51 protein-coding genes and 3 pseudogenes (2 of these 54 running past the window's edge) are annotated in these 54,677 nt (G+C 73.9%); 26 read left to right on the top strand and 28 right to left on the bottom strand.

All coding sequences use genetic code 11. The features are described 5' to 3' along the window. Both ACFY8W_RS02240 and ACFY8W_RS02245 read right to left on the bottom strand, forming a co-directional pair. Positions 1-167: the 5' portion of a response regulator gene (locus ACFY8W_RS02240; RefSeq protein ID WP_391099097.1), read on the bottom strand. Its footprint begins 553 nt before the window's first position; only the first 167 of its 720 coding nucleotides appear in the window; its start codon is at positions 165-167; the stop codon falls past the left edge of the window. After that, entirely contained in the window at positions 164-1,456 is a 1,293-nt protein-coding gene (locus ACFY8W_RS02245; RefSeq protein WP_391099099.1) for a histidine kinase, read from the bottom strand. The genes ACFY8W_RS02240 and ACFY8W_RS02245 overlap by 4 nt, the downstream gene beginning before the upstream one ends. A gap of 228 nt (positions 1,457-1,684) precedes the next feature. Here ACFY8W_RS02245 and ACFY8W_RS02250 point away from each other — a divergent pair, with 228 nt between their 5' ends. Further along, positions 1,685-2,104: a DUF2690 domain-containing protein gene (locus ACFY8W_RS02250; RefSeq protein ID WP_391099101.1), complete on the top strand. Its 420-nt coding sequence runs from the start codon at positions 1,685-1,687 to the stop codon at positions 2,102-2,104. A gap of 114 nt (positions 2,105-2,218) precedes the next feature. Here the strand turns inward: ACFY8W_RS02250 and ACFY8W_RS02255 are convergent, their stop codons facing one another. From ACFY8W_RS02255 to ACFY8W_RS02265, 3 genes are read right to left on the bottom strand one after another with little or no spacing between them, the layout of a single operon-like run. Then, positions 2,219-2,545 (bottom strand): hypothetical protein, encoded by a 327-nt coding sequence (locus ACFY8W_RS02255; RefSeq protein ID WP_391099103.1) that lies wholly within the window; start codon positions 2,543-2,545, stop codon positions 2,219-2,221. A gap of 13 nt (positions 2,546-2,558) precedes the next feature. Further along, positions 2,559-4,094, bottom strand: coding sequence for a protein kinase (locus tag ACFY8W_RS02260; protein ID WP_391099105.1), 1,536 nt, complete (start codon positions 4,092-4,094; stop codon positions 2,559-2,561). Between the two features lie 59 nt (positions 4,095-4,153). Next, positions 4,154-5,191, bottom strand: a complete 1,038-nt coding sequence (locus ACFY8W_RS02265; protein WP_391099107.1) for an aldo/keto reductase — start codon at positions 5,189-5,191, stop codon at positions 4,154-4,156. Between the two features lie 233 nt (positions 5,192-5,424). On the opposite strand from ACFY8W_RS02265, the gene ACFY8W_RS02270 reads away from it, so the two are divergent. The 3 genes from ACFY8W_RS02270 to ACFY8W_RS02280 all read left to right on the top strand — a co-directional run bounded on the left by ACFY8W_RS02270 (position 5,425) and on the right by ACFY8W_RS02280 (position 9,506). After that, positions 5,425-8,259 (top strand): hypothetical protein, encoded by a 2,835-nt coding sequence (locus ACFY8W_RS02270; protein WP_391099109.1) that lies wholly within the window; start codon positions 5,425-5,427, stop codon positions 8,257-8,259. Positions 8,260-8,458: 199 nt separating this feature from the next. Beyond that, on the top strand, positions 8,459-8,710 hold the full coding sequence (locus ACFY8W_RS02275; protein WP_391099111.1) for an EF-hand domain-containing protein: 252 nt from the start codon (positions 8,459-8,461) through the stop codon (positions 8,708-8,710). 166 nt (positions 8,711-8,876) lie between these two features. Next, positions 8,877-9,506, top strand: a complete 630-nt coding sequence (locus ACFY8W_RS02280; protein WP_391101674.1) for an FCD domain-containing protein — start codon at positions 8,877-8,879, stop codon at positions 9,504-9,506. 22 nt (positions 9,507-9,528) lie between these two features. On the opposite strand, the gene ACFY8W_RS02285 is transcribed toward ACFY8W_RS02280, so the two are convergent. From ACFY8W_RS02285 to ACFY8W_RS02310, 6 genes are all read right to left on the bottom strand, one after another. Further along, positions 9,529-9,810 (bottom strand): hypothetical protein, encoded by a 282-nt coding sequence (locus ACFY8W_RS02285; RefSeq protein ID WP_391099114.1) that lies wholly within the window; start codon positions 9,808-9,810, stop codon positions 9,529-9,531. 258 nt (positions 9,811-10,068) lie between these two features. Next, positions 10,069-10,851, bottom strand: coding sequence for a metallophosphoesterase (locus ACFY8W_RS02290; protein WP_391099117.1), 783 nt, complete (start codon positions 10,849-10,851; stop codon positions 10,069-10,071). Then, positions 10,848-11,114: a BON domain-containing protein gene (locus tag ACFY8W_RS02295; protein WP_391099119.1), complete on the bottom strand. Its 267-nt coding sequence runs from the start codon at positions 11,112-11,114 to the stop codon at positions 10,848-10,850. Before ACFY8W_RS02295 ends, ACFY8W_RS02290 begins: the two co-directional genes overlap by 4 nt. Beyond that, a complete protein-coding gene (locus ACFY8W_RS02300; protein WP_391101676.1) occupies positions 11,107-11,877 on the bottom strand; it encodes a nucleotidyltransferase family protein in 771 nt (256 codons plus the stop codon). The genes ACFY8W_RS02295 and ACFY8W_RS02300 overlap by 8 nt, the downstream gene beginning before the upstream one ends. A 5-nt stretch (positions 11,878-11,882) precedes the next feature. Next, positions 11,883-13,016: an iron-containing redox enzyme family protein gene (locus tag ACFY8W_RS02305; protein WP_391099122.1), complete on the bottom strand. Its 1,134-nt coding sequence runs from the start codon at positions 13,014-13,016 to the stop codon at positions 11,883-11,885. A 48-nt stretch (positions 13,017-13,064) separates the two neighbouring features. Beyond that, positions 13,065-13,349 carry a CDGSH iron-sulfur domain-containing protein gene (locus tag ACFY8W_RS02310; RefSeq protein ID WP_391099124.1) on the bottom strand — a complete coding sequence of 95 codons (285 nt, stop codon included), beginning with the start codon at positions 13,347-13,349 and terminating at the stop codon, positions 13,065-13,067. 195 nt (positions 13,350-13,544) lie between these two features. On the opposite strand from ACFY8W_RS02310, the pseudogene ACFY8W_RS02315 reads away from it, so the two are divergent. From ACFY8W_RS02315 to ACFY8W_RS02325, 3 genes and pseudogenes are all read left to right on the top strand, one after another. Next, positions 13,545-14,003: pseudogene (locus ACFY8W_RS02315) on the top strand (SRPBCC family protein); the annotation flags it as partial. A 300-nt stretch (positions 14,004-14,303) separates the two neighbouring features. After that, entirely contained in the window at positions 14,304-15,608 is a 1,305-nt protein-coding gene (locus ACFY8W_RS02320) for a cytochrome P450 (RefSeq protein ID WP_391099126.1), read from the top strand. After that, entirely contained in the window at positions 15,601-16,308 is a 708-nt protein-coding gene (locus ACFY8W_RS02325; RefSeq protein WP_391099129.1) for a UdgX family uracil-DNA binding protein, read from the top strand. The genes ACFY8W_RS02320 and ACFY8W_RS02325 overlap by 8 nt, the downstream gene beginning before the upstream one ends. A 258-nt stretch (positions 16,309-16,566) precedes the next feature. Here the strand turns inward: ACFY8W_RS02325 and ACFY8W_RS02330 are convergent, their stop codons facing one another. Further along, positions 16,567-17,271, bottom strand: coding sequence for an HAD-IA family hydrolase (locus ACFY8W_RS02330; protein ID WP_391099131.1), 705 nt, complete (start codon positions 17,269-17,271; stop codon positions 16,567-16,569). 57 nt (positions 17,272-17,328) lie between these two features. Next, positions 17,329-18,051, bottom strand: coding sequence for a HemK2/MTQ2 family protein methyltransferase (locus ACFY8W_RS02335; RefSeq protein ID WP_391099134.1), 723 nt, complete (start codon positions 18,049-18,051; stop codon positions 17,329-17,331). A gap of 126 nt (positions 18,052-18,177) precedes the next feature. On the opposite strand from ACFY8W_RS02335, the gene ACFY8W_RS02340 reads away from it, so the two are divergent. Together ACFY8W_RS02340 and ACFY8W_RS02345 are read left to right on the top strand one after the other, a co-directional pair. Beyond that, a complete protein-coding gene (locus ACFY8W_RS02340; RefSeq protein WP_391099136.1) occupies positions 18,178-18,654 on the top strand; it encodes an SRPBCC family protein in 477 nt (158 codons plus the stop codon). A gap of 71 nt (positions 18,655-18,725) precedes the next feature. Beyond that, positions 18,726-18,881, top strand: a complete 156-nt coding sequence (locus ACFY8W_RS02345) for a hydrophobic protein (RefSeq protein ID WP_391099139.1) — start codon at positions 18,726-18,728, stop codon at positions 18,879-18,881. 190 nt (positions 18,882-19,071) lie between these two features. Here the strand turns inward: ACFY8W_RS02345 and ACFY8W_RS02350 are convergent, their stop codons facing one another. Then, positions 19,072-20,172 (bottom strand): glutamate--cysteine ligase, encoded by a 1,101-nt coding sequence (locus ACFY8W_RS02350; RefSeq protein ID WP_391099141.1) that lies wholly within the window; start codon positions 20,170-20,172, stop codon positions 19,072-19,074. A 142-nt stretch (positions 20,173-20,314) separates the two neighbouring features. Between ACFY8W_RS02350 and ACFY8W_RS02355 the strand changes: the two genes are divergently transcribed. Together ACFY8W_RS02355 and ACFY8W_RS02360 are read left to right on the top strand one after the other, a co-directional pair. Continuing rightward, complete coding sequence (locus tag ACFY8W_RS02355; RefSeq protein WP_391099144.1) at positions 20,315-21,430, top strand: SDR family oxidoreductase; 1,116 nt, start codon at positions 20,315-20,317, stop codon at positions 21,428-21,430. Next, positions 21,427-21,978, top strand: a complete 552-nt coding sequence (locus tag ACFY8W_RS02360) for a hypothetical protein (RefSeq protein ID WP_391099146.1) — start codon at positions 21,427-21,429, stop codon at positions 21,976-21,978. Before ACFY8W_RS02355 ends, ACFY8W_RS02360 begins: the two co-directional genes overlap by 4 nt. Before the next feature lie 134 nt (positions 21,979-22,112). Here ACFY8W_RS02360 and ACFY8W_RS02365 read toward each other — a convergent pair. Both ACFY8W_RS02365 and ACFY8W_RS02370 read right to left on the bottom strand, forming a co-directional pair. Further along, positions 22,113-22,586, bottom strand: a pseudogene (locus ACFY8W_RS02365) (thiamine pyrophosphate-dependent enzyme); the annotation flags it as partial. 121 nt (positions 22,587-22,707) lie between these two features. Beyond that, the gene (locus ACFY8W_RS02370; RefSeq protein ID WP_391099149.1) at positions 22,708-23,619 is read right to left on the bottom strand and encodes a SigB/SigF/SigG family RNA polymerase sigma factor; all 912 of its coding nucleotides are present in this window, start codon (positions 23,617-23,619) and stop codon (positions 22,708-22,710) included. Positions 23,620-23,803: 184 nt separating this feature from the next. On the opposite strand from ACFY8W_RS02370, the gene ACFY8W_RS02375 reads away from it, so the two are divergent. The 3 genes and pseudogenes from ACFY8W_RS02375 to ACFY8W_RS02385 all read left to right on the top strand — a co-directional run bounded on the left by ACFY8W_RS02375 (position 23,804) and on the right by ACFY8W_RS02385 (position 25,222). After that, complete coding sequence (locus ACFY8W_RS02375; RefSeq protein ID WP_391099151.1) at positions 23,804-24,130, top strand: plasmid stabilization protein; 327 nt, start codon at positions 23,804-23,806, stop codon at positions 24,128-24,130. A gap of 32 nt (positions 24,131-24,162) precedes the next feature. After that, complete coding sequence (locus tag ACFY8W_RS02380) at positions 24,163-24,723, top strand: DJ-1/PfpI/YhbO family deglycase/protease (protein WP_391099153.1); 561 nt, start codon at positions 24,163-24,165, stop codon at positions 24,721-24,723. A gap of 78 nt (positions 24,724-24,801) precedes the next feature. Beyond that, positions 24,802-25,222: pseudogene (locus tag ACFY8W_RS02385) on the top strand (CBS domain-containing protein). A 63-nt stretch (positions 25,223-25,285) separates the two neighbouring features. On the opposite strand, the gene ACFY8W_RS02390 reads toward ACFY8W_RS02385, so the two are convergent. Continuing rightward, complete coding sequence (locus tag ACFY8W_RS02390; protein ID WP_391099156.1) at positions 25,286-25,486, bottom strand: Rv0909 family putative TA system antitoxin; 201 nt, start codon at positions 25,484-25,486, stop codon at positions 25,286-25,288. Between the two features lie 204 nt (positions 25,487-25,690). Between ACFY8W_RS02390 and ACFY8W_RS02395 the strand changes: the two genes are divergently transcribed. Then, a complete protein-coding gene (locus ACFY8W_RS02395; RefSeq protein WP_391099158.1) occupies positions 25,691-26,878 on the top strand; it encodes an alpha/beta hydrolase family protein in 1,188 nt (395 codons plus the stop codon). A 39-nt stretch (positions 26,879-26,917) separates the two neighbouring features. Here the strand turns inward: ACFY8W_RS02395 and ACFY8W_RS02400 are convergent, their stop codons facing one another. The 4 genes from ACFY8W_RS02400 to ACFY8W_RS02415 form a co-directional block, all read right to left on the bottom strand. After that, the gene (locus tag ACFY8W_RS02400; RefSeq protein WP_391099161.1) at positions 26,918-28,216 is read right to left on the bottom strand and encodes a sugar ABC transporter permease; all 1,299 of its coding nucleotides are present in this window, start codon (positions 28,214-28,216) and stop codon (positions 26,918-26,920) included. After that, a complete protein-coding gene (locus tag ACFY8W_RS02405) occupies positions 28,213-29,013 on the bottom strand; it encodes an ATP-binding cassette domain-containing protein (RefSeq protein WP_391099164.1) in 801 nt (266 codons plus the stop codon). Before ACFY8W_RS02405 ends, ACFY8W_RS02400 begins: the two co-directional genes overlap by 4 nt. A 42-nt stretch (positions 29,014-29,055) precedes the next feature. Then, positions 29,056-30,147, bottom strand: coding sequence for a substrate-binding domain-containing protein (locus ACFY8W_RS02410; protein WP_391099166.1), 1,092 nt, complete (start codon positions 30,145-30,147; stop codon positions 29,056-29,058). A 189-nt stretch (positions 30,148-30,336) separates the two neighbouring features. Then, positions 30,337-31,746, bottom strand: a complete 1,410-nt coding sequence (locus ACFY8W_RS02415) for an aminopeptidase P N-terminal domain-containing protein (protein ID WP_391099169.1) — start codon at positions 31,744-31,746, stop codon at positions 30,337-30,339. 143 nt (positions 31,747-31,889) lie between these two features. Here ACFY8W_RS02415 and ACFY8W_RS02420 point away from each other — a divergent pair, with 143 nt between their 5' ends. The 5 genes from ACFY8W_RS02420 (at position 31,890) to ACFY8W_RS02440 (ending at position 39,715) form a co-directional block, all read left to right on the top strand. After that, on the top strand, positions 31,890-32,873 hold the full coding sequence (locus tag ACFY8W_RS02420) for a LuxR family transcriptional regulator (protein WP_391099171.1): 984 nt from the start codon (positions 31,890-31,892) through the stop codon (positions 32,871-32,873). Positions 32,874-33,399: 526 nt separating this feature from the next. Continuing rightward, the gene (locus ACFY8W_RS02425) at positions 33,400-33,651 is read left to right on the top strand and encodes a hypothetical protein (RefSeq protein WP_391099173.1); all 252 of its coding nucleotides are present in this window, start codon (positions 33,400-33,402) and stop codon (positions 33,649-33,651) included. Between the two features lie 134 nt (positions 33,652-33,785). After that, positions 33,786-34,556: an HlyD family efflux transporter periplasmic adaptor subunit gene (locus ACFY8W_RS02430; protein ID WP_391099175.1), complete on the top strand. Its 771-nt coding sequence runs from the start codon at positions 33,786-33,788 to the stop codon at positions 34,554-34,556. Then, positions 34,553-36,775: an NHLP family bacteriocin export ABC transporter peptidase/permease/ATPase subunit gene (locus ACFY8W_RS02435; RefSeq protein WP_391099177.1), complete on the top strand. Its 2,223-nt coding sequence runs from the start codon at positions 34,553-34,555 to the stop codon at positions 36,773-36,775. Before ACFY8W_RS02430 ends, ACFY8W_RS02435 begins: the two co-directional genes overlap by 4 nt. Further along, entirely contained in the window at positions 36,776-39,715 is a 2,940-nt protein-coding gene (locus tag ACFY8W_RS02440; protein ID WP_391099180.1) for an NHLP bacteriocin export ABC transporter permease/ATPase subunit, read from the top strand. 23 nt (positions 39,716-39,738) lie between these two features. Here the strand turns inward: ACFY8W_RS02440 and ACFY8W_RS02445 are convergent, their stop codons facing one another. From ACFY8W_RS02445 to ACFY8W_RS02460, 4 genes are all read right to left on the bottom strand, one after another. Then, on the bottom strand, positions 39,739-40,386 hold the full coding sequence (locus tag ACFY8W_RS02445) for an alpha-ketoglutarate-dependent dioxygenase AlkB (RefSeq protein ID WP_391099183.1): 648 nt from the start codon (positions 40,384-40,386) through the stop codon (positions 39,739-39,741). 255 nt (positions 40,387-40,641) lie between these two features. Further along, entirely contained in the window at positions 40,642-41,514 is an 873-nt protein-coding gene (locus ACFY8W_RS02450) for an NmrA family NAD(P)-binding protein (RefSeq protein ID WP_391099186.1), read from the bottom strand. Between the two features lie 28 nt (positions 41,515-41,542). Next, positions 41,543-42,460 (bottom strand): thermonuclease family protein, encoded by a 918-nt coding sequence (locus ACFY8W_RS02455; protein WP_391099189.1) that lies wholly within the window; start codon positions 42,458-42,460, stop codon positions 41,543-41,545. Between the two features lie 94 nt (positions 42,461-42,554). Further along, positions 42,555-43,913 (bottom strand): aldehyde dehydrogenase family protein, encoded by a 1,359-nt coding sequence (locus tag ACFY8W_RS02460; RefSeq protein ID WP_391099191.1) that lies wholly within the window; start codon positions 43,911-43,913, stop codon positions 42,555-42,557. Between the two features lie 128 nt (positions 43,914-44,041). Between ACFY8W_RS02460 and ACFY8W_RS02465 the strand changes: the two genes are divergently transcribed. From ACFY8W_RS02465 to ACFY8W_RS02485, 5 genes are read left to right on the top strand one after another with little or no spacing between them, the layout of a single operon-like run. Beyond that, complete coding sequence (locus tag ACFY8W_RS02465) at positions 44,042-45,799, top strand: ABC transporter substrate-binding protein (protein ID WP_391099194.1); 1,758 nt, start codon at positions 44,042-44,044, stop codon at positions 45,797-45,799. 8 nt (positions 45,800-45,807) lie between these two features. Next, positions 45,808-46,767 (top strand): ABC transporter permease subunit, encoded by a 960-nt coding sequence (locus tag ACFY8W_RS02470; RefSeq protein ID WP_391099196.1) that lies wholly within the window; start codon positions 45,808-45,810, stop codon positions 46,765-46,767. Next, positions 46,764-47,750, top strand: a complete 987-nt coding sequence (locus tag ACFY8W_RS02475; protein ID WP_391099199.1) for an ABC transporter permease subunit — start codon at positions 46,764-46,766, stop codon at positions 47,748-47,750. The genes ACFY8W_RS02470 and ACFY8W_RS02475 overlap by 4 nt, the downstream gene beginning before the upstream one ends. Then, positions 47,750-48,754 (top strand): oligopeptide/dipeptide ABC transporter ATP-binding protein, encoded by a 1,005-nt coding sequence (locus tag ACFY8W_RS02480; protein WP_391099201.1) that lies wholly within the window; start codon positions 47,750-47,752, stop codon positions 48,752-48,754. Before ACFY8W_RS02475 ends, ACFY8W_RS02480 begins: the two co-directional genes overlap by 1 nt. Next, positions 48,751-49,755, top strand: coding sequence for an oligopeptide/dipeptide ABC transporter ATP-binding protein (locus ACFY8W_RS02485; protein WP_391099202.1), 1,005 nt, complete (start codon positions 48,751-48,753; stop codon positions 49,753-49,755). The genes ACFY8W_RS02480 and ACFY8W_RS02485 overlap by 4 nt, the downstream gene beginning before the upstream one ends. Before the next feature lie 90 nt (positions 49,756-49,845). Here the strand turns inward: ACFY8W_RS02485 and ACFY8W_RS02490 are convergent, their stop codons facing one another. The 3 genes from ACFY8W_RS02490 to ACFY8W_RS02500 form a co-directional block, all read right to left on the bottom strand. Continuing rightward, positions 49,846-51,516, bottom strand: a complete 1,671-nt coding sequence (locus tag ACFY8W_RS02490; protein ID WP_391099204.1) for a carbohydrate binding domain-containing protein — start codon at positions 51,514-51,516, stop codon at positions 49,846-49,848. An 82-nt stretch (positions 51,517-51,598) separates the two neighbouring features. Continuing rightward, on the bottom strand, positions 51,599-52,762 hold the full coding sequence (locus ACFY8W_RS02495; RefSeq protein WP_391099206.1) for an LCP family protein: 1,164 nt from the start codon (positions 52,760-52,762) through the stop codon (positions 51,599-51,601). A gap of 376 nt (positions 52,763-53,138) precedes the next feature. After that, entirely contained in the window at positions 53,139-53,795 is a 657-nt protein-coding gene (locus ACFY8W_RS02500; RefSeq protein WP_391099208.1) for a hypothetical protein, read from the bottom strand. A gap of 609 nt (positions 53,796-54,404) precedes the next feature. Here ACFY8W_RS02500 and ACFY8W_RS02505 point away from each other — a divergent pair. Beyond that, on the top strand, positions 54,405-54,677 hold the start of the coding sequence (locus ACFY8W_RS02505; RefSeq protein WP_391099210.1) for an NPP1 family protein. It continues 504 nt past the right edge of the window; 273 of the gene's 777 nt are visible here — the first part of the coding sequence; it begins with the start codon at positions 54,405-54,407; its stop codon lies off the right edge, out of view.

Here is a 54,677-nt window from a genome sequence, read left to right on the forward strand (position 1 = left end):
ACCGCGGACTCCCCGTCGGCGGCCTCGCCGACGACCTCGAGACCGGGCGCCGCCCGCAGCAGGGCGACGAGTCCGGCCCGGATCAGTTCCTGGTCGTCCACCACGAGCACCGTGATGCCGTCGGCGGCAGGGTCCGGCGTGGTTCCGGGCGCACTCCCGCCCGTCATGCCGGCGGGCTGCTGCCCTTCTCCCGGTGATCCGGGCGATCCGGGTGACCCGGGTGATCCAGGTGAGGTCCCTGCCGGTCGGTCGTCCTGGCCACGGGAAGTGTGAGGCACACGCGGAATCCCCCTTCGGCCCGAGGGCCGGCGTCCACTGTTCCGCCGTAGAGCCTCGCGCGTTCCCGCATGCCGATCAAGCCGTGTCCTGAGCGTGTCGGCACGTTGGCCGGATCCGGGCGGTGGCGCCGGCCGTCGTCGGTCACCGTGACGACGAGTTCGTCCGGCCGGTACGCGACGAGCACCGTGGCACGCGCCGGGCGGGCGTGCTTGATCACGTTGGTGAGTGCCTCCTGCACGACCCGGTACGCGCAGAGCTCCGTCCCCGGGGCCAGCGCGCGGGGCGCGCCCTCGGTGCGCAGGTCCACGGGCACGCCCGCGGCCCTGGTCCGCTCGGCCACCTCCGCGAGGCGGGCGAGTCCCGGCATCGGGGCGTACCACTCCCCGGCCCGCCCGTCGGCCTCCACGGTCTCGCCGGCCGCGGAGCGCAGCAGGGTCAGGATCCGCCGCAGCTCCCGCAGACCCTCCTGGCTGGTCTCGGAGATGGTGTCCAGGGCGGCGCGCGCGGTACCGGGTTCGGTCGCGAAGACATAGCCCGCCATGCCGGCCTGCACGCTGATCACCGACATGTGGTGGGCGACGACGTCGTGGAGTTCGCGCGCGACCCGCCGCTGTTCCTCGGCGACGGCACGCCTCGCCCTTTCCTCCTGTTCCGTGCGCAGCTGTGCGGTGAGTTCGGCGAGTTGCCGGTTCCTGCGGGCGAGGAGCCGGGCGCCGTTGCCGAAGACCCACAGGACGGCGGGCACCGCCACCGCCTGGATCACGGCGACGGCAAGGCCCAGTTCGGGGGCGCGCAGTCCGCTGTAGAGGACGACGACCGCGGTGAGCGCGGCGCCCGCCGCCGTCGTGCGGGGCGGACGCTGGACGGCGACGCTGTACAACGCGATGGCCGGGGCCCAGAAGTTCAGGGACGGCTGGTAGCCGGCGGCCAGGTAGCCGGCGAAGGCCAGACAGCTCGCCACCAGCGCGGCGACCGGCGCCACCCTGCGCAGGGCCAGCGGAAGACCGGTGAGCGCCGTCAGCAGGTACGCGGACAGGTCGAAGACCGGCCACCCTCGCGGGTGGTACTGGTGCCCGACCGCGGCCGACGCCGCCACCAGGCCGAGGGCCAGCGTCGCGTCGACCAGCAGGGGATTCACCTCGCGGAACCACGTCGCCCACTGGGCCCTGGTGTGCATCGCGCGATGGTACGGCGCGGGAAACGGGCGCGTCGTCATACCGGAGGTGCAGCGTGCGCCGGTGCGCACTGCCGCAGGGGTTTACCCCGCCGTTCAACTCTGCGGTTGACGCCCCGGGTCCGGCGGCCGGGAGATCGTACGGGTGCACCGTCCGCACCACCCTCCGCACCACCGACGGACCAGTCGCGATACCGACCACGCGCGATACCGACCACTCAGGGGGAACACATGAAGATCAGCAAGAGGACCGGCGTCATGCTGTCCACGGCCGCGCTCGTGCTCGGCCTCGGCAGCGCGGCCACGACGGCCCAGGCGGCCACCGGTTCGGCCTCGGCGGCCATGGCGTGCAGCACGGCGAACGCCACGACCCCGCGCACGGCGAGCGTCGACGGCATCCGCATCGAGCTGCGCTACAGCACCTCCAGCCGCTGTGCGTGGGGCCGGATCACCGGCGCGGACCCGGGCGACAAGGTGTGGGTGGACCGATCCGGCGACGGCGGCGGCAGCTGGACCGGCCCGCTGGGCATGACCACGGTCCAGTACGGCAGTGACACGCACACCCCGGCGTACAACGACGCCGGCTACGTCATGCGGGCCTGCGCGTGGAACGACTCCACGGGCAACATCCGCTGCACCGGCTGGTACTAGACAGCCACCGGGGACCCCGCACGGTCGCCCGCTCGTCGGCGGGCGGGCGGCCGTGCGGCGCGGGATCCGGCACCGGTCCTGTCACGGGGGTGACGGGGGAGGACCGGCGCCGGATCACTTCGCCGCGCGGTACGTCCCCAGGACGTGGTCATGGAATTCCCTGACCTGGTCGCGCTGTGCTTCCGGGCCTATGACGAGCACGAGGTGGTAGCGGCCCGAGAGGAGGATGGCCGCGTTGCGGACGAACAGCTCGCGTCCGCTGGCGTCCGCCCAGGTGAAGTTTCCGAGGGCTGAGCGCGTTCCGCCGACGTCCAGCTCGACCATTCCCGAGGCACTGGACCAGCTGGAGACACGCCACGGGGCCAACTCCGGCTCGTGGTCCTTCTGGTAGATGACGGGCTTGTCGGAGGAGCTCGCCGCCGCGTCGCGTCCGGGGACCACGACGAGTTCGAGGTCACCCTTGGTGTAGCGGTACTGGTCCCGGGCGTTGCGGGGAGCCGCCGTCCAGTCGGCCGGGACCTCCGCCTGGAATCCGCTCTCCTGGACCAGGCGGTAACCGCGGGACGGCTCCGGACCGGGTGACTTCGTGCTCGGCTTCGTGCTCGGCTTCGTCGAAGCGGGTGACGACGAGGTGGGCGCCCTGCCGTGCGAACCCGGGCCCGAGGCACCGGAGCGGCCGGACCCGTCGTTCCACTGCGTGAGAGCCCAGGCGCCGAGCGAGCCGAGCACGACGCAGACCGCCGCGGCGGCCAGGAGCCTGCGACGCACCGTCCGCCGTCGCGGACGGCCCGACCGCCGCCCGGCGTCCGGTACTTCGGTGCCCTGACCTGCGGTGGCCGGCACGTCGGCACTCGGTCCCGCAGTGGCCCGCACCTCGGCACTTGGCCCCCCAGCGGCCGGCGCATCGGCACTCGGTCCCGTGGTATCCGGCACGTCGGCACGCGGTCCCGCACCGGCCCGCACCTCGGCATTCGGCCCCCCCAGCGGCCGGCGCTTGCGCGGCGAGGTCCGCACCGGCCCGCACCTCGGCACCCAGCCCCCCAGCGGCCGGCGCTCGCGCGGCGGGGTCCGCACCGGGGGACCCGACCGCCTCCTCCGCCGCGCCCTCCTCCCCGGCCGGGTTCTCCGCTGCGGGCTCTGCCGCCGCGGGCGCCGGCGCCGCGGGCTTCTCCGCCGCGGCCCGCAGCGACTCCGCCACCTCGGCCGACGAGGGACGGTGGTCCGGGTTCTTGGCGAGCAGGGCGTGCACGACGGGTGCCAGGGTGTCGGCCAGCCGGGTCGGCGGGGTCTCGTCGACGACGACGGCCGTGACCGTCTCCTCCATCGAGTCGCGCTGGAACGGCGCCCAGCCCTCCACCATCTGGAACAGCAGGACGCCGAGCGACCACAGGTCGGAGGCGGGCCCGGGACGGCGGCCGCCCATGCGCTCCGGCGCCGTGTAGGCGAGGGAGCCGACGAACTCCCCGGTCTGCGTGAGCGGCTTCTCACCGGTGATGTACGCGATGCCGAAGTCGGTGAGCACGACACCACCGTCCTCGCGGAGGAGGACGTTGGCCGGCTTCACGTCGCGGTGCAGCACGTCCCGCTCGTGGGCCGCCGTCAGCGCCTCGACGACGCGCAGGGCGACGCGGGCCGCCTCTCTTTCGGGCAGGGCGCCCTCGCGGTCCAGCCGGTCGGCGAGGGATTCCCCGCGTACCCGCTCCATGACGATCCACGGGTGGCCGTCCTCGATGACGATGTCGTGCACCGTGACCACGCCCGGGTGGTTCACGCGCGCCGCGGCGCGCGCCTCGCGCAGCACCCGTTCGACACGCGCCGGATCATGCGCCGTGTGGGCCTCCTTGACGGCGACCTCGCGCCGGACGAGGAGGTCGTGTCCGGCCCACACCGTGCCCATGCCGCCCGAGCCGAGCCGTTCGTCGAGCCGGTAGCGGCCGCCGACCAACCGGCCCTCGGCCGCGGCCTCCTGGGCCTCGTCCCCCGTCACCATGCCAGCATCATGCCGTATCGCGGCAGGGTGGGAGCCGGGCTTCCGCCCTGCTCCCGGGCTCAGCTCCAGGGGAGCGACGCCCGCGTGTGCCAGTAGGCCGCGGCGGGCTCGGCCAGGACGGCGAGTTCGGCGAGCGCCTCCTGGCCGAGGCCGAGTGCGGCGGCGCCGAGGTTGGAGGCGAGCTGCTCCTCGGTCGCGGCTCCGGAGAGCACCAGGTCCGCCCACGGTCGCGCGGTCACCGCCGCCAGGGCGACGGCGTCGGCGGTGGCCCCCGTGCGGGCCGCGACGGCGCGCAGCGCCGCGGTGTCGGGGCCGGTGGCGTGACGGCCGGCGAGGCGGCCGTTGGCCATGGCCTCCTTGACGACGACGAGCCATCCCGCCGCGTGCGCCTCGGCGAGCGCCGGTTCCGCCGAGGGTTCGAGGAGGTTCCAGGTCGACTGCACGGCCGAGAACAGCCGCTGCCCGCCCACGCTCACCTCCAGCGCGGCGCGTACGGTCCCGCCCTGCGCCGGGCCGCTGGTGGACAGGCCCACCCGGACGCCCTCCGCCGCCAGTTCCGCGAGCCGGGCGTGCAGCGCCCGGTCGGTGAGCGCCGGGCTGTCCGGGGTGACCGAGTGGATCAGGTACACGTCGGGACGGCGGCCGAGGAGCGCCCGCGTCTCCTTGACCTGCCGGTCGAAGACCGCCACCGAGTGCTCCTTGACCTCGTGTGCGGCGACGCCGGAGATCCGCCAGTCGGCGGTGTACGTGTAGCCCCATTTGCTGCCGACGCGGACCTGTGCGGCCGCGTCGGGCCGGGCGGCCAGCCATTCGCCGAGGAACTCCTCCGCCCGGCCGTACGACCGGGCCGTGTCGAAGTAGCGCACCCCGGCGGCGTACGCGGCGTCCAGCAGGGCGTGGGTCCGTCGCCGCAGCGCGGCCACGCTCCGGTCGTCCGGCAGGTCCGACCCGCGGCCGAGGGTGATGTATCCGGGGCGCCCGACGGCGGCGGTCCCGAGGCCGAACCGCGCGAGCGTCGGGGGCAGGCGGAGCTCCGGACCCGTGGCGGACTCGGCGGACCCGGGTCCCGTCTTCGGCTCGGCGGACTCGGCGGGCATGGCGGTGTCCCTTTCGGTGGGTGGTCCGGGCGACGGCGGGGGCGCTCGCGCGTCCGCCGGTCCGACCTTAACCACACCCTCCTGACGCGATCGTGACGCCTCATCAGGCAACCCGCGTCCCTTCCTTCCCGTCCTCCGGGGGCGAGAGGGGCGCCCGGATCCTGACCGGGGGATCGAACGGGGGTTTCCGTGGTGCCCGTGTCCGAACGAGACCGATCGTGAGGAAGACCGCTTTGATACGTGTCACACGCGGCGTGACCACCGCCGTGACGCTCATGGCACTTGCCGCCGCAGCACCGGGACTCGCGCACGCGGCGCAGCCGTCGGCGGCAGCGCCGGCGACGACGTCCCCAGGGGAACGGGACGGGAGTCCGCGGCTGCCCGAGGGGTGGCGGATCGCCGGGGCCGGTGCGGAACGCCAGTTGGTGTGGACGGCCGACGAGGCCGTGCCCATGGGGGACGCCCGGGTCGAGTTCCGGCTCGGCGGACGGCTGCTCGGGTTTCCGGTGGCCCAGCCGGACGGCCGCTCCTTCCGGCTGTCGCTCGGCGACGCGCGCCCCGGCGGGCGGACGGAGCAGCGGATCGCCGACGGCGAGGAGCTCCGGGTGACGGCCGGCGGGCGGCGGCTCGACGCCGACGCGTCGGCGCTCTCGGCGCGCGTGCGCCCGTCCGCTCCCGCCGTACGGCCGGAGGAGCCGCTGCCCGCGAATCCGGTGGACCCGGGAGTGCCCGGCGGCCATCGCACCGTCAAGGGCGAGTACGCGCTGAAGTCGGTGCGCCTGCCCGGGTTCCCCGAGCCGGTCGAGATGCGCGCCGCGGTCGTGGCCCCGGACCCGGCCTCCGCGCCGGGCAGGCGCCCGGTGGCGCTGTTCCTGCACGGCCGCCACGGCACCTGCTACAAGCCCGGCACCGACGAGGAGACCGGCGACTGGCCGTGCCCGTCGGGGACGAAGCCGATTCCGAGCCACCAGGGGTACGAGCAGGCGCAGCGACTCCTGGCGTCCCAGGGGTACGTGACGCTGTCCGTCTCGGCCAACGGGATCAACGGGCAGGACTTCCGGGCCGAGGACGGCGGCGCGCAGGCCCGTTCCTCCCTCGTCCGGCTGCATCTGGCCCGGTGGGCGCAGTGGGCCGCGAACGGCAAGGACGCGCCCGCGGTCGTACGGAAGTCGGCCGCTGCGGATCTCTCGCGAGTGCTGCTCGTGGGTCATTCGCGGGGCGGCGAGGGCGTCAACCGGGCCGCGCTCGACAGTCTGTCCGCGCCGCCCGCCGACCAGGACGGCTACCGCGGCCCCGTGCGGTGGAAGATCCGCGGCAACGTCCTCATCGGGCCCACGATCTTCGGCCAGAACCCGGTGCCCGACGTGCCGTCCATGACGATCCTGCCGGGCTGCGACGGCGACGTGTCAGACCTCCAGGGCGAGATCTACCTCGACGGAACGCGGGGTGTCGGCCGTGGCGCGGCGCTGCACAGCGCGGTGTACATGGTCGGCGCCAACCACAACTTCTTCAACAGCGAGTGGACGCCGGGCCAGGCGAAGGCGCCCGCCGTGGACGACTTCTGGTCCGACGCGGAGACCCCGGACGCGGTCTGCTCCCCCGGCACGCGCACCCGGCTGACCGCACCGCAGCAGCAGACCGCGGGCGCCACCTACATCGCGGCGGCGGCCCGGCTGTTCGTCGGCGGGGACGACCGGGTGCGGCCGCTGCTCGACGGCTCCGGCCGGCGGGCGGCCTCGGCCGGTCCCGCCCGGGTGCTCACCCACGCCGTCGGTGCCGGTCGCACGCCCGCCTTCCTCCCCGGCCCGTCGGTGACGGTGTCCGGCGGCGGCCGGCTGTGCGCGCAGACCGATCCCGACGCCGCGCGCTCCTGCCTCTCGCCCGACGAGGGCGGCCGGTCCCCGCACTTCGCGTCCTGGGAGACCACGCCCGAACCGGGCCGGGACGCCGTCGCGATGGCGTGGACAGGCCCCGGCACGGCGACCGCCGTGCGTGCGGCGCGGCCGGTGTCCCTCGCGGGCGCCGAGTCCCTGGCACTGCGCGTGATCGTCCCGCCGAACAGCAGGGGAACCGAGCTCGACGTCACCGTGGGCGACGGCTCGGGACGCCGCGCGAAGCTCGGCCGGGTGCGCGTCGACGGCCTGCCGGGCACTGACCGGACCGCCTCGTACTGGGGGCGCGAGCTGCGCGTGCCGCTGACCGCCGCGGCCCGGGCCGGACTCGACCTGAAGCGGGTCTCCGTCCTCGAACTCACCCCGCGCAGCGCCTCCGGGCGTGCCTGGCTGGTGGACGCCTGGGGCTGGCGTCCCGGTACGCCCGCCGTGCGCCCGGCGCCGCTGCCGCGCGTCGACTTCGGGCGGCTGACGGTCGACGAGGGCGATTCCGGGGTGCGGACCCATCGCGTGCCGGTACGGGTCTCCGGACAGGGCAGCGGCCAGGTCCGGGTGTTCACGCCCGTGCCGGGCACGGACGGCTTCGCGTCGCGCGTCGTGACCGTGCGTCCGGGTCAGCGGACCATCGAGATCCCGGTGACGGTGCGGGGCAACACCCGCTTCGGCTGGGACGTGAACCAGGACGCGTTCGTGAAGGCGGTGAGCGGTGCCGTGGTCGGCTCGCACCGCGGCGGCGTGACGGCGCGGAACGACGACCCGATGCCGAAGGTGCGGCTGACGCCCGTCGCGGACGACGTGGCCGAGGGCGGGGCGCTCATTTGGCGGGTGACACTGTCCGAGGCCGCCGACGCCGACATCATGGGCGGTGCGGCGTTCCTGCCGGTGACCGGCGGCGCCGAGCTGTCCACGGCGGACCTCGACCCGGATTGGGTGAGGGACACCTACGGATCCGTTCCCGAGCCGGCCAGGCCGCTGTCGCGGCCGGAGTACGAGGACTCCTACGCGGCCTTCTCCGTTCCCGCCGGCGAGACGACCGCGGAGCTGCGGGTGCCCACCGTCAGGGACGGGGCCGCCGAGCCCGCCGAGTCGCTGCGGGCGCGGCCCTTCGCGTACGACGGAGACTGGGAGCGCGTCCCGGGCCCGGAGTTCACGGGCACGGTGCGGGACGCCTCGTAACACCCGTGGGGCCGGACCGGGGCGATCCGCGGTCTCATGGAGGGGCGGGCGCCGGTTCCCGGAAGGGGCCGGCGGCCGCCCCGCGGCGTTCGGTCACGGGTCCGGGTCCGGGCCGCGAGGCAACTCGACGGGCGCTTCCGGCGTCCTTCCGGACGACCGGCACACGACCGGCACTCTCGGATGGCGAACAGGACACGCGATGAGCGACAAGGCCCGGATTCTCTTCGACGCGCTCGACCTCGACCACGACGGCACGCTGACGCGCGTCGAGGTCATCGAGGCCCTGCGGGCCAAGGGCCCGACGCTGGTCGCGCGGGGAGTGATCCCCGCGTGGGGCGTGGGGGACGTCGACGCCGCCTCCGCCCTGTTCGACGAGGCCGACGCGAACGGCGACCAGGTCCTCACCCTCGAGGAGTTCACCGCGATCGTGGACCGTCGTTTCGGCTGGTGAGGTCGGCTGCCGGGGTCCCGCGCCCGGCCGACGTATCCTCGCCTTCCCGGCGCGGGACACGGGCGGCGGGCGAGGGACGGTGGCGGACGTGAAGGGGTCGGACCGGGTGGTGGACGGGAACGGCGGCGGTACGGGCTCGAGCGGGTCGGGCGGCGCGACAGCTTCCATGAGCGCGCGGGCGCGGGAGGCGGTGCTCCAGCGGATCGTCGACCGTCGGTACGCGCAGGGCGCGCGGCTGGTCGAGCGGGAGGTCGCCGAGGAGCTCGGCATGTCCCGCGTGCCGGTGCGCGAGGCGCTCCGGGCGCTGGTCGCCGAAGGGCTGCTCGAACTTCTGCCGCACAGCGGTGTCCGCGTCCGGCGGCTCGAGCGCGCCGATGTGGAGCACCTGTACGAGGTCTGGGAGCCGCTCGCGGCCCAGGCCTCCCGGCTCGCGGCACGGGCCGCCGCCGCGGGCGACACCGCGGGGCTCGCCGCCCTCGAGGTCGCGCTGCGGCAGGCGGAGGAGGCCGCTGCGGCGGACGAGGGCACGCGCGAGGTGGCCGCGCACACGGCGTTCCACGACGGGATCGTGGCGATGACCGGCAATCCGCTGCTCGCCCGCACGATGGAGCAGCTGAGCCGGCAGCTGCGGCTGCTGTTCGGGCTGCGCGCGGAGCCCGACCACATGCGGACGCAGCACGCGGAGATGTACCGGCACATCGCCGCCGGTGACGAGGAGGCCGCGGCGGCGAGCACGCTGCTGCACGTGCGGGACAGCAGGGCCGTGGCCCTGCGCTCCCTCTTCGGCACCGACTGACGCCGCGGGGTGCCCCCGGCGGTCACGCCGCCGTGGGACGCGGCGGCGCGTGGGCGGGCCGCACCGGGCCGACGACGCTGAGCGGGATGCCGAGGCTCTCGCAGAGTCTGCGGGCCCGGGAAAGGGCGCTCAGGGAGGCGGGGGACGGATCGTCGGTGGGGAGCTGCACGCGGACCAGCCGCGGGCGGTGCGAGAGCAGCAGGGCCTCGGTCTCCAGGACCGCCGCTCCCCTGCTGGCGACGTCCAGGTCGCGCAGGAGCGAGACGTGCAGAACCCCGTCCTCGAAAGCGTGGCCGATCAGCATGGCGGTCTCCTTCCGACGCTCCGCGAGTTCCTGCCGACGGCACGGGCCATGGCAGGCGGCTCACCGAGTATGGCGAGAAGCGTGCTGCATGCATCCTTTCGTGGGGCGTGTCCGCGGCATTCGCCGCCCCCACCACGGCGGTGGAGTGGAACAGGGCCCGCATGAGCCCCGGGCGCCTCGCCGGGCACGTAGGACAAGGCTAGGCAGACGCCTGTCGTGATCGCACCCGCACGTCGTGTGAAGGCCGTCGGTGCGGGCTCAAGTCCCCGGTCCGCCGTGGCCGTCGGGGTGCAGGTGGTAGAGCGCGAAGGCCCTGCCGATCACGGGCTGCGCGACGTTGCGGACCCGTACGCCGCCGGCCGTCATGCCGTGCTCGGTGCCGAGGTGGGCATGGCCGTGGACGGACAGGTCGGCGCCCGCCGAGTCGATGGCCTCGGCGAGCAGGTAGCTGCCGAGGAACGGGTAGATCTCCAGCGGCTCGCCCGCGAGCGTGTCCGGCACGGGCGAGAAGTGGGTCAGGGCGATGCGCAGGGCGCAGCCGCCCACGGCCAGGTCGCCGAGCGCGGCGGTCAGCCGCTCGGCGCTGAGCCGCGTGGTGCGGACGAAGGCCTTCATCTCGGGCTCCCCGAACTCGCCCGCGCTGCGGCCGACGAAACCGCCGCAGAACCCCTTGGCGCCGGCGACGCCCACCTTGTGGCCGGCGACGCTCAGCACGACGGCCTCTCCTTCCAGGACGGCGACGCCCGCGTCCCGCAGCACCCGCGTGACCTCGGCCTCCTCGCCCGAGTGGTAGTCGTGGTTGCCGAGGACGGCCACGACCGGGACCCCGAGCCCGCGCACCTCTCCCGCCACGACCTCGGCCTCCACCGCGGTGCCGTGCCGGGTCAGGTCGCCGGCGAGCAGCAGCAGGTCGGCGCAGTCGGGGAGGCCGGCGAAGGCCGTGCGCAGCAGACCCTCGCAGTCCTCGCCGAGGTGGATGTCGCCGACGGCCGCGACGCGGACGGCGGCGTCCGCCGCGGACGGGCCCGTGGCGACGCTCATGACAGTTCCTCCCATCGGTCCGGGGGGTCCGAGCAGGCGACTTCGAGGTCCACGCGGACGGTCAGCCCGGCCAGTTCGTCGCGCGCCAGCCGCAGGATCTCGTCCCGGTGGGTGGCGGTGGGCACGGTGCCGGTCAGCAGCACGGCGCTGCCCCGCTGTTCCACCTGGATCCCCAGTTCGGCCAGGTCGTCGCCGGCGAGCCGTTCGCGCAGCCGGGCGATGCGGTACTCGTCCTCGTGGGCGCCGGCGTGCTGCTCAGTCATCGTCGTTCCCTCCGGCGCCCGGCGCGGTCGTGCCCGGGATGACGTCGAGGAGTTCCAGCAGGTACAGGAAGGCGACCGCCATCGGCTTGTCGTGGGTCTCCGCGCGGACCCGGCCCCAGTCGACGCGTTCGCGCAGTCCGCGGGCCACCGGCAGCAGCGGACCGAAGTCGCAGTGGTGCTCGGACAGTGCCGCGAGCCGGCCCACCAGGAGGTCCGTCGGGTCGATCACCGGCATGTGCACCGAGTCCACGGGCAGGGTCCACGCCCGGTCGAGGAGTTCCCTGGTGACGGGCCGTCCGGCGAGGGAGAAGATGAGGTCGATCTCCTCTCCGCCGCTGCGGGCCTTCACCAGCCAGTCCTCGGGCGGCTCCACGATCCGGATGCCACGTCGGCGCAGCAGCCGGGTGACCGTCTCGGCGTCCTCGGCGCGCAGTGCGAAGTCGGTGTCGTGCTGGAGCCTGACCGGGATGCCGTGCGCGTACACCGCGACGCTTCCGACGAGGGCGAAGGGGCAGCCGGAGGTCTTCAGGACGGCGCCGACCTCCTTGGTCGCCTCCAGGATGGCCTGGGTGTGGTCGGCGGGCAGGGTGGGCGGGGGTTCGGCGCCGTGCACCGGGATGTCTTGGTCCTCGGGTGGCAGTCGCACGGCGGAGAGCGGGGGCCGCTCTTCGTCCCTCCTCGGGGCAGGGCCCGGCTGACCGGTGACCGGGTTTGTGGCCGGGCCGGTGGTGGGGCCGGTGGTCGGTCGGCGCGTCGGTTCCATGAGGTTCATGCCTCCTCCTCACGGTCCTCGCCCGGTGCCTCCGCGCGCGACCCGGTGCGGGCCGCGCGCGGCGGGTACGAGGGGTCGTCGGGCCGGGCGTCGCCCGGCACGTCGTCGAGTGGCGCGCGCAGGGCCGTGGTGCCGTTCTCCCAGGCGCGGGTGACGGAGGCGGCGAACACGTCCTCGAGGTGGACGGTGGCTTCCGCGCCGAAGGCCACGTCCGGGGCGAGGTCCGGTTCGTCGGCGAGCAGCCCGCCGACGACCTCGCGCCGCACCAGCTGTTCGTGGACGGCGTCGGCCTCCACGTGTTCGTCGTAGAAGCGCTGCGCGGCCTCGTCCGTGCCGATCCTGCGCATCGCGGCGGCGATCCGGGAGGCGGCGGGCGAGGAGCCGATCTCCAGGGCGGCGAAGTGGCCGACCAGGGCTCCCCGGCGGGCCCGGTGGAGGCCGAGCAGCGACATCAGGTTGGCGTTGGCGAGCGCGGGCGCCCCCACGACCGGCAGATAGTGGCCGTAGGCGGGGTCGAGCCCGAGGGCGCCCAGGAGGTCGGCGTAGAGGCGGGCGTGGATGTGCTCGGCCCGGCCGCAGCCGTACTCGTCGTACTGGATCGTGATCATCCCGGCCTTGGCGCGGCCCTGGAGGCGGGGCACCACCCACAGGTGCGGGTCGGCCTCCCGGAGCTGGTGCACGGAGCGCAGGACGGCGTGTTCCCGCAGGTGGTGCCAGGTGCCGTGACGGATCAGGTAGTGGGAGACGCCGTGCCCTTCGTGCGGTTCCGTCAGCATCGCCTCGAAGACCTCGTCGAGGTCACCCGGCGGCCCGCAGGCGGCGCGCAGCGCGTCCTCGAACCTGCGTTCGAGACGGGTGCGCAGCTCGAGCACGTCCGGGTCCCACTCCGCCTCGTCCGGAACGCCGGCGAAGCCCCGGTAGTGGAGCTCGTAGGCGAGGTGCAGGGCCAGCTGGAGGTCTTCCCCGTACGGGTCGGCGGCCTCGGTGACGCGGCGGCCGGGCAGCGGACCGGTCGCGCCGCGCAGCCGGGCGACCAGCGCCTCGGTCAGCTCGCCGCGCGGCGGGGGCAGCGGGGGGCCGCCGTCCGGGCCGGTGCGTGCGTCCGGCCCCCGCAGGAGTGTGGTGGTCATGTCGCGGCCTCCTCGTGCCGGGTACGAAGGACTGGCGGACGGCGGCGGTCACTCCCGCCGCCCGGTCCCGTCCCGGTCGCGCCGCATCCGGCGCCGGTGGCTGGTGTCGCAGAAGGGCTCCCTGAGGCTGCGACGGCACATGCAGAGCGCGACGACGGGCCGGTCGCTGCGCCGGACGGTTCCGTCGGGGAGCACGATCTCGACCGGGCCCTCGACGAGGAGCGGGCCGTCCGCGACGGGGGTGACCCGCACCGCGGCGGGCCGCCGGGGAGCGGTGTCCCCGTCCCCCGCACGTCGCGCACGTTGCTCGGCGGCACTTACGACAGCGCTCACGGCGCACCTCCGTTCGCTGGGGCGATGTTCTGGCGGATGCCCTGTTCCGCCGCCGGTATGCCCGGCACGCGTGCGGGCGGCAGGACGGGGTAGTCGCAGGCGTCCACGGACCGTGGAACCGACGGGACGAGGAGCACGGGGACGAGCCGGCCGGCGGACGGGCAGGCAGGCGGACGAGGAGACGAGGAGACGGTCATGAGCATGGTGCAGGAGACGATCAGGGTCACGGCGCCGCTGCACGACGTCTACGGGCAGTGGACCCAGTTCGAGGAGTTCCCGAGGTTCATGGACGGGGTCGAGGAGGTACGGCAGCTGGACGACCGGCACTGCCACTGGCGCACCCGCGTGGCGGGCGTGGCCCGGGAGTTCGACACGGAGATCGTCGACCAGCTGCCCGACGAACGCATCTCCTGGCGCACGGTGGGCGGCGACGTGAAGCAGAAGGGCGTCGTCACCTTCCAGCGCCTCGACGACACGCACACGAGGGTGAGCCTGGCCATGGACGTCGAGCCGCAGGGCATGGTCGAGAGGGCCGGTGACGCCCTCGGCTTCCTGGAGAGCCGGGTCCAGGGCGACCTGATGCGCTTCAAGAAGTTCATCGAGGAGCAGGACGGCGCGACCGGCAGCTGGCGCGGCCGGCTCCGGCCGGAGGACTCCACCGGCGAGGCCGCCGCGGCACCGTCGGCCGGCGAGCCGGCCCCGCCTCCCGAACGGCCCGGCCCCTACCCCGGCCCGCTCCCGGACGAGCCCGGCGGCGCGCCCCACATCTGACGCGGCCCGTTCGCCTCGCACGGCCAGCGTGCGCCCCGGACGGCCCGGTGCGCCCGGACGAACGCCCAGGGCGAGCCCGGTACGACGACGGTGAGCCGGTACGGCCCGGTGAGCCCCGTACGACGACGGTGAGCCCGTACCACCACGGTGAGCCCGTACGACCACGGTGAAGGGAGACGGACCATGTGCCCGTCCAACCCCGTCGGCGCCCCGCCGCGATCCGGCGCCGACCGCACGCTCGGCCTGCTCCTGAAGGGATACGGGTGGCTGCCCGGACTGCGCCGGGACGCTCCCGGCGACGGCCCGGTGGCGACCCGGCTGTTCGGGCGGCCGGTCCGGGTGCTGCGCGGCCCGGACGCGGTCGCCTACTTCTACGACGAGCAGCACGCGCGACGCGCCGGAGCACTGCCCGGGCCCGTCCTCGACACCCTCTTCGGCCGGGGCGCGGTGCACACCCTCGACGGTCCGCGACACCGGGCCCGCAAGTCGATGTTCCTGTCCCTGCTGACCGCTCCGGAGGCGGTCGAAGCGCTGGCCAGGGGCGCGGCGGCGGGCTTCCGGGAGCGGCTCGGCGAACAGGACGGCGCGGAGGTCTCGCTCTTCGACGAGGGCGCGCTTGTCCTCGCCCGCGCCGTCCGCGACTGGGCGGGGCTGCCCGGGTACGACTCCGCGGGCACCGCGCGCCTCGCCCGGGACTGCGTGGCGATGGTCGACGGTTTCGCCACGCCCGGGCCGCGGCATCTGCGCGCCCGCCGGGCGCGGGCGCGGCAGGAGGACCTGCTCGGCGCGGAGGTCGTACGGGTCCGGGCCGCGCCGGCACCGGCCGGTCCGCCGCGCACGCCCTTCGAGGCGGTGGTGGCGCACCGGGACGCCGACGGACTCCCGCTCACTCCGGCCACCGCCGCCGTGGAGCTGCTCAACATCGCCCGGCCCACGGTGGCGATCACCTGGTACCTGACCTTCGCCGCGCACGCGATGTGCCGGCGCCCCGCCGTACGGCGACGGCTCGCGGCCGACGAGCCCGTCGGGTTCGCCACCGCCTTCGCCCACGAGGTGCGCCGCTTCTACCCGTTCGTGCCGTTCGTGGGCGCGCTCGCGCCCGAGGGCCTGGTCCTGGACGGGGAGCGGGTGCCGGACGGCACGCTGCTGCTCCTCGACGTGTACGGGCGGAACCACGACCCCGCCCTCTGGGAGGAGCCGTACCGCTTCGTCCCCGACCGGTTCCTGGGCACGTCCCCGCACACCGACGCCCTGGTTCCGCAGGGCGGCGGCCCGCGCGACGGCCACCGCTGCCCCGGCGAGGACATCACCGTCGCCGTCCTCGCCGGACTGGCCCGTGAACTGGCCCGGACCGGCTTCACCGTCCCGGAGCAGGACCTGCGCATCCCGCTGAACCGGATCCCGCCCCGGCCGCGCGACGGCCTGCGGATCGTCGTCGGCTCCGAGCGTGATCCCGTGCTCGCGCGGGAGGTGTGCGGCCATGACTAGCCGCTCCGGTCCCGCGGCCGCCGTGGAGACACACGACGACGGGACGTACGACGACGAGCGGTACGACGCGACGCCGTTCCTGCCGCGGCGCGGCGGGCTGCCGGCGCACCGCCGGGCGGCGGCCGACTGCCGGGGCTGTCCCCTCCACCGGGACGCGAGCGGCACCGTCTTCGGGCGGGGCCCGGCGCACGCCCGGCTGATGCTGGTGGGCGAACAGCCCGGCGACCGCGAGGACCAGGAGGGCAGGGCCTTCGTGGGACCCGCTGGGCGGCTCCTCTCGCGGGCGCTGCGCGACGCGGGCATCGACGAGGACGACGTGTACCTCACGAACGCGGTCAAGCACTTCAAGTTCACCGAGGAAGAGACCCGCAAGCGCCGGATCCACAAGGCGCCCAGTCTGCGCGAGACGCTGGCCTGCCGGCCGTGGCTGCTCGCCGAGCTCAGGCTCGTCTCCCCGGAGCTGATCGTCACCCTCGGCGCCACCGCCGGCCGCTCGCTGCTCGGCCCGTCCTTCCGGGTGGGCACCGACCGGGGCGTGCCGCAGGCGCTGCCGGAGGCCGGCGAGGAGGCCGTCGACGCGGCCGGAGGGATCCGGGTGCTGCCGACCGTGCACCCGTCGGCGGTGCTCAGGTCGCGGGACCGGGAGGAGATGTACGCGGGCCTCGTCGCCGACCTGCGCGCGGCGGCCGAGGCCCTGTGACCCGCGAGGGTTCCGCGCCGCGGCGGCCCTGTGACCCGCGAGGGTTCCGCGCCGCGGCGCGGCGGCCGGGCGCCGCGTGCGGGCTCACCCGGCGGTCACCCGGGGCTCGGCCGGGGCCAGGCTCATATGACCCTCACCCGGGTTCATCCATGCCGGGGCCCACTCCGGTCCGGGGCTCATACGACCCTCGCCCGGGTTCATCCGGGCAGGCTCATCCGGCGGTTCGCCGCCTCCGCGGCCCGCCCGGAGCTCCGGCCCTCACCCGGCGGGCCGCTCCGGCGGCCGGGAGAGCGGGCTCGTGTCGATGCGGCGCAGCAGGGCCATGGGGTCCTCGCACACGAGCACCGCGCCCGCGTCCTCCAGTTCGGCGCGCGAGGTGCCGCCGGTCAGCAGCCCGATGCAGGGCAGGCCGGCGCGTCCGGCGGCCTCGACGTCCCACACGGTGTCGCCGACGAACACGGCGTCCTCGGGCTCGGCGCCCACCGCCCGCAGGGCGGCCTCCACGAGGTCGGGAGCGGGTTTGGTCGTGTCGACGTCGCCACCCGAGGTGACCGCGTCGATCACCTCGTCGGCGTCGAGCCGCCCGCGGACGGCGGCCACCTCCTCCTCGGAGGCCGAGCTGGCGAGCACCACCTGCCAGCCGCGCGCGGCCACGGCGCGCAGCAGCTCCGTGGCGCCCTCGAAGGGCCGGAGGTTGTCGTACCAGGCGGCGTAGAGGGCGCCGTGCGCGTCGGCGACGGCGCGGTCCTCCTCGCGCCGCCGGCGTGAACCGAGCACCTCGTCGAGGAGGCGGTCGGCGCCCATGCCGATCGCGCGGTGGATACGGGCCATGGGCACGTCGTGGCCATGCCGGCGCAGTGCCTGCCACCAGGCGAGGGTGTGCAGGTAGTTGGTGTCCATGAGGGTCCCGTCGACGTCGAACAAGGCGGCGCCCCGGGGCGCCCGTGCCCCACGCGTGGTCATCGTGTCCTCCTCAGGCCGCGCCCGCGGGCGACGACCGCCGGCGGGCGGCGGGTCCGGTCATGCCGCTTCGCGGTCGCGACTGCCCGGCATCGCCGCGGGCATGCGGGCCGCCGGGTCGCGGACCGCCCGGACCACCACCAGCACCTCGCTGGTCGTCCCGGGCGCGACCAGTCCTCGTCGCTCGAACCAGGCGGCCCGCTCCGTCATGACGGGCCCGAAGGGCTGGGTCCGCCGGGCGGCGACACCGGCCCGGAGGCCGGCCCGGCGCAGCGCTGCGAGGGTGGCGGGCACTCCGCTGAGCGAGGACTGGACGACGAGCAGCACGCCGCTGGGCGCCAGGACCGCGGGGACGGCGCGGCAGATCCGGTCGAGCAGGAGCCGCCCGTCGGGGCCGGCGTCCCAGGCGCGGCACGCGCCTCTGGCGGGTCCTTCCGGCGCGGCGGCGGGCACGTAGGGCGGGTTGACGGTGACGAGGCCGAAGCGCTCGCCGGTCACCGGTTCCGTGAGGTCGCCGCGCAGGACCCGGACCCGGCAGTGGTGGAGCCGGGCGTTGCACCGTGCCGCGGCGACGGCCGCGCCGGAGATGTCGGCCGCGGTCGCCTCGGCACCCCTGCGGGCCGCGGCGAGGGCGAGGATCCCGGTGCCGGTGCACAGGTCGAGCGAACGGACGCCCGGCTCGATCCGCTCGCGGGCGAGGCACTCCAGGAGGAGGGCGGTGTCGCCCTGCGGGGCGTAGACACCGGGCGGTCTGATCAGCCGCGTCGCGGCGTTCGTGGTCATTCCGCGCGAGTACCCGGCCGCGGCCCTGACACTCGGCCGGCGCGCGGTTCGGGCGCCCACGGTTACGGACGCCGACCGCGGGTACCCGCGCTCCGACCGGCCCTTGCGGGCCAGGGAGGTGGAGACATGGTGCACGCCACGATCGAGGTGGACGCCCCGCTGCGCGAGGTCTACGACCAGTGGACGCAGTTCGAGGAGTTCCCGCGCTTCATGGACGGCGTCGAGGAGGTCCGTCAGCTCGACGACCGGCACTGCCACTGGCGGACGGTGATCGCCGGAGTGACCCGGGAGTTCGACACGGAGATCGTCGACCAGCTGCCCGACGAGCGCATCTCGTGGCGCACGGTCGGCGGCGACGTGGGACAGAGGGGCGTCGTCACCTTCGTACGGGCCGACGACGGCCACACCCGCGTGGACCTGGCCATGGAGGTGGAGCCCCGGAGCCTGGCCGACAAGGCCGGAATGGCCGTCGGCGTGGTCGACAGCCGGGTCGAAGGGGACCTGCACCGCTTCAAGCAGTTCATCGAGGACCGCGACCGCGCGACCGGCGGCTGGCGCGGGCGGCTCCGCCCGGCGGACAGCGACTCCGCTACGGAGCTCTGACGCGGGACACGTGCCGCATGCCCTCGACCGGCCCGCGCGCGGCCGGTCCGAATCCACTCAGGAGACTCGTCATGATTCCCTTGCTCATCGTCCTGCTCGTGATCCTCGTGCTCTTCGGCACCGGCTTCGCCCTCGACGTGCTGTGGTGGCTCGCCCTCGCGCTGCTCGTGGTGTGGGTGCTGGGATTCTTCTTCCGCTCCGCGGACCGTCGCTGGTACCGCTGGTGACATCCGCTCGGCCAACGGCGCCGGCCTTCGGGCCGGCGCCCGGCCGTGTGGCCGTGTGGCCGTCGGTTCGACTCGACACGACGGAGCCGGGAGGTCACGGGGCCGGGCCGGACGACCTGACCGGCCGACCTGACCGGACGCCCCGAAGAAACGCCGACCTGAAGGAAGGCCGACGCGAGCGGCCCGGTCGTCAGGACCGGGCCGTCTGCTGCGCGAGCGCGTCCACCACGTCGCTGAGGAGGCCCTGGCGGCGGTATGCGGCGCGCTGCCGGGTCGCTCCGACGCCGTGGGCGCGGATGCCGTGCCACTGGCACAGCACCCGGGCCGTGTCGCCGGTGCGGTCGAGCTCGGGCCGCACCCGTTCGACGAGCCGGTCGACGAGCTCCGCGGCGGGTCGCTCGGCACCGGTGCACGGATCGAGGCCGTACCCGGAGAGCCCGTAACGGGCGGCCAGTTCGTGCGCGAGCAGCAGCCGGCGCAGCGGCGTCCGCTGCACCGGGCGGCCCGCCTGCTCCTCGGCCAGCAGGGTCGCGGCGAGGGCGCGGACGAGGGCCGCGACCATGACGACGGTGTCCACGTCGGCGTTGGAGTCGGCGACGCGGATCTCCAGGGTGGGCACGTGCTCCGACGGCCGGGCGTGCCAGTACACCATCCGCCGGTCGAGCAGGGTGCCGGTGCGCACCAGCTCGGCGACGTGCGCGAGGTAGCGGGGCTCGTCGAGGTCGGGCGCGGGCCCGACGGTGGGCCAGTTCGCGTACTCGACGGAGCGCCAGCTGGCGAAGCCCGTGTCCCGCCGCCGCGCGAAGGGCGAGTTGGCGGTGACGGACTGGAGCACCGGCAGCCACGGCGCCATGCGGCGGGAGAGGGCGAGCGCGAGCTCGCGGTCGAGGGTGCCGACGTGGATGTGGCAGCCGCAGACGAGGCCGTCGACGGTGTTGAAGCGGGAGGCGAACTGCCGGGCCATCCGCCGGTAGCGTTCGGTGTCGGTGATGGTCAGCGGTTGTGGGGGCGGCACCACCGGAGTGCCGGTGGCGATCGGCAGGCAGTGCTCCGCGCGGGCGGCGGTGCCCACGACCGACCGCAGCCCGACCAGCTCGTCCCGCAGGTCACGGCACGACGCGGTGGGCTGGGTCATCGTCTCGATCTGGGCGTTGAAGAACTCGTTCTGGACCTGGTCGCCCAGGACCCGGGCGGCGGACGTGATGACGTCCGGGGCCCGGTCGACGGGGGCGCGGCTCGCCAGGTCCACGAGGACGAATTCCTCCTCGACTCCCATGGTCAGGTGCTTCATGGCCGTCTCCTCGCTTCGGCCCGCGTCTACCCGGTGAGCGGCGTTCCACCCGCGTCCCTGGCCGCCAGGCGTGTTCTGCCGGGGCCGGGGCACTCGCCCGGTGGGGGTCGTGTGCCGGTGCCGGGGGCCTAGGAGCGTGATCATGATCAGGACGTCGGACCTCCTGTCCTTCCTGGAGGGCCTGGTCGTACTGCGTACGACACGGGGCGGGGCGCGGCCGTTCGAGGGGCGCACGGTGGTCGTGACGGGCGCGAGCGCGGGCGTGGGGCGGGCCACGGCGCGGGCTTTCGGCGCGGCCGGGGCCCGGGTGGCGTTGCTCGCCCGCGGCCGGGTGGGTCTGGAAGCGGCGGCCGAGGAGGTCGAGGGCGCCGGCGGCGAGGCCCTGGTGGTGCCGGTGGACGTGGCGGTCCCGTGGATGGTGGAGGAGGCCGCCGAGCTGGCGGAGAGCCGTCTGGGGCCGCTGGACGTGTGGGTGAACGGAGCGTTCACCTCCGTCTTCGCCCCGTTCCTGTCCGCTTCTCCCGACGAGTACGAGCGGGTCACGGAGGTGACCTATCTCGGCTGCGTCAACGGGACACGGGCGGCGTTGCGGCGCATGCTGCCGCGCGACTCGGGCGCCGTCGTCCAGATCGGCTCGGCCCTCGGCGAGGCGTCCGTGCCGCTCCAGGCGGCGTACTGCGGGGCGAAGCACGCGATCAACGGCTTCACGGCCTCGGTACGGCTCGAACTGCTGCACCGGCACAGCCGGGTGGCCGTCACGGTCGTGCAGCTGCCCGCCGTGAACACGCCGCAGTTCTCGTGGGCGCTGTCCAGGCTGCCGCACCGGCCGCGCCCGGTGGCGCCGGTTTTCCAGCCCGAGGTTGCGGCCCGGGCCGTGGTGCACGCCGCCCTGCACCCACGGCGCAAGGAGTACCGGGTCGGCGCGTCCACGGCGGCCGCGGTGCTGGCCCGCCGGGCGGTGCCCGGCCTCCCGGACCGTTACACGGCGCGTACCGGCTACGACTCCCAGCAGAGCGACCGGCCCGCCACGGCCGACGGTCCGCACAACCTCTGGATGCCTCTGGACGGCCCCGACGGGCGGGACCACGGCGCCCACGGCGACTTCGACGCGGAGTCCGCCGGGCGTTCCCCGTACACCGCCCTGGCGCGGCATCCGGTGACCGTCGCGTCCGCCGTGGGCGCGTCGGTGGTGGGCGCGTCCGCGCTCGCGGCCCGTGCCCTGCGGGCCGGCGCGACGAAAGGCGGTGACCGGCCGTGACCGGTTTCGAACTCCTTGACGTCTCCTTGCACACGGAGGAGCTGGGGCGGCTTGCGGTGCCGCGGAACGACCGCCCCGAGGAGGCCGAGCCGATCGCGCTCCCCGAGGGCACGGTGGTCAGTGTGGGTCTCACGTTCCGGCTGGGCCGGGAGATCGACGGGCTGGCCTTCGAGGAGTCCCTGGCCATGGACGGCAAGGTGCTCACGACGACGCGGACCGTCCTCGGCGGCTTCCGGACCGGCGGCCCGTACGAGATACGGCTCCCCCCGGAACGCCTGCCGGTGGGCCGGGCGCACTGCGGGGTGTACACGGTGACCGGCCGCTTCACGGACGGGGAGGGCCGGGAGCTGGCGGACGAGGGGTACCGGATGCGGCTGGAGCACCGGCCGGCGCCGCGCTCGGGCCCGCTGCACACGGCACCGCCGCACCCCGCGTCTCCTCGTCCCGGCTCGCCGCCTCCGGCGTCCCCGCGTCCCGCTCCGCCGTCGGGCACGGGCGACGCGGCCTCCGCCCCGGCCGCCCCGGGCCCGGCCGCCCCGGCGGCCTGAGCCGCGCCGCATCCGGACAGCCCTACGGCGGCCCGTCACGCGGCACGCGGACACGTCGGCCCGGGCTCGGCACCGCCACCCGCCCGGCGGATGCTGCGGACCGGTGATCGGCCCGGGCAGGTCGTGCGCCGCGCTCATCGTCCGCCGGGCCGGCGCGGCAGCAGTTCCTGGGCCTTGGCCTTGAGGCCCTGCATCACCACGTGGCCCCGGTGGCCGTCGCCGTGGGCGAGGGAGGCGAGGGTGGCCTCGATCTGCTCCCAGGTGGCGTGCGGAGGGATGGGCGGCACGGCCGGGTCGGTGCGGAAGTCCAGGACCGTGGGGCCGTCCGCGGACAGGGCCTGGCGCCAGGCGTCCTCGACGTCCTCCGGGCCGGTGACGCGGATGCCGTCCACGCCGAGGGAACCGGCGAACCCGGCGTAGGGCACGTCCGGGATGGACTGGGAGGGCCCGTAGAGCGGCGTGCCGCCCATGGCGCGCAGTTCCCGGCTGACCTGGTTGAGGTCCTGGTTGTTCCGGACGGCGACGACCAGCCGGGGGTCGGTCCATTCGTCGGCGCACTTGGCGACGGTCACCAGTTCCGCCATGCCGTTCATCTGCATGACGCGGTCGCGGCAGCACCCCGGTGCGGTAGGAGTCGGAGAAGCCGCGCTGTTCGGGCCCCGTCCGGCCGGTGTGGACCCGGTCGATGCCGGCGTCGGCGACGTGGAGGTGGTGTGGGGCGGGCGGCGGTCAGCCCTCGTCGGCGCGCGGCGCGGCAGGCGCGTCGTCGGCGAGGAGTCCGGTCCGCAGTTCGCCCAGGATGCGGGTGAGCAGGCGGGAGATGTGCATCTGCGAGAGGCCGAGTCGGGCGCCTATCTCGGCCTGGGTGAGGTCCTCACCGAAGCGCAGCGAGAGGATCGTGCGGTCCCGTGCGTCGAGGCGGGCGATGAGCGGCTTCAGGGAGGCGAAGTCCTCGATCAGCTCGTACGAGGGCTCGGAAGCGGCGAGCCGGCGCGAGCCGGTGCGCGGCGGGTCGCCCTCGTCGGCGACGGAGGCGTCCAGGGAGCGGGCGGTGTAGCCGCGGGCGGCGAGTTCGCCTTCGGCGACGCGCTCCTCGGTGACGTGCAGGTGGTCGGCCATCTCGGCGCGGGTGGGCCGGTGGCCGAGGCTCTGCTCCAGGGCGTCGGCGGCCTTGGCCATGTCGATGCGGAGCTCCTGGAGTCGCCGGGGCACCCGGACGGCCCAGGTGGTGTCCCGGAAGAAACGCTTCATCTCGCCGACGACGGTGGGGAGCGCGAACGCGGAGAACTCGATGCCGCGCTCCGGGTCGAAGCGGTCGATGGCCTTGATCAGGCCGATCGTGCCGACCTGGACGATGTCCTCGCGCTGCTCGGGCCGGTTCTTGAAGCGCCGGGCCGCGAACCGTACGAGGCTCAGGTTCAGCTCGACGAGGGTGTTGCGTACGTACGCGTGCTCGGGCGTTCCGGGCTCCAGTTCGCGCAGCCGGTCGAGGAGCGCGGTGGAGAGCGTCTGCGCGTCGTCGGTGGAGACCTGGGTGGGCCGGTCGATCTCGGGCAGTCCGTCCAGCGCGTCGCGGCGCACGGTGGCCGCCGGGGTGGGGCGGACGGGGCTGCGACGTGTCGGCGTCGCGTTCCTGGGCATGGGGCTCCTTCGACGGTGGCGATGGGCCTGCGCCTCGCGGGATGCGGGGCGGGGGTCCGTCGGTCGAGCATCTGAGGTAAGGATTCCCGTTCTGCTCCTGTTTGACACGAATTAATCAGATGGGCGAGGGCAGCGGCTCAGTGAAGGCCGTGAAGACCCGTGCACGCCCGGAGAGGAGCGGACCATGCCCCGCGGCTCGAGCGCCAAGCGCGAACGTCAGTACGAGCACATCAAGGAGAGTGCCCTGGACCGTGGCGAGAGCGAGAAGCGCGCGGAGGAGATCGCCGCCCGCACCGTGAACAAGGAACGCGCCCGCTCGGGCGAGTCCAGGACGGCGAGCAAGAGCTCCACCCAGGACATGTCGTCCTCGCGCCGCGGCGGGCTGCGCTCGCACAGCGGCTCCGGAGGACCGACGTACGACCAGCTGTACGCGGAGGCGCAACGCCGCAACGTCCACGGCCGGTCCTCGATGAACAAGGCCGAACTCAAGCGCTCCCTCGGAGGTAAGTGACCAGGCGACCCAGGGGCGCCGAAGGGATCATCGTGACGCTCGACGGAACGACCGTCCTCGTCCTCACCAGCAACTACGGGACGGAGCAGGACGAACTCATGCACCCGATGGCGGTCCTGCGGGAGGCCGGTGCCCGCGTCACGGTTGCCGCCCCGCGGGACGAACCCGTCCTGACCCTCATCTCCGACCGCCGGCCGGGAACCGTCGTCGAGCCGGACACGACCCTCGCCGAGGCCTCGCCCGACGCGTACGACGCCGTCGTGGTGCCCGGCGGCACCCTGAACGCCGACCGGCTGCGCACCAACCACCGGGCGCAGCGCCTGATCGCCGCCTTCGCCGAGGACGGCAGACCCGTGGCGGCGATCTGTCACGGTCCGTGGCTCCTCCTGGAGAGCGGGGTCGTCAAGGGCCGCGAGATCACCTCGTACCCGTCCCTGCGGACGGACCTGGAGAACGCCGGCGGTCACTGGCAGGACCGCGAGGTGGTGGTGGACACGGCCGGCGGCCATCCGCTGATCACCTCGCGCAGACCCGCCGACCTGGACGCCTTCTCGAAGGCGATCGTCCAGGCGCTGGAGGGCCGCACGGCCTGAATCCGCGCCCTGACGCCCCGCCCGACCGGACGCCCCGCCCGCCACCACGACGCCCATCCACCACCACGGGAGACCACCATGACCACCGCACGCGACATGATGACCCCGGACGCCACGTGCGTCCGGTGGGACGAGACGGTCGCCGAGGCCGCTCGCAAGCTGGTCGCGCTCGACGTGGGCGCGCTGCCGATCTGCGGCCCGGACGAGCGGCTCAAGGGCATGCTCACCGACCGCGACATCGTCCTGAAGGTCGTCGCCGAGGGCAAGGACCCCCGAGAAGTGCACGGCGGGAGAGCTCGCCCAGGACGAGATCGTCACCATCGGCGCGGACGCCTCCGCCGACGAGGTGCTCAACGTGATGAGCGAGCACCGGATCCGGCGTGTCCCCGTCATCGAGGGCCACGTCCTCGTCGGCATCATCGCCCAGGCCGACGTCGCCAGGACCCTGCCCGACCGTGCCGTCGGCGACCTGGTCGAGTCCCTCTCCGCCCATTCCTGAGCCCCGGCACGCGAACGCCCCCGGCAGCCGCGCACGGACGGCGCGGCTGCCGGGGGTCGTGGGTCACCGCTGGGGCGGCTGCTCCGGGGGCTGCGTCGGGTCCGAGCCCATCTGCCGCTTGAGCCTCTCCTGGGCCGTGTCGACCTGACTGCTGTACTTGCCCTGCGTCTTCCCGTCGACGTAGTCGCCGGCCTTGTCGACGCCCTGACCCGCCTTGTCCTCGTGGCCCTTGAGCATCTGCTTGAGCTTGTCCATCACGGACATCGCGGCCCTCCTAGAGTGGCCCCCCTGTCCCGTCCAGCATCCCGGACCGGGAGGCGGCCCGCATCCGCAGGGAGGTCCGGCGGGCGGTCCGGACGGGCGCGCCGTGAGGCGTACCCGGGATCAGACCTCGGGCGTACGGGCGGCCGGCCGGTTCCGCCCGTGGTCTGACGCAGGCAACGGGCCCGGCGCCGTACCGTCCTGGGCATGGTCAAACTGACTCGGGCGGCCGCGGCCGCCCTTCTCGCCTGCGCCGTCGCGTTACCCGCGACCGCCCTTCCCGCCACCGCGGCGACGCCCACGGCCGCCGCCCCGGCGGCCGCCGGCACCTCCGCGGCCGCCGCGCTCGAACTCCCCGCCCCCACCGGCAGGTCCGGCGTCGGCACCTCCGTACTGCACCTCGTCGACCGGTCGCGTACCGACCCGTGGGTGCCCGAGGCAGACGGCCGGGAACTGATGGTCACCCTCCACTACCCGGCGGCCCGCAAGGCGCACGGCCGGCCCGCCCCGTACGCGACCGAGCAGGAGGCGCGACTGCTCCTGCAGGGCGTCGGGGTGACGGATCCGGCGTCCGTGCGCGCGCTGGCCGGCATGGGCACTCACAGCGCGACGAACGCGCGTCCCGCGCCGGGCCGGCACCCGCTCGTCGTGCTGTCGCCGGGCTTCGGCGTGCCGCGCTTCACGCTCACCGCCATCGCCGTCGAACTCGCCTCGCGCGGCTACGTGGTCGCCTCCGTCGACCACGCCTACGAGACCTCGGGGACCGCCGTGCCGGACGGGCGGGTCCTCACCTGCGTGGCCTGCAAGGCCCTCGAGGAGGGGCGGGCGAAGGGCACTGACGTCACGGCCGCGCGTGCCGCGGACGTCCGCTTCGTCCTGGACCGGATCACCGGGCCGCACGCGGCCTGGCCGTACGCGCGGAGCATCGACCGCTCCCGGATCGGCATGGCCGGCCACTCGATCGGCGGGGCGAGCGCGGCGACCGCGATGCTCGCGGACCGGCGCATCGACGCCGGGGTGAACATGGACGGCTCGTTCTGGGACACCCTGCCGGCGGGCGGACTCGGCGACCGTCCCTTCCTGTTCCTGGGCACGGACGACGAGACGCACCGCCCCGGTGGCGAGGATGCCAGCTGGGACCGCACGTGGCAGGCCCTCGACGGCTGGAAGCGCTGGCTGACGGTGGCCGGTGCCGACCACTTCACGTTCTCGGACGCGCCGGTGATCCAGCGTCACTTCGGCCTGCCCGCCGGGCCGATCCCGGCCGACCGGGCGCTGACGGTGACCCGCGCCTATCTCGCCGCGTTCTTCGACGAGCACCTGAAGGGTGTTCCTCAGCCGCTCCTCACGGGTCCCAGCGCGGAGCACCCCGAGGTGCGGTTCAACCAGCCGTAGCCGGGCACGCCCGAGGCCGTGGGCGCGCCCGAGCACGTCTCAGGCGCGTCCCGCGGCCTTCTGGCTGCGCCGGGACAGGGAGTCCACGACCACGGCGGCGAGCAGCACCGCGCCGGTGATCATGAACTGGACGGCGTTGCTGACGCCCATGATGTTCATGCCCGACTGGATGGAGCCGATGACCAGCGCGCCGAGGAGCGCGGACCAGACCGAGCCGCGGCCGCCGAACAGGCTCGTGCCGCCGATGACCGCGGCGGCGATGACGTTCATCAGGAGGTTGCCGCCGCCGGAGGTCTGGCTCGCGGACTGGATCTGGCCGGCCAGGAAGATGCCGCCGACGGCCGCCATGGTGCCGGAGATGGCGAAGACGCTCATCCGCACGAAGGGCACGCTGATGCCGGCCCGGCGGGCGCCCTCGATGTTGCCGCCGACCGCGAAGATCTGCCGCCCGTAGCGGGTGCGGCGCAGCACGAAGTCGAGGACCACCAGAAGGATCAGGAAGATCAGCAGTGCCAGCGGCAGGCCCTGGTACTGGTTGAGGATGTAGGCGGCGACGAAGGCGATGGCCGCGATGACGACCGTCCGCAGCACGATCTCGCCGATCGGCCGGAACGGCACGTGGGCGGCCTGCCGGCGTCTGGCGTCCTGGAGCGAGGCGAACAGGAAGAGCCCGACGCCGACGCCGGCGGCGACGTAGGCGGTGGCCGGGCTGTGGAAGATGGTCGAGTACAGCTCGGAGACGATGCTCTCGCCGGGGATGTTCACCGTGCCGCTGCTGCCGAGCACCTGGAGCATGAGGCCGTTCCAGAAGAGGTTGCCGGCGAGGGTGACGACGAAGGCGGGCACGCCGACCTTGGCGAAGAAGAAGCCGTGGATGAGGCCGACCGCCGCTCCCCCGGCGATGGCGACCAGCAGCGCCAGCCATTCGTTCATGCCGTTGAGCACGTTGAGCACGGCGAAGACGGCAGCGCACAGGCCGCTCACGGAGCCGACGGAGAGGTCGATCTCGCCGAGCAGCAGCACGAAGACGATGCCGACGGCGATCATTCCGGTGCCGACGATCTGCTGGCTGAGGTCGGAGAGGTTCTGCGCGGACAGGAAGGTGCTGTCGAGGCTGCCGAAGACCGTCCAGATGATGACGATGGCGACGACGACGGGCAGCGAGCCGAGTTCGCCGCTGCGCACCTTGCGCCGGAACTCGCCCACGTAGCCGCGGAAGCCCTCCTCGCGGACGATGAGCCGGCTGTCGACGGCGGGCACGGCCTGGGGCGCGGGCTCCTGCGTCGCCGCGTCCTCGGGGGGCTCCGGGCCGCCGCCGGGGTTCCGGTCGCCTCTCATGGCTCCTCCTCCCCGCGGGCCTGGCGCTCCTCGCGGATGCGGGCCTGACGGCGGGTCACGGCGCTCTCGCTGGCCCCGGTGATGGCGGAGATGATCTCCTCGGTGGTGGTGGAGCGCTTGTCGAAGAAGCCGTTGTTGCGACCGAGCCGCAGGACCGCGATGCGGTCCGCGACGGCCATCACGTCCACCATGTTGTGGCTGATCAGAATGGTCCCCAGGCCGTGGTCGCGGAGCCGTTCGACGAGGTCGAGCACCTCGGCGGTCTGCTCGACGCCCAGCGCGGCGGTGGGCTCGTCCAGGAGGACGACCTTGGGGTCGCCGACGAGGGAGCGGGCTATCGCCACCGTCTGGCGCTGGCCGCCGGACAGGGACGCGACGGGGATGCGGACCGACGGGATGCGGATGGACAGGGTGTGCAGGAGCTCACGGGAACGCTGCTCCATGCGGACCTCGTCGAGCACCCCGAAGCGGCGCAGTTCGCGGCCGAGGAAGAGGTTGCCGACCACGTCGAGGTTGTCGCACAGCGCGAGGTCCTGGTAGACGGTGGCGATGCCGAGGTTCTGGGCGTCGTGGGGCCGGTTGATCGAGACCCTCCGGCCCTGCCATTCGATGACGCCCTCGTCGGGCGGGTTCACCCCGGCGATCGCCTTGATGGCGGTCGACTTGCCGGCGCCGTTGTCCCCCACGAGGGCGACCACCTCTCCGGCGCTCACCTCCAGGTCGAAGTCCGACAGGGCCTGGACCGCGCCGAACCGCTTGGAGATCCCCCGCAGTGACAGCACAGGTGCTTCCGGCACAGCGACCGCCTCCGACGCCTACCCGGCCCTTGTCGGGGCCGGTCACTCCAGACCGGCCTGCTTGCACGCGTCCTCGTACGTCGGCGTGCAGATCTCGTCGACCGTGTACAGGCCGTCCTTGACGACGGTGTCCTTGATGTTGGTCTTGTCGACCACGACCGGCGTCAGAAGGTTGGCCGGGACCTTGTCGCCGCTGCCGTTGGTGACGGTCAGGGGAACGAGGTCCTTCGGGAGTTCCTTGCCCTCGGCGAAGTCGACGGCCATCGTGGCGGCGATGTCGGCCTCGGGCTTGTACGGCTTCATGATGGTGATCGTCTGATCACCGACCAGGATGCGCTGGATGGCGTCGAGTTGGGCGTCCTGTCCGGTCAGCGGCACGTTCATGCCGGCCGCCTTCAGGGCGGTCGAGATGCCGGCGGCGAGGCCGTCGTTGGCGGAGTAGACGCCGACGATCTTGTCCTTGCCGAGCGCGCTGATGGCTCCGGACATCTGCTGGTTGGCGTTGTTCGGGTCCCAGTTGGGGGTGTCGTACTCCTTGCCGATCTTCACCTTGCCGTCGAGCACGGAGTGGGCGCCGGCCTTGAAGTCGGCGGCGTTCGGGTCGGTGGGCGAGCCGTTGTGCATCACGATCTCGCCGGATCCGGCCTTGTCGCCGAGCGCGTCGAGCAGCGCCTTGCCCTGCAGTTCGCCGACCTTGCGGTTGTCGTACGAGACGTAGGAGTCGACCGGGCCCTGGGCGAGGCGGTCGTAGGCGACCACCTTCACGCCCGCGGCGTGGGCCTTGTCCACGGAGGACTGGATCGACTTGGAGTCGACGGCGTCCAGGATCAGCACCTTGTCGCCCTTGGCGAGGGCGGTGTTGACCTGCTGTTGCTGGGTGGTCGCGCTCTCGGCGGCGTTGTAGTAGTCGACCTGGGCGCCTGGCGCCAGCTCCTGGATCTTCTGCTCGATGTAGGGCTTGTCGAACTTCTCGTACCGCGTGGTCTTGCTCTCCGGCAGCAGCAGCCCGATCTTGATCTCCTGGCGCTGGGCCGAGTCCGACGCGGGCTGGGCGACGCCGCTCGTGGCCACCACGCTCAGGGACAGGACCGCGGTTCCCGCGACGGCGATCGCCGCGCGCACTGTACGGGTCATGAGAGGCTCCTTCCGCGCGCCCTCGAGCCCTCCACCGCGGGAGCTGTAAGGCTTGCGAAAACTGCCTGACCGCGGGAGCGTCGGCGCACCTATGGCCTATGTATCGACATTAGCCCCAACCCGCGGGGCCTTCCATTCGCGGCGCCGCGCCCCCCGTGGGCACGGCGCCGCGAGGGGCGTCGGACCCGGTCAGCCGGCGTGCCGGGCCATCCAGGCCTCGACCTCGTCGGAGGACCTGGGCAGACCCGCCGAGAGGTTCTCGTGGCCGTCCTCGGTGACGAGGAGGTCGTCCTCGATGCGGACGCCGATGCCCCGCCACTCCTCGGGCACGGTCAGGTCGTCCGGCTGGAAGTAGAGCCCGGGCTCGACGGTGAGCACCATGCCGGGCTCCAGGACGCCGTCCACGTACTCCTCGTTGCGGGCGTGGGCGCAGTCGTGGACGTCCAGGCCGAGCATGTGGCCGGTGCCGGCCATGGTGAAGCGGCGCTGGAGGCCGAGTTCGTACGCGCGCTCGGCGGGGCCCTCGATGAAGCCCCAGTCGACGAGCCGGGCGGCGAGGTGGCGCTGGGCGGCCTCGTGGAAGTCGCGGTAGGCGGCCCCGGGCTTGACGGCGGCCATGCCGGCCTCCTGTGCCTCGTACACCGCGTCGTAGACCCGGCGCTGAACGGGCGTGAAGGTGCCGCTGATGGGGAGGGTGCGGGTGACGTCGGCGGTGTAGAGGCTGTTCGTCTCCACGCCGGCGTCGAAGAGCAGCAGTTCGCCGGGACGGACGGGACCGTCGTTGGTGGTCCAGTGCATGATCGTGGCGTGCTCGCCCGCGGCGCAGATGGAGCCGTAGCCGACGGAGTTGCCCTCCAGACGGGCGCGACGGAAGAAGGTGCCCTCGATCCAGCGCTCGGACGTGGCGACGGCGCGCGAGAGCTCGGCCACCGCGTCGGTGAAGCCGCGCACGGTGGAGTCGACCGCCTTGCGCATCTCGCCGATCTCCCAGGCGTCCTTCACCAGGCGCAGGCCGCTCAGCACCTCCTCCAGCTCGTCGTCGCGCTCCTCGTCGGTGCCGACGGCGGCCTCGATGGCCGGGTCGACGCCGCGGACGACACGCGTGGGCACGGTGGAGGCGGCGAGGTCCTGGGCGGCGGTGCGGACGTCCCGGCAGGGCAGGCCGAGGACGCGCTCGGACTCGGCGAGGGAGCGGCGGCGGCCCATCCACAGCTCGGCGTGGTAGCCGCTCCAGAACTCGTCGGTGTCCCGGCCGTCGCGCGGCAGCTGGTAGCAGTAGGCGTCGTGCCCGCCGTCCGCGCGGGGTTCGAGCACGAGGGCGCCGTCCCTGGCCTGGTCCCCGGTCATGTGCACGTAGCCGGAGTACGGGCGGAAGGGGTAGGTGTCGTCGTTGGAGCGGGCCTTGAGGTTGCCCGAGGGGATCACCAGGCGCTCGCCGGGGAAGCGGGCGGAGAGCGCCGCGCGGCGGAGGGCCGCGTACGGGGCCTGCTCGTCGGGTGTGAGGTCGTGCCGTTCGGTGTCGGCCCAGCCGGTGCGCATCAGCGCCGACAGTTCCTCGGAGATGCCTGCGTAGAGACCGTTCTTCCGGGCCTTGGCCACGTCGTACCCCTTCGTCGGACCACTCGCGTGTTCGGGTGGGCTTGCGGTTCCGGACGGTAGTCCGCGCGGCGGACGCCGTGGGCCGGGTAGTGCCAGTGGCACTGATCGGACACACCGAGGGCGGAAGCGCCGACAATGAGGGCATGACGAACGCGAAACTCGGCGAGGCGCTGCGGCTCCTGGGCGTCGGCCCCGCGGCGGGCCGGGTCTACCGGGCGCTGCTCGAATCGGCGCCCGCGCCGCTCGGCGCGATCGGGCGGGCGGCGGGGCTCGGCGGCGCCGAGCTGGCCGCCGCGTACGCGGAGCTGGTCGCCGCGGGCCTGGCCAGCGCCGCCGAGGGCGAGGGTGACGTGGTGGCGCCGGTGCCGCCGGCGGCGGGCCTGGAGATCCTGGCCCGGCACCGGGCGGCGGAGCTGGAGGAGTCGCGGATCGCGGTCGGCGGCGCCTTCGAGTCGTTCCGGCGGCACCGGCTGGCCGCGTACAACGACGATCTGGTCGAGGTCGTCACCGGCGAGGCGATCGGGCCGAGGATGCGCCACGCGTGGGCGAGCGCGCGGGAGCAGATCCGGCAGTTCGAGTCGCCGCCGTACGTGCTGCTGCCCGGCGCCACGGAGGACGCGCTGGCGACGCTGGCGCGCGGGGTGCGGCAGCGGGTCGTGTACTCCCGGGAGTCCCTGGAGCACCCGGGGCATCTGCGGGACGCCATCGAGCCGGCCATCGCGGCCGGCGAGCAGGCGCGGGTGCTGCCGTCGGTGCCGGTGAAGCTGCTGATCATCGACGAGGCGTACGCCCTGGTGTCGTTGTCGATCAGGGAGGCGGACGTGGTCAACACGATGCTGGTGGTGCAGCCGTGCGGGCTGCTCTCCGCGCTCGTGGCGCTCTTCGAGCAGTGCTGGCACTCCGCGCTGCCCTTCCACGGCGGCGCGGCCCGGCCCGCCGCCCTGCCGCCCGCCGACCGCCGGCTGCTGCGGCTGCTCGCCGGCGGGGCGAGCGACGAGGTCATCGCGCGCGAACTCGGCGTCAGCCGCCGGACCTTGTTCCGACGGCTGCAGATCCTGATGGCCAGGCTGGGCGCGGCGAACCGCTTCCAGCTGGCGCTGCAGGCGCAGCGGGCCGGCTGGCTGTGAACCGCGCCGCCGCAGGAGGCAGGCGCCGCTGCGAACCGCGCGGGCGCAGGAGGTGCGCGCCGCTGCGAACCGCGCGGCCGCAGGAGGCGGGCGCCGCCCGCCGGGGTCCGCGCGTGCTGTGAACCGCGCTGCCGCCGCGGGTGTGCCTGGCTCGGCGCCAGGCGCCCGCCGGCGGTCCGGGGCCCTCGCCGTTCCTTCGTCACCGGGTGCCGAGAACCTGCACATTGTGGATGTGACTTGAACCGGGCCTCCCCCGTCACTCTCCGGAACGGCACACCGCCCGGGCCCCGCTGTCGGGTTTCACCCCCGTTCGTCCCGTGCCCTTCAGAGACCTCCGGAATCTGTTACTCCGCTCTGCGGAGAAGCTGTCGCCATTACGTGAAACATGCTGCACGGGCGGCTTCCGGTGGTGCGCGAAAGGCGCGGAAAAGGCGTCAAGGGAATTGGCTCGTACACCCGTTGGCGTGCTTTGATCTGGCCCGCCGCGGCAGACGGATTCCCCCCACTGACATGAAAGGTGCGCTCCATGCGTAACGACATCGAGACCCGTGAGATCGCCGACACCGAGCTCGACGCCGTGTCCGGCGGCGTCATCAGCGTCAACGGCGGTCTCGCCGGCGCCGTGAGCGGCGACGTCACCAACCTGCTCGGCACCGTCGGCAACCTGCAGACCGTGCAGAACGTCGAGGGCCTCGTCAACGGCGTTCCCGGCCTGGTCCAGGGCGTCACCGGCGTCTCGGTGAACACCGGCGCCATCACCGGCATCGCCGGTCTCTGAGCGAGTCACCGCCGGGCACCCCGGGGCGACACGCCCCGGGGTGCCCGGCACCCGCGGCGGGACCGACGGGGGTCCTCCCGCCGCGGTACGGCGGTGAAGGAAACGCAGTCGAACTGCCCTCGAAGGAACAGTCCATGCAGTTTCGCCAGAAGGCCCTTTCCAAGCTGCAGTCCCCCGAGGAACTCGATCTGCCCGTGCGTTTCGCGCGCCCTCAGGGGCGGCTCGTCCTGGCCGTGACGGTGCTCGTGATGGCCGCCGCCGGATACTGGGCGTTCACCGGCACGGTGACGTCGAAGCTCGGCGCGCCCGGGATCCTCACCCACGCCGAGGGCCGCTACCTGCTGCAGAGCCCGGTGGCCGGGCAGGTGACCGAGGTCCTGGTCGCCGAGGGCAGGACGGTCGCCGCCGGAGAGCCGCTGGCCGTCGTCCGCACGGACCACGGCGACAAGCCCGTGCGCGCCGTGGCCGGCGGCCGGGTGGCCGCCCTGTTCGCCCGTACCGGCGCCGTCGTGGCGGCCGGCGCCGACATGGCCGCCGTCGAACGGGTCACGGACCCCGACGAGCCGCTGGTGGCGGTGCTGTACGTACCGGCCGGCGAGGCCGCCGCGGTCCGCGCGGGCGCCACCGTCGACGTGACGGTCCGCCAGGCGGCCGCGGGCCGTGCCGGAACGCTGCGCGGCCGGGTCACCGCCGTCGGCCGCGCGCCCCAGTCCCGTGCGCAGATCGGCGGCTTCCTCGGCGACGACGGGCTCGCGGCGGAGTTCACCCGGCAGGGCAACCCGGTGGCGGTGCTCGTGCGGCTGCCCCGCTCCCCCGAAGGCCCGGATCCCGCAGACTCCGGCACGCCGGTCAGCGGCGCCGTCCACCTCTCCTCGCAACGCCCCGTCGACTGGCTGCTCCCGTGAACCCGCGTAAAAAGACCTCCCGCCCCCGGCGCCGTCCGGCCCGCACCGCCCCGCCCCGCCTCCGCAGGACCCGCACCGTCCGCACGCCGACCGTGCTGCAGATGGAGGCCGTGGAGTGCGGCGCGGCGGCGCTCGCGACGGTGCTCGGGCACCACGGCCGGTTCGTGCCGCTGGAGGAGCTGCGGATCGCGTGCGGCGTCTCGCGCGACGGCTCGCGGGCCAGCAACCTCCTGAAGGCAGCGCGGAGTTACGGCCTGACGGCCAAGGGCATGCAGATGGACCTGGCGGCGCTCGCCGAGGTCGCGGCACCGGCCGTGCTGTTCTGGGAGTTCAACCACTACGTCGTCTACGAGGGCATGGGACGGCGCCTCGGCCGGTCCGGCGTGTACGTCAACGACCCGGCCAAGGGACGACGTTTCGTACCCATGGAGGAGTTCGACACCGCCTTCACCGGGATCGTGCTCGTCTTCGAACCGGGCGCCGGGTTCCGTCGCGGCGGCCGCAGGCCGAGGGTCCTGGACGCCGTGCCCGCGAGGCTGCGCGGCACCTCGGGCACGATGGCCGCCGCGGTGCTCGCGAGCGTGCTGCTGGTGGCGGTCGGCGCGTGGGTGCCGGCCCTCAGCCGCACGTACATCGACACCTTTCTCATCGGCGGGCAGTCCTCGCTGCTCGGCGTGCTGTTCGCGGCGATGGCGACCGCGCTGGTCCTCACGGCGGCGCTCACGGCGCTCCAGCAGAGCAACCTGCTGCGCGGGCGCGTCGTCTCCTCGACCCTGGGCGGGGCCCGTTTCCTGCGGCACCTGCTGCGGCTCCCGGTCGCCTTCTACGCCCAGCGCAGCCCGGCCGACCTGGTGCAGCGGCTGCGCTCCAACGACCAGGTCGCCGAGACCCTCGCCCGCGACCTGTCCGCGGCGGGCGTGGACGCCGTCGTGGTGCTGCTGTACGCGGTGCTGCTGTGGACCTACGACCCGCAGCTGACCCTGGTCGGGGTGGGCGTGGCCCTGCTCAACGTGGTGGCGCTGCGGATCACGATGCGGGTCCGGGCCACCGGCACGCACAAACTGCGTGCCGAGAGCGCCCGGTTGACCAACACCTCGTACGGCGGCCTCCAGCTGATCGAGACGATCAAGGCCACGGGCGGCGAGGACGGCTTCTTCCGCCGCTGGTCGGGGCAGCACGCGGTCACGCTCGACGTGCAGCAGCGGCTCGGCGTGCCCGGCGCTTGGCTGGCGATCGTGGCGCCCACCCTCGCCGCGCTGAACAGCGCGCTGATCCTGATGATCGGCGGACTGCGGGCGGTGGAGGGCCATCTGACGGTGGGTCTGCTCGTCGCCTTCCAGTCCCTGGTGACCGGCTTCACCGCGCCCGTCGCGCGTCTGGGCGGGGTCGCGGGCCGGATCCAGGACTTCGCCGCGGACGTCGCCCGGCTCAAGGACGTGGAGAACTTCCCGGTCGATCCGGTCCACACCCGCCGCGAGCCCGCCGCCGGTGCTCGCAGGCTCACCGGTCACGTGGAGATCGACGGCGTCACCTTCGGCTACAGCCCGCTGGACGCGCCGCTCCTGAAGGACTTCTCGCTCGCGGTCGGCCCCGGGCAGCAGGTTGCGCTGGTCGGCGGCTCCGGCAGCGGCAAGTCCACGGTCTCGCGGCTGATCGCCGGTCTGTACGCGCCGTGGGAGGGCGCCGTCCGCATCGACGGGATGCCGCTCGCGGACATCCCGCGCGGCGCGCTCGCCGCCTCCGTGTCCTTCGTCGACCAGGACGTCTTCCTCTTCGAGGGCACCGTCCGCGACAACGTGGCCCTCTGGGACCCGTCGGTGCCGGACGAGGCGGTCGTCGCGGCGCTCGCGGACGCCGCCGTCCTGGACGTGGTCTCCCGCCGCCCCGGCGGCATCCACAGCCGGGTCGAGCAGGACGGCCGGAACTTCTCCGGCGGGCAGCGGCAGCGGCTGGAACTCGCCCGGGCCCTGGTCCGCGACCCGAGCGTGCTGGTCCTCGACGAGGTGACCAGCGCCCTGGACGCCGTCACCGAGCGGGAGGTCATCGACAACCTGCGGCGCCGCGGCTGCGCGTGTGTGGTCATCGCCCACCGGCTGAGCACCGTGCGCGACAGCGACGAGATCCTGGTCCTCGACCGGGGCACCGTCGTGGAACGCGGGCGGCACGCCGGCCTGCTGGCCGCGGGCGGCCCGTACGCCGAACTGGTCAAGGAGCACTGAGTGACCACGCCGACCCCTGTCACCCCCGGCACCACCCACCCCACCGCACACGCCGCCGGCACCGCCGGTGCGTACCCGCAGGACCCGGTGCTCGCCGCGCTCGGCGGGCTCGGCGCGGGCGTGGACTGCTCGGGCCTGCGCAGCCTGTCCCTGGAAGGGCCGTCCGTGCTGTGGCTGGTCGTGCACGGCAGCCTCGACCTGTTCGCGGTGGACGCGGGCCGTGCCGGTGCCTGGCACTTCCTGGGCCGGGTCGGCGCCGGCGCGGTGCTGCTCGGTCCCGCCGAAGGCCCTCGGCACACCCTGGTCGGCCGCCCCTCCGCGGAGTGCCTGCTGCGCCGCGTCGAACTGCGGGAGCTGCACCGGCCGGAGCCCACGGGGTACGCGGGCGGGGAGTACGGCGCCGGGGACGCGGCCTGGCAGGGACCGCAGGGCTGGCAGGGACAGCAGGGCTGGTACGGGGCCGGCGCACCGGCCGCGAGTCCGTTGGAGGACGCGTTCGCGCTCGGTGTGGGCCGTGGCCTGCGCGTCCTGTACGAGGCCCCGCTCGACGACCGGACCGGCGAACGGGGCGCCGTCACGGACGACGAGGTCATGTGGATGCGGGTCCCGCCCGGGAGCCTGGCGTACGGCGCGGTGTACGAGGCGGCCGCGGCCGGCACGCTGCTCGTGGACCCGGCACTGTGGCAGGGCATGGTCGAGCAGCAGTACCGCCTGCTGTACGCCCTGGACGACTGGATCGAGGAGCGGGAGCGGGCGCAGGAGGACCGTACGGCGGCCGGCCTCGCGGCGGGGCGGGCGGCCGGCAGCGAGGCCGACCGGACGCTTCTCGCCGCCCTCGGCCGCCGCGGCGCGCGGACGCGCGGCGGAGGCGACGCCGACGCCACGCTCGCCGTGTGCCGGCTCGTCGCGGCGGACGCCCGCATCGCCCTCCCGGAGACGGTCGCCGGGACCGCGGGGGCCGGAGACGAGCGGCTCGATCCGGTGGAGCGGATCGCGCTCGCCGCCCGGATCCGGACCCGGGAGATCGGGCTGCGCGGGCGCTGGTGGCGCGAGAACGCGGGGCCCCTGGTGGGCCGCCGGGAGCCGGACGGGGCGCCGGTGGCGCTGTTGTGGCGGCGCGGCCGCTATGTGGCGGTCGACCGGCCCGGCGGGCGGCGCGAGCGGATCGGCGCGGACGGCGCGGCCGGGTTCGAGGACCGGGCGGTGATGTTCTACCGGCCGCTGCCCGAGGGCCGGCCCGGTCTGGCGCGGCTGCTGCGCTTCTGTGCCCGGGGCACCCGCCAGGAGCAGCGGGACCTGCTGCTGAGCGGTCTGGTGTCGGTGGTCCTGGGCGCGACGGTGCCGCTGGCGACCGGCCGGATCCTGGGCAGCTACGTGCCGGCCGGCGAGAGCGGCCTCATCGTGCGGACGGCGCTGGCGCTGGTCGCGGCGGCCGTGGTGTCGGCCGCGTTCATGCTGCTGCAGAACGTGGCCCTGCTGCGGATGGAGGGCCGGATCGAGGCCACGCTCCAGCCGGCCGTCTGGGACCGGCTGCTGCGGCTGCCGACGACCTTCTTCACCGGCCGCTCGACCGGGGAGCTCGCCAACGCGGCCCTCGGCATCGGCGTGATCCGCCGCATGCTGTCCGGCGTCGCCCCGGTCTGCCTCCAGGCGGGCGCGGTCGGCGCGGTGAACCTCGTGCTGCTGCTCACGCACAGCGTGCCGCTGGGGCTCGTGGCGCTCGCGATGCTGCTCGTGGTCGGGGCGGTGCTGCTCGGCCTCGGCCTGTGGCAGCTGCGCCACCAGCGGCGCCTCGTCGAGCTCGGCAACAGGCTCGACAACCAGGCCTTCCAGACCCTGCGGGGACTGCCCAAGCTGCGGGTCGCCGCGGCCGAGAGCTTCGCCTACGCGGCCTGGGCGCGGGAGTTCGCCCGGACCCGGGTGCTGCAGCAGCGGGCCGGCCGGATCCAGAACGCCGTCACGGTCATCGGCGCGGTGTGCCTGCCGCTGTGCACCCTGGTGATGTTCGTGCTGCTCGCGGGGCCCGCACGGGGCGCGATGTCGGCGGCCGGCTTCCTCACCTTCTCCACGGCGCTGACGATGCTGCTCGCCTCGGTCACCCAGCTGACCGGTGCGCTCCTGTCGGTCGCCGCCGTGCTGCCCGTGTTCGAGCAGGTCGAGCCGATCCTGCGGGAGGCACCCGAGGTGCGGGGCGGGGCGGCCCGCCCGGGCGTGCTGAGCGGCGCGATCGAGGCCCGGCAGCTGTCGTACCGGTACAGCGAGGACGGTCCGCAGGTCCTGGACGGGGTCGACCTCACCGTCGGCGCCGGAGAGTTCGTGGCGGTGGTCGGGGCGAGCGGCTGCGGCAAGTCGACGCTGCTGCGGCTGCTCATCGGCTTCGACCGGCCCACCGGGGGCGTGGTCCGTTACGACGGTCAGGACCTGGCGGCGCTCGACCAGGCGGCGGTGCGCCGCCAGTGCGGCGTGGTGCTGCAGCACGCCCAGCCGCTGACCGGCTCGATCCTGGACTGTGTGCGCGGCGCGGAGGCGTACACCCTGGAGGAGGTCTGGGAGGCCGTCTCCCTCGCCGGTCTCGCCGAGGACGTGCGGGCGATGCCGATGGGTCTGCACACGATGCTCTCCGACGGCGGCGGCACCGTCTCGGGCGGGCAGCGCCAGCGGCTGATGATCGCCCAGGCCCTGATCCGCAGGCCGCGGATCCTGTTCCTGGACGAGGCGACGAGCGCCCTCGACAACGAGGCCCAGCGGGTGGTCATCGAGTCCACCCGGGCCCTGCGGGCGACGCGGATCGTGATCGCCCACCGCCTGTCGACGGTGATGGGCGCCGACCGGGTCGTCGTGATGGCCGACGGCCGTGTCGTGCAGCAAGGTACTCCGGCCGAGCTCCTCGCGGACCCGGCCGGCCCGTTCCACGAGCTGGCCCGGCGCCAGCTGAGCTGACGGGGCGGCCCCGGCGCGGGCGGTCAGCGCACCCCGCGCGGGCGGAACTGGACGCTGATGCGGGGGCCGACGGCCCGGGTGGTCTTCGGTACGGCGTGTTCCCAGGTGCGCTGGCAGGAGCCGCCCATGACCAGCAGGTCGCCGTGGCCGGACGGCAGCCGGAGGGCGACGGGCCCGCCGCCGCGCGGGCGGAAGGCCAGGTCGCGCGGGTCGCCGAGGGCGAGGATCGCCACCATGGTGTCCCGGGTCGCGGAGCGGCCGGTGCGGTCGCCGTGCCAGGCGACGCTGTCCCGCCCGTCGCGGTAGAGGCAGAGCCCGGCCGTGGCGAAGGGCTCGCCCAGCTCGCGGGCGTAGTGGGCGCCGAGCGCGTCACGGGCCTCGGCGAGCGCCGGGTGCGGGAGCGGGACGCCTTCCCCGTAGTGCGCGAGCAGGCGCGGGACGGCGACCACGTTGTCGTACATCCGCCGCTCCTCGGCCTGCCAGGGCACCCGCGCGGCCAGCTCCTCGAACAGCGCGTCGGCGCCGTGGAGCCAGCCGGGCAGATGGTCGACCCAGGCGCCGTCGCCCAGCTCCGTGCGCCGGATGCCGTCCAGGGGGCCGGGTCCGATGTCGGTGCCCTGGTCGAAGAGGGAGCCCTGGAAGGCGGGGATGCCGGGTCGTGCCGCTGTCATGGATCCAGCGTAGACGATGAACCGAACATGTGAGCGATTCAGGGGAGAGGCTCGTCGCGGCAGGGGCTCGGCGCGCCAGGCTCCGGGCGCCGGGGTTCAGCGCGCGGCAGGGGGCTCGGCGCACCAGGCCCAGGGCAGCAGGGGCTCAGGGCGGCAGAGGCTCGACGCGCCGGCAGGCTCCGGGAGCCGGGGTTCAGCGCGGAAGGAGCTGGCCGCGGCGGGAGCCCAGGGCAGCGAGAGCCCGGGGCAGCAGGCTCAGTGCGGCAGCAGGTGCCGGTAGCTCCGCGGGTTGGCGGCCAGGAAGTCCGCGAAGGCCTGCGGCGGGTGCCCGGTCAGGGTGCGGACGTCGTCGGACACGTCGTCCATCTCGCCGACGGCGACCGCCTCGTACGAGGTGACCCAGCCCTCCACCTGCCAGTCGGCCGCGTCGTAGCCGGCGCGCGAGGCGTAGGCCTGGTCCCGGGTCTCGGGGACGTAGGTGACCGTGCGCCCGCTCGCCGCGGTCAGCGCGGCGGCGACCTCGGCGAAGCTCAGCGCCTCCGGTCCGGTCATGTCGTACGTGGCGCTGTCGTGCTCGTGTCCCGCGGCGAGCAGCACCGCCGCGGCCGACTCCGCGACGTCGTCGTGGGTGACGGCACCCACCCGGCCGTCCCCGGCGGGTCCGCGCAGCAGGCCGTCGGGGGACGCCATCGCGGCCAGGTCGGCCTGGTAGGTGCTGTCGCGCAGGAAGGTGAAGGCCACGCCGGTCGAGCGGATGTGCTGCTCGGTGTGCCAGTGGTCGCGGGCGAAGGTGAAGGTGGCGTGCGGCGCGGCGTTGAGGTACGAGAGGTAGACGACCCGCCGCACCCCGGCGACGACGGCCGCGTCGACCACGGTGGCGTGCGTCCTGACCCGGCCCGGCCCCTCGTGCGCCGAGACGAGGAAGAGCGTGTCCGCGCCGTCGAGCGCGGCCCGCATCCCGCCGGCGTCGTCGTAGGACGCCGTCCTCGTGTCGTCGGTGGGCAGCCGGCCGAGCTTCGCCTGGTCGCGCCCCAGGGCGCGCACCGGCGCTCCGGCCTCGGCGAGCAGGCCGGTGACGCGCCGGCCGATCCGGCCGGTCGCGCCGGCGACCGCGAGGAGTGCGCTCATGCGGTGCTCGCTTCTCGGTGGACGGTGTTCATTTCTCGATGAAGAGAAGGTCTTCCGAGGCGTGGGTCATCAGGACCGTCCCGCCGTTGAGGACCCTCACGACGTTCTGCAGGCCGACCAGCTCGCCGGGACTCGGGTTGGGTCCGAGGATGCGGAACCTGTCCATGGACCCGCCCAGGTACGCCGGGAAGCCGTCGAGGTTGGGGTAGCCCAGGGACAGGTACTCCTTCAGGCGGCGGAAGAGCTTCGGGAGGATGACCGCGCCCTGGGTGATCGAGGTCATGTCGACGACCTTCGCTCCCCTGAGCGTGACGTCGACGGTCTCGCCGTTCGCGTCGCGCTTCCACACGCCCTTGCCGGGTGCCGTCTTCGCCTGCAGGACGGCCGCGGTCAGCTCCTTGCGGAGGTCCCAGGGCAGGCCGCCGTAGAACATGGGATAGGCGAGCCCCTCCGCCAGCATGTGGTGGTTGGCCGTCTCCCGCACGAGCTTCTCGCGGACGTCGAACTCGTAGCCGCTGGCCCCCGGCGGTACTCCCCGGCCGACGAGCGCCACACAGCGGCCGTAGATGTCGGTGCCTCGGGTGAGGATGTAGCCCGGGACACGGTCGGGGGTCGCGGAGATGTTCTCGCTGCCCGGGTGATCAGGGTCGGGAACGCGCCGGATGTCGCGGAAACCGAGCCATTCGAGCAGCGAGTTCGTGGCGGCGTCGCCCAACTCCCGTGGTTGGCGCTCCACTTCCCCGTAGGGCCCGTCGTAGTGGGTCTCCAGCGCGTCGACGCCTTCGAGGCGGACGCTTGCCCGGCCCTCCCGCGTGGGCTTGACCTTCTCGCACCCTCCGACGAGCTTCCACTCACCCACGTAGTCGGGGACGAACGGGAGGGTGTCGCCGTCGGGGCTGGTACGGCCGGAGAGATGGAACGATCCCTTGATCAGCAGCATGGGCATGGTCGCCCCCAAGGTCGCGTCGTTCGCAGCATGGAAGGGAACCGGCTCTCTTCCATGCTGCGACGGGCCGGGCGCGACCGCCATCGGAACGGCGTCAGCCGGGCGCCACCGTGTACGTACGGGACGAGGTGTAGAAGTCCAGGGCCGCGCGGCCCTGTTCGCGAGGCCCGTAGCCGGAGGCCTTGGCGCCGCCGAACGGGAGGTGGAAGTCGACCCCGGTGGTCGGCGCGTTGATCCGGACCATGCCGGTGTCGAGCAGGTCGAGCCCTTCCAGGACGGCGGTCAGCTCCGCGGTGTGGACCGAGGTGACCAGCCCGTAGCGTGCGGCGTTGGTGATCCGCACGGCGTGGTCCAGGTCGCGCGCGGACAGCAGGGCCGCGACGGGGCCGAAGACCTCCTCGCGCAGCAGCCGGTGGCCGGGGGCCACCTTCTCGACCAGGGTCGGCGCCGCGTACCAGCCGGTCCCGTCCGGGACGGTGCCGCCCGCGAGCACGGAGAGCCCCTGCCAGGCCGCCTGCGTCTCGGCGCGGGCGGCCTCGGAGACGAGCGGTCCGCACACGGTGGCCGGGTCGGCCGGGTCGCCGACCGGGACGGCCCGCAGCGCCTCGGTCAGGGCCTCGCGCAACGGGTCGAGGGCGCCGCCGACGGCGATGACCCGGCTGGTGGCGGTGCACTTCTGGCCCGCGTATCCGGCGATGGAGGCGGCGATCTGCTCCGCCGCCCGCGGGATGTCGGCGTCGGGGAGCACGATCGCCGCGTTGAGGCCGCCCATCTCGGCCTGTACGGGGATGCCCCGGGCGGTCGCGGTGCGCACCACTTCGCGGCCGACGGCCGAGGAGCCGGTGAAGGAGACGATGTCGGCGGCGGAGACCAGGGCGCCGCCCTCGGTGGCGCCGCCCGGCACGACGGTGAACACGCCCTCGGGCAGCGCCTGCCGGACGAGTTCGGCGAGCCTCAGGGCGCAGGCAGTCGCCTCCGGAGCGGGCTTGAGGACGACGGCGTTCCCGGCGGCGAGGGCGGGGGCCGCCTTCCAGCTGGGGATGGCGAAGGGGAAGTTCCAGGGCGTGACGAGTCCGGCCACTCCGTGCGGACGGCGGCGGGTGAGCAGCAGTCCCGGTCCGCCCGCCGTCTCGTGGACGGCGCCGGTGGGCTCGTAGGGCGCCTGGGCGTAGTAGCGCCAGAGGGCGACGGTGCGGGCGAGCTCGGCCCGGGCCTCCGTGACCGGCTTGCCGACCTCCCGTACGGCGAGGCCTGCGAGTTCGGCGCTCGCGGCCTCGATCGCGGTGGCGACCGCGCCGAGGGCGGCGGAGCGTGCGGCCGCCCCGCCGCGCGCCCAGCCGGGCTGGGCGGCGCGGGCCCGTTCGACCGCGTCCGCGGCGGCGAAGGCACCGGGAGCCGGGATGTCGACGAGACGGTCGGCCGGGTCGGCGGGGTTGCGGGAGATGACGGTCATGCGTCGAACCTTCTCTGTCGTGTCCGAGGGCTTGCGCAGTACAATTTCACATTACTATGTTACGGGTCACATTTTTGGCCACGCCCGATGCGCGGCCGACCGAACTCCCCACCTCGGAGTGACTCCTGATGGACCAGCACAAGCGAAACGCCCTCGCCGTCGCCCTGTTGACGGCCCTCTCCCTCGGCGCGGCCGGCTGCTCCGGCGGCGGCGCAGGCCCGGCGGCGGGCCCCGGGCGCGACGGCGCCAACCCGGCGACCGGAAACCTCGGCAAGGTCGTCGGCGGCACCCCGGTGAAGGGCGGCACCCTCACCGTGCTGTCCAACCAGGACTTCACGCACCTCGACCCCGCCCGCAACTGGGTGATGGGCGACATGGACTTCGGCACCCGGCTGCTCTACCGCACCCTGCTCACGTACAAGGCCGAACCCGGCACCAAGGGCGGCGAGCTGGCCCCCGACCTCGCCGAGGACCTGGGCACCTCGTCCAACGGGGCCAAGACCTGGACCTTCCGCCTGAAGAAGGGCCTCAAGTACGAGGACGGCTCTCCCGTGACCGCGCAGGACGTCAAGTACAACGTCGAGCGGTCCTTCTCCCCCGACCTCCCCGGCGGCCCCGACTACGCGGCCCGCTACCTCGCCGGGGCCGAGGGCTACCAGGGCCCGGCCGGCGGCAGGCACCTGGACTCGATCAAGACGCCCGACGACCGCACCATCGTCTTCGAACTGCGCAAGCCCTTCGCCGAGTTCCCCTACGCGACGGTGCTGCCCACCTTCGCGCCCGTGCCCAAGGCCCAGGACAAGGGCCCCCAGTACGACAACCGGCCCTTCTCCTCGGGCCCGTACAAGATCGAGTCGTACGCCCGCGACAAGCAGCTCGTCCTGGTCCGCAATCCGCACTGGGACCCGGAGACCGACGGGGTGCGCAAGGCCTACCCGGACCGGATCGTCGTCACCATGGGACTCAAGGGGAACCAGATCGACGACCGGCTGGTGACCGGATCCGGCGCCGACGCCTCCGCCGTGCCCTGGGTCAAGCTCCGCCCGGAGAGCACGCCCAAGGTCCTCACCAAGCCGGACGTCAAGGCGCGCCTCCTCGCCGAGTCCACCAACTGCACCGAGATGGTGCAGATGCACACCGGCCGCGCGCCGTTCGACGACGTGAAGGTCCGTCAGGCCGTGCAGTACGCCCTCGACCGGCAGGCCGTCCTCACCGCCTCCGGCGGGCCCGCACTCAACGACCCGGCCACCGCGCTCATGCCCGGCTCCCTCTTCTCCGGCGGCAGGCAGCCCGACACCCTGAAGATCCCGCCGACCGGTGACGTGGCGAAGGCCCGGCAGCTCCTCAAGGAGGCCGGCAGGCCCGACGGCTTCTCCACCAGCATCACCGTCTCCACCGGGGACAAGAGCGTCGCCGAGGCCGTCCAGCAGTCCCTCGGCCGGGCCGGGATCAAGGTGGTCATCGAGACCGTCGACCCGTCCGCCTTCTACGACACCATCGGCGACACCAAGAACCGCACCGACCTCACCTACACCGGCTGGTGTCCCGACTACCCGTCCGGCTCCACCTTCCTCCCCTTCGTCTTCGACGGCCGCTACATCAAGGAGAAGGGCAACTCCGGCAACCACTCCCTGTTCCGCGACGACGCCACGATGAAGCGGATGGACGAGATCGCCGCGATGACCGACGCCGCCCAGGCCAACAAGGCCTGGCAGGAGCTCGACGGACAGATCCTGGCGAAGGCCCCCACCGCGCCCGTCGTCGTCGAGCGCATGCCGCTCCTCGTCGGCCCGAACATCGCCGGCGCCTTCGGGCACACCTCCTTCGGCGGCCAGCTCGACTACGCGACGGTCGGCCTCAAGGACCCGTCCAAGAGCGGGAGCTGAACCAACCCATGACCACCGTCTCCGCATCCCCGGACACGGCGAAGGAGCGGGCGGAGGCCGGGGCGGCCGGGGGCGGCAGCCCCTGGCGGCTCGCCCTGGCCGAGCTGCGCCGCCGCACCTCCGCCCTCGTCGCCCTCGCCGTCGTCGCCCTCTTCGCCCTGATCGCCGTCGCCGCGCCGCTGCTCAGCCGGCTGGGCGGCTGGCGCCCCGACGAGTTCGACGCGTCGGCCGTCGACCCGTACCTCGGCGGACTGCCCGTCGGGCCGCTCGGCGGGATCTCCGCCGAGCACTGGCTCGGCGTCGAGCCGGTCACCGGCCGCGACCTGTTCGCCCGCGTCGTGCACGGCGCCCAGGTCTCCCTGCTCATCGCCTTCGCCGCGACCGCCATCGTGGTCGTCGCGGGCGTCGCGGCGGGCGTCGCCGCCGGCTACTTCGGCGGACGCACCGACACCGTCCTGTCCCGGCTCATGGACCTCACCATGTCCTTCCCCTCCCTCATCTTCATGATCGCGATGATGTCCGTGGCCAGGGACGTCAACCGCATCCTGCTCATGGTCCTGGTCATCGGGCTCTTCGGCTGGCCCGGCATCGCCCGGATCGTCCGCGGGCAGACGCTCTCGCTCAGACACCGCGAGTACGTGGACGCGGCCCGGGTGAGCGGCGCCTCCGACTGGCGCATCCTCACCCGGGAGGTGCTGCCGGGCGTCGCGGGACCCGTCATCGCCTACACCACCCTCATCGTGCCCGGCATGATCGCCACCGAGGCCGCGCTCAGCTACCTCGGCGTCGGGGTGCGCCCGCCGACGCCGTCCTGGGGCCAGATGATCGCCGAGAGCGTCGCCTTCTACGACACCGACCCCATGTACTTCGCCGTGCCGAGCGTCTGCCTCTTCCTCACCGTCCTCGCCTTCACCCTGCTCGGCGACGCGCTGCGGGACGTCTTCGACCCCCGGGGAGGCCGGGCGTGATCCTCTATCTCGGCCGCCGGCTGCTCGGGGTGCTCGGCGTCCTCCTCGCCGTCGCCGCCATCACCTTCCTCATCTTCTACGTGCTGCCCTCCGATCCCGCCGCCGCGGCCTGCGGCAAGTCGTGCAGCACCGAGCGGCTCGCCGCGATCCGTGCCCACATGGGCCTCGACCAGCCGCTGTGGCGGCAGTTCGGCGACTTCGTGACGGGCATCTTCACCGGTCGCACGGTCGGCAGCGGCCCGTACGCGCTGGACTGCGCCTTCCCTTGCCTGGGCTACTCGTACGAGAACAGCCAGCCGGTCTGGGACCTGCTCGTCGACCGGCTCCCCGTCTCCGCCTCGCTCGCCGTCGGCGCGGCAGTGATCTGGCTGGCGCTCGGTCTGGGGGCGGGCGTGACCGCGGCCCTGCGCAAGGACACCCTCACCGACCGGGCCCTGATGGTCGGCGCGGTCGCCGCGGCCTCGCTGCCCGTCTACTTCACCTCCGTGATGCTGATCTACGGGATGATCCGGGTGGCCGGGCTGCTCCCCTATCCGCAGTACGTCCCGCTCGGCTCCGACCCGCTCTCCTGGGCCTCGAACCTGCTGCTGCCCTGGCTGGCGCTCGCGGTCCTCTACGCGGCCATGTACGCCCGGCAGAGCCGGAGTTCGATGATCGAGTCGATGGCGGAGCCGTACATCCGCACCGCCCGGGCCAAGGGTCTGCCGCGGCGGACCGTGGTGGTCAAGCACGGCCTGCGGGCCGCCATGACGCCCGTCCTCACCATCTTCGGCATGGACCTCGGCGGGCTGCTCGCGGGCGCCGTGATCACCGAGTCCATCTTCGGACTGCCGGGCGTCGGACGGCTGTTCTACGGGGCGCTCGCCACCGGCGACCAGCCGGTGATCCTCGGGGTGACGCTGCTCGCCGCCACCTTCATCGTCGTCGCCAACCTGTGCGTCGACCTGCTGTACGCCGTCGTCGACCCGCGTGTGAGGTACTGATGCCCGAGGCCGAACCCCTTCTCTCGGTCCGCGACCTCACGGTCGAGTTCCCGACCCGGCACGGCCCGGTGCGGGCCGTGGACGCGCTCTCCTTCGACGTGCCGCGCGGCCGGACCCTCGGCATCGTCGGCGAGTCCGGCTCCGGCAAGTCGGTCACCTCGCTGGCGGTGATGGGCCTGCACACCGGTGCCCGGGTGTCCGGCTCGATCGTCCTCGACGGGCGCGAGCTGGTCGGTCTCCCGGAGCGGGAGCTGAACCGGCTGCGCGGCCGGCGGATGGCGATGGTCTTCCAGGACCCGCTGTCGAGCCTCCACCCGTACTACACGGTGGGCGAGCAGATCGCCGAGCACCACCGGGTGCACTTCGGCTCCCGCCGCGCGGTCGCCCGGCGGCTCGCCGTCGACGCGCTCGCCGAGGTCGGCATCCCGGAGCCGGCGCGGCGGGCCGGCGAGTATCCGCACCAGTTCTCCGGCGGCATGCGGCAGCGCGTGATGATCGCGACGGCGCTGGTCTGCGAGCCCGAGCTGCTGATCGCCGACGAGCCGACCACGGCGCTCGACGTCACCGTGCAGGCCCAGATCCTGGAGCTGATCGCCAAGGTCCAGGAGGAGCGCGGGCTCGCCGTCGTGATGATCACGCATGATCTCGGGGTGGTGGCCCGGGTCGCCCACGAGGTCCTGGTGATGTACGGCGGCCGCGCGGCCGAACGGGCACCCGTGGACAGCCTGTTCGGCTCGCCCGCGCACCCGTACACCCGGGGCCTCCTCGACTCCCTGCCGCGGCTCGACGACCGGGACGACGCCCCGCTGCGGGCGATCCCGGGCTCCCCGCCGTCCCTGCTCGCCCCCGCCCCGGGCTGCGCCTTCGCACCCCGCTGCCCGCGGCCCGCCCTCGGCACGGCCGAGGAGCGGGCCCGGTGCGAGGGCGAGCGCCCGCCGCTCGCCGGCCCGGCCGCGCATCCGGCGGCCTGTCACTTCCCCGCCTACGGAGGCGTCGCGTCATGAGCAGCACCACCCCTCTCCTCTCGGTCCGCGACCTGACGATGACCTTTCCCGGGCGCGGCCCGCGCGCCGCGCGGGTCCGGGCCGTGGACGGCGTCTCCTTCGACATCGCGCCGGGCGAGACCCTCGGCCTGGTCGGGGAGTCGGGCTGCGGGAAGTCGACGACCGGGCGAATGATCGTCCGGCTGCTCGAACCGACCTCCGGCTCCGTGACGTATGACGGGCGGGACATCAGCCGGCTGCCGCAGCGCGCGCTGAAGCCGCTGCGGCGTGAGCTCCAGATGGTCTTCCAGGACCCGCACTCCTCGCTCAACCCGCGCCGGACGGTGGCCCGGATCATCTCCGATCCGCTGCTCGTGCAGGGGAGTTCGGCGGCCGATGCGCGGCGGCGGGTGGCCGAGCTGATGGAGCTGGTGGGTCTGATCCCGGAGCATCTGGACCGTCATCCGCACGAGTTCTCCGGCGGCCAGGCCCAGCGCATCGGCATCGCCCGCGCCCTGGCGACGGGTCCGCGTCTGGTCGTGGCCGACGAGCCGGTCTCGGCGCTCGACGTGTCCGTGCAGGCGCAGATCGTGAACCTGATGGAGCGGCTCCAGGCCGAGCTCGGCCTGGCGTACCTCTTCGTCGCCCACGACCTGTCGGTGGTGAAGCGGGTCTGCGACCGGGTGGCGGTGATGTACCTGGGCCGGATCGTGGAGATCGGGCCGAAGGACCGGGTGTACGGCGATCCCGCGCACCCGTACACGCGGGCGCTGCTCTCGGCGGTGCCGCTGCCGGACCCGGCGGCGGAGCGGGCGCGGGAGCGGATCGTGCTGCGCGGCGACCCGCCGAGCCCGGCCGCGCCGCCGCCGGGCTGCACCTTCCATCCGCGCTGCCCGAAGGCCCGGGACGTGTGCCGGAAGGAGCCTCCCCTGCTGCGGATCACCGCGGCGGGGGAGGCGAGGGAGGTGGCGTGCCACTTCCCGGAGACGGGCCCGGCCCCGGGAGGTGCGCCGCTCGGCTAGGCCGTTTCTTTCGGATGAGGGCCGGACCGGGCAAGATCCGGAAGAGACGGTCGGGGCGAGTCTTCCGCATCTTGCCGGCGGCCCGACGCCCTAGCCGGTGAACCCGGCCGTGATCCGCGTGAACTCCCAGTCGGGCTGGGCGATGCCCGAGCAGGTCTCGGTCACGCCGCCGCCCGCGCAGCCGCGGTCCCGGTTGACGGACCAGAAGGCCAGCCGGGCGATGTGGTGCCCGTTCGCCCAGTCGCGGATCTTCGTCCAGGTCTCCGGCGTGGTGATCTCCTGCTGGTCGGAGAGTCCGTTCATGCCGGAGATGCCGATGTGTGCGTAGGCGGTGGCGTCGTCCCAGCCGTAGACGGACTTCAGCTTGTTCTTCAGGCCCTCGGCGGCGTTGACCGTGTTGCCGTACATGTCGGCGCCGCCGCCGAAGTCGAAGGGCATGATCGTGAAGACGTCGATGTTCGCGTTCAGCGCCTTGGACTGCTCGATGAGCCGGTTGCCCCAGGAGGTCGGCCCGGTGGTCGAGGTGCCGAAGGTGAGGATGGTCCGCAGGCCGGGGTTGCCGGCCTTGACGATCTTCAGGGCGTTCAGGACGCGGTCCTGGACGGCCGCGTTCTCGAACTCGTCGGTGTTCTCGATGTCGACGTCGATCGACTTCAGGCCGTAGGCGTCGATGACCTTCTGGTAGGCGCCGGCCAGGGCCTCGGGGGTCGAGCAGTTGGGGCCGAGCTTGTTGCCCGACCAGCCGCCGACGGACGGGACGATGTCACCGCCGGCGGCCCGGATCGCGTTGATGGCGGACTGGTCGACGCCGCCGGTGAGCGGGCGCTGGCCGTCCCAGGCCGGGTTGCAGCCGCCGGAGGAGAGGATGAAGGCCATGGTGAAGGTCTTGATGCCGGTGGCGTTCATCACCGTGGCCGGCGCGGGCGGGTTGCCCCAGCCGAGGTAGAGGTAGGGCGCGGCCTGCTTGAAGCCGGTGCCGCCGTCTCCGCCCTGGCCGGTGGTGGCGGTGACGGCGTTGGAGGCCGGGGAGGCGTTGCCGGCCGCGTCGCGGGCCTTGACCGTGAAGGTGTAGGCGGTGCTCGCGGCGAGCCCGCCGACGGTGGCGCCGGTGCCGGTGACGGTGCTGACCTTGGTGGCGCCCTGGTAGACGTCGTAGCCGGTGACGCCGACGTCGTCGGTGGCGGCGGTCCAGGACAGCGACACGCTGGACGAGGTCGTGCCGGTGGCCCGGAGGCCGGTGGGCGCGGTCGGCGCCTGCGTGTCGGTGCCGCCACCGCCGCCGGGGCCGTCGAGGCTGATGTCGTCGGCGTAGTAGGTGCCCTGGCCGTACCAGCCGTGGGTGTAGACCGTCGCGCTGGTCTGTGACGCGCCGGTGGTGAAGCTCAGCGAGAGCTGCTGGTACGAGGGAGCGGACGCGGTCCAGGTCGAGGTGCCGCCGTCGACGCCGAGGTGGACGTAGCTGCCGCGCACCCAGCCGGACAGGGTGTAGGTGGTGCCGGGCCGGACCGCGACGGTCTGGGAGCACCTGGCGTTGTCGGAGGCGCTCGCGGCGCCGGCCAGTGCCTTGGTGCCGCCGTGCACGGGGGTGGAGACGACCGAGCCGAGCCCGCCGGAGCAGGTCCAGCCGGTCAGGCCGCCGGACTCGAATCCCGGGTCGGTCAGCAGGTTGGCGGCCTGGGCGGGGGTGGGAAGGGCGACCAGGGCCGCCGCGCCGAGGAGCGACGCGCCGAGCGACGCCACCAGGCGGTTGCGGATGAGCACCGTGCCTCCAGGGGGAGTTGAGGAGGGAGCGGTCACAGATTGGACTGGACCAATGCCTCCGTCAAGTCCCCCGGGGCAAGCCTCAGTTGGGCGCGGGCCGCAGACGGTCGATGGGATGGGTGTTCACGTAGTCCTCCACGGTGTCGTCCTTGAACGCCTGCCACAGGGCGGTGCACCGCGCCCGGTCGAGGTGGACCACCGACTGTCCGCGCTCCGTTCCGGTGCCCTTCACGGGCGCGTTCATGAAGGTCATGTCGCCCGCTCTCACCTCCCGCATGTTCCAGACCAGTTCGCGCATCTCGCCGTCACCGAACCGCTCGTCGACGGAGACCGTCTCGGTGAAGATGTCGAGGGTCTTCTTCAGCTGCATCGGGTCCTTGAGCGACGCGGAGCCCATCACCTTCTCCAGGACCGTGCGCAGGTAGTTCTGCTGACGGTGCGTCCGGTCGAAGTCGCCGTTGGGCAGGTTCTTCCGCTCCCCCACGTAGTCCAGGGCCTGCTCGCCGTTCATGTGTCTGCGCTCGCCGTCGGACATGATGATGTCGACGCCGCCGACGGCGTCGGTGAGCTTGCGGAAACCGTTCCAGTCGATCACGGCGAAGTGGTCGACACGGACGTCGGTGAGCCGCTGCACCGTGTCGATGAGCAGCGGCGGGCCGCCCCACGAGAAGGCCGCGTTGAGCTTCGCCTTGCCGCGGCCCGGGACGTCCACCCAGGAGTCGCGCGGCAGCGAGACCACGTAGGCGGCGGAGTGGTCGTCCGGGATGTGCACCAGCATCATCGCGTCGCTGCGCTGGTCACCGTACTTCCACAGCCTGCCCTTGGCGTCGCTGCCGGTCGTGGGCACGTCCGACCGGGAGTCGAGGCCCACGAGGAGGAAGTTCCGGCCGCCCTTCGACGCTGCGGGCACCGGGGCGTCGGTCGGGAAGGTCTGCGGGATCCGCTGCACCCGGCCCGTGTAGTGCTGGTACGCCCAGTAGCCCGCCCCTGCGGTCAGCAGCACCGCCCCGACCAGCAGGGCGAGCGCGCCGAGCAGCACCGTCCGCGCCCTGGGACGCCGGCGGCGCGGGCGCGGCCCGTCACCACCCGCGCGGTCACCGCCGTCACCGGCATCACCGGCATCACCGGCATCACCGCCGTCACCGGTGCCGTCGGCACTGTCGACGCCGCCGGTGCCGCCGGTGCCGACGCCCTCCTCCGCGAGTTCCTCGTCGCCGGTCTTGCCCTGCGCGCCACGCGTACCCATCAGCTACGGCTCCCCCCTCCGCGGCCCCCGCCCCGGATCACCCCACCGCGCCCCGACTCGCCGCGCCGGGGGCACACTTCAAGCCACCAGGATGCCGAAGATCGGCCGGTCGCGCGACGGATCGGCCGGACCCGCCCGGGAACCGGGCGGGAACGGGCGGGAACCGGGCGGGAACGGGCGGGAACCGGCTGGCCGGGGCCGGACTCGGGGCCCGTGTGGCGGGACGGTGGGCGGCGGAGCGTGGAGTTCCAGCCTGCCGGAGGCCTCGGGGGCCAGGGAGGACCTACGGAGTGCCTTCCGGATCTTGCCGGTGTCCCGGCCGGGTCCCGCCCCAGGCCGTTCCTTCCGGACCCGGCCAAGACCCGGAAGAGCCGGTCTAGCCCGTCACGGTGATCTGCTGGGCGGGGTCGGTCGTGTCGGTGATCTGGTAGGTGGCGGTGAAGGTGGCCGACTGGTTGCCGGTCGGGCACAGGAAGCCGCCGGTGACGGTGGCGGGGACGGGCGCGCCGCTGATGGCGAGGGCGGACGGCGCGCCGTTGGTCCAGGTGCCGTTGACGGCGGTGGGCCCCGCGGGCGAGGCGGTGATGGTGCAGGACGCGAAGCCGCTGGTCTTGAGCACGACGCCGCCCTTGGGGATGGTGAACCCGCCGGCGGCGGGGGCGCCGTTCTGGGCGGAGAGGGTCCAGGCGCCGTTGGCGGAGTTGGCGGTGACGGTCACGCTGACGCCGGCGATGCTGGTCGAACAGCCGCTGAAGGTCGGCGGGTTGATGGTCGCGGAAACGGGTCCGGCGTCGTTGTGGTTGGCGGGCGCGGCGGGGACCTGGTTGTTCGCGCCGGTCGTCGGGGCGGAGGCGGAGACCGTGCAGGTCATGGTGGTCGAGCCGGCCACGAAGGTGGCCTTGCCGGTGAGTTTGGCGGCGAAGGAGTGACCGGCGGGGAGCAGCGTGGTCGAGGCCGCCTGGGTGCCGGTTCCGCCGAAGGTGAGCGCGGTGGCCGCGACGAGACCGGTCGCGGCGACGAGCAGCTTGGACATGGGGATCTCCTCGGTTTCGGAGTGTGGGGAGCGAGGAGGTGCGGATACGCGGTACGGATGCGCGGTGCCTGTGCGCGTGGGCTGACGCGTGGGGTGGGGGTACGCGCAAAGTGACTTGAGAGTAGAACCGGCCGGTAGCCGTGTACAGGCATCATTTCCGCCAGTACTGACATGTCGTCAGGAAGCTTGGCTCGGCGTACCGCTTGACGCCGGTCCGGAAGCCGGAGGGCGAGCGCGGCGCCACCCCCGGAGCGGAGCCTCGTCCCGGGGGCGGCGGTGAGCGGCGATGTCGGCGCACGACGCTCGGTCGCGGGATCCGGGAGCCCCCACGGCTCCCGTTCGACAACGATCCCGGCCCACACGATCTTGCCGTGCCCACCCCGCCTTCCGCGATCTTCACGCGCGAAACCGCACGATCCGGCGAAGCTCCCGCCACATCTTGACGTCAGGCACGCCCCGGCGCGCGCCCCCTCCGGCGAGCCGTCGCGCCCCTGGCCGACTCCCGGCAACCCCTACAAGCGAAACGTCACTTCCCGTTCTCCGCACGGTGGTTGACGCTCCGCACACCCGGCTGCGAAGGTGACCCGCCCCCACACCCAAGGAGTTGACGTGCACCTGACCTCCGCGCCGGGGCGCCGCCGGACGGCGCTCGCCGCCCTGCTGTGCGCCCTCGCCCTGGTCGTCGGCATCCCGGCCACCGCCCACGCCGCCGTACTGCCGCCGCTGCCGCAGAACGCCGACGCACTCGAGCAGACCTTCGCCCCCGCGTACGACTTCGACACCGACGGCTGCTACATGACCGCCGCCATCGGCTCCGACGGGACCCTCAACCCCGGCCTCAAGCTCGGTGGCGCGGTCAACGGACAGTGCCACGACCCCGCC

The sequence above is a fragment of the Streptomyces sp. NPDC012637 genome (assembly GCF_042954805.1).
GTDB lineage: Bacteria > Actinomycetota > Actinomycetes > Streptomycetales > Streptomycetaceae > Streptomyces.

Excerpts from the sequence above, each read along its gene's own strand:
- ACFY8W_RS02300 (WP_391101676.1), bottom strand. The coding sequence starts at position 11,877 with ATGGAACCGACGCGCCGACCGACCACCGGCCCCACCACCGGCCCGGCC.
- ACFY8W_RS02355 (WP_391099144.1), top strand. The coding sequence starts at position 20,315 with ATGATCAGGACGTCGGACCTCCTGTCCTTCCTGGAGGGCCTGGTCGTA.
- ACFY8W_RS02480 (WP_391099201.1), top strand. The coding sequence starts at position 47,750 with ATGCCCGAGGCCGAACCCCTTCTCTCGGTCCGCGACCTCACGGTCGAG.
- ACFY8W_RS02280 (WP_391101674.1), top strand. The coding sequence starts at position 8,877 with ATGAGCGCGCGGGCGCGGGAGGCGGTGCTCCAGCGGATCGTCGACCGT.
- ACFY8W_RS02445 (WP_391099183.1), bottom strand. The coding sequence starts at position 40,386 with ATGACAGCGGCACGACCCGGCATCCCCGCCTTCCAGGGCTCCCTCTTC.
- ACFY8W_RS02335 (WP_391099134.1), bottom strand. The coding sequence starts at position 18,051 with ATGACCACGAACGCCGCGACGCGGCTGATCAGACCGCCCGGTGTCTAC.
- ACFY8W_RS02420 (WP_391099171.1), top strand. The coding sequence starts at position 31,890 with ATGACGAACGCGAAACTCGGCGAGGCGCTGCGGCTCCTGGGCGTCGGC.
- ACFY8W_RS02325 (WP_391099129.1), top strand. The coding sequence starts at position 15,601 with ATGACTAGCCGCTCCGGTCCCGCGGCCGCCGTGGAGACACACGACGAC.
- ACFY8W_RS02305 (WP_391099122.1), bottom strand. The coding sequence starts at position 13,016 with ATGACCACCACACTCCTGCGGGGGCCGGACGCACGCACCGGCCCGGAC.
- ACFY8W_RS02465 (WP_391099194.1), top strand. The coding sequence starts at position 44,042 with ATGGACCAGCACAAGCGAAACGCCCTCGCCGTCGCCCTGTTGACGGCC.
- ACFY8W_RS02295 (WP_391099119.1), bottom strand. The coding sequence starts at position 11,114 with ATGACTGAGCAGCACGCCGGCGCCCACGAGGACGAGTACCGCATCGCC.
- ACFY8W_RS02410 (WP_391099166.1), bottom strand. The coding sequence starts at position 30,147 with ATGACCCGTACAGTGCGCGCGGCGATCGCCGTCGCGGGAACCGCGGTC.
- ACFY8W_RS02290 (WP_391099117.1), bottom strand. The coding sequence starts at position 10,851 with ATGAGCGTCGCCACGGGCCCGTCCGCGGCGGACGCCGCCGTCCGCGTC.
- ACFY8W_RS02500 (WP_391099208.1), bottom strand. The coding sequence starts at position 53,795 with ATGTCCAAGCTGCTCGTCGCCGCGACCGGTCTCGTCGCGGCCACCGCG.
- ACFY8W_RS02370 (WP_391099149.1), bottom strand. The coding sequence starts at position 23,619 with ATGCCCAGGAACGCGACGCCGACACGTCGCAGCCCCGTCCGCCCCACC.
- ACFY8W_RS02250 (WP_391099101.1), top strand. The coding sequence starts at position 1,685 with ATGAAGATCAGCAAGAGGACCGGCGTCATGCTGTCCACGGCCGCGCTC.
- ACFY8W_RS02460 (WP_391099191.1), bottom strand. The coding sequence starts at position 43,913 with ATGACCGTCATCTCCCGCAACCCCGCCGACCCGGCCGACCGTCTCGTC.
- ACFY8W_RS02340 (WP_391099136.1), top strand. The coding sequence starts at position 18,178 with ATGGTGCACGCCACGATCGAGGTGGACGCCCCGCTGCGCGAGGTCTAC.
- ACFY8W_RS02350 (WP_391099141.1), bottom strand. The coding sequence starts at position 20,172 with ATGAAGCACCTGACCATGGGAGTCGAGGAGGAATTCGTCCTCGTGGAC.
- ACFY8W_RS02375 (WP_391099151.1), top strand. The coding sequence starts at position 23,804 with ATGCCCCGCGGCTCGAGCGCCAAGCGCGAACGTCAGTACGAGCACATC.
- ACFY8W_RS02485 (WP_391099202.1), top strand. The coding sequence starts at position 48,751 with ATGAGCAGCACCACCCCTCTCCTCTCGGTCCGCGACCTGACGATGACC.
- ACFY8W_RS02400 (WP_391099161.1), bottom strand. The coding sequence starts at position 28,216 with ATGAGAGGCGACCGGAACCCCGGCGGCGGCCCGGAGCCCCCCGAGGAC.
- ACFY8W_RS02495 (WP_391099206.1), bottom strand. The coding sequence starts at position 52,762 with ATGGGTACGCGTGGCGCGCAGGGCAAGACCGGCGACGAGGAACTCGCG.
- ACFY8W_RS02245 (WP_391099099.1), bottom strand. The coding sequence starts at position 1,456 with ATGCACACCAGGGCCCAGTGGGCGACGTGGTTCCGCGAGGTGAATCCC.
- ACFY8W_RS02425 (WP_391099173.1), top strand. The coding sequence starts at position 33,400 with ATGCGTAACGACATCGAGACCCGTGAGATCGCCGACACCGAGCTCGAC.
- ACFY8W_RS02285 (WP_391099114.1), bottom strand. The coding sequence starts at position 9,810 with ATGCTGATCGGCCACGCTTTCGAGGACGGGGTTCTGCACGTCTCGCTC.
- ACFY8W_RS02390 (WP_391099156.1), bottom strand. The coding sequence starts at position 25,486 with ATGTCCGTGATGGACAAGCTCAAGCAGATGCTCAAGGGCCACGAGGAC.
- ACFY8W_RS02260 (WP_391099105.1), bottom strand. The coding sequence starts at position 4,094 with ATGGTGACGGGGGACGAGGCCCAGGAGGCCGCGGCCGAGGGCCGGTTG.
- ACFY8W_RS02450 (WP_391099186.1), bottom strand. The coding sequence starts at position 41,514 with ATGAGCGCACTCCTCGCGGTCGCCGGCGCGACCGGCCGGATCGGCCGG.
- ACFY8W_RS02265 (WP_391099107.1), bottom strand. The coding sequence starts at position 5,191 with ATGCCCGCCGAGTCCGCCGAGCCGAAGACGGGACCCGGGTCCGCCGAG.
- ACFY8W_RS02345 (WP_391099139.1), top strand. The coding sequence starts at position 18,726 with ATGATTCCCTTGCTCATCGTCCTGCTCGTGATCCTCGTGCTCTTCGGC.
- ACFY8W_RS02455 (WP_391099189.1), bottom strand. The coding sequence starts at position 42,460 with ATGCCCATGCTGCTGATCAAGGGATCGTTCCATCTCTCCGGCCGTACC.
- ACFY8W_RS02275 (WP_391099111.1), top strand. The coding sequence starts at position 8,459 with ATGAGCGACAAGGCCCGGATTCTCTTCGACGCGCTCGACCTCGACCAC.
- ACFY8W_RS02470 (WP_391099196.1), top strand. The coding sequence starts at position 45,808 with ATGACCACCGTCTCCGCATCCCCGGACACGGCGAAGGAGCGGGCGGAG.
- ACFY8W_RS02395 (WP_391099158.1), top strand. The coding sequence starts at position 25,691 with ATGGTCAAACTGACTCGGGCGGCCGCGGCCGCCCTTCTCGCCTGCGCC.
- ACFY8W_RS02320 (WP_391099126.1), top strand. The coding sequence starts at position 14,304 with ATGTGCCCGTCCAACCCCGTCGGCGCCCCGCCGCGATCCGGCGCCGAC.
- ACFY8W_RS02430 (WP_391099175.1), top strand. The coding sequence starts at position 33,786 with ATGCAGTTTCGCCAGAAGGCCCTTTCCAAGCTGCAGTCCCCCGAGGAA.
- ACFY8W_RS02330 (WP_391099131.1), bottom strand. The coding sequence starts at position 17,271 with ATGACCACGCGTGGGGCACGGGCGCCCCGGGGCGCCGCCTTGTTCGAC.